47 protein-coding genes and 8 tRNA genes are annotated in these 51692 nt (G+C 68.2%); 37 read left to right on the forward strand and 18 right to left on the reverse strand.

All coding sequences use genetic code 11. The annotated features are described in order from the left end of the window. The 3 genes from I73_RS12050 to I73_RS34690 all read left to right on the forward strand — a co-directional run. A partial coding sequence (locus tag I73_RS12050) for an AMP-binding protein (RefSeq protein ID WP_026096640.1) occupies positions 1–938 on the forward strand: 938 nt, incomplete at its 5' end. Between the two features lie 195 nt (positions 939–1133). Continuing rightward, positions 1134–1418, forward strand: coding sequence for a hypothetical protein (locus I73_RS12055; protein WP_026096641.1), 285 nt, complete (start codon positions 1134–1136; stop codon positions 1416–1418). Positions 1419–1497: 79 nt separating this feature from the next. Next, positions 1498–3189 (forward strand): DUF692 family multinuclear iron-containing protein, encoded by a 1692-nt coding sequence (locus I73_RS34690; RefSeq protein WP_306304233.1) that lies wholly within the window; start codon positions 1498–1500, stop codon positions 3187–3189. Positions 3190–3199: 10 nt separating this feature from the next. Here the strand turns inward: I73_RS34690 and I73_RS27600 are convergent, their stop codons facing one another. The 5 genes from I73_RS27600 to I73_RS12085 all read right to left on the reverse strand — a co-directional run bounded on the left by I73_RS27600 (position 3200) and on the right by I73_RS12085 (position 7443). Beyond that, on the reverse strand, positions 3200–3793 hold the full coding sequence (locus tag I73_RS27600) for a CBS domain-containing protein (protein ID WP_022980844.1): 594 nt from the start codon (positions 3791–3793) through the stop codon (positions 3200–3202). A gap of 103 nt (positions 3794–3896) precedes the next feature. Further along, positions 3897–4520 (reverse strand): membrane integrity-associated transporter subunit PqiC, encoded by a 624-nt coding sequence (locus I73_RS12070; protein ID WP_022980845.1) that lies wholly within the window; start codon positions 4518–4520, stop codon positions 3897–3899. A gap of 21 nt (positions 4521–4541) precedes the next feature. Next, on the reverse strand, positions 4542–5549 hold the full coding sequence (locus tag I73_RS12075; RefSeq protein ID WP_022980846.1) for an MlaD family protein: 1008 nt from the start codon (positions 5547–5549) through the stop codon (positions 4542–4544). After that, positions 5546–6259, reverse strand: a complete 714-nt coding sequence (locus I73_RS12080) for an ABC transporter ATP-binding protein (protein WP_234409490.1) — start codon at positions 6257–6259, stop codon at positions 5546–5548. Before I73_RS12080 ends, I73_RS12075 begins: the two co-directional genes overlap by 4 nt. 62 nt (positions 6260–6321) lie before the next feature. Continuing rightward, positions 6322–7443 carry an ABC transporter permease gene (locus I73_RS12085; RefSeq protein ID WP_022980848.1) on the reverse strand — a complete coding sequence of 374 codons (1122 nt, stop codon included), beginning with the start codon at positions 7441–7443 and terminating at the stop codon, positions 6322–6324. 424 nt (positions 7444–7867) lie between these two features. Here I73_RS12085 and I73_RS27605 point away from each other — a divergent pair, with 424 nt between their 5' ends. From I73_RS27605 to I73_RS12210, 25 genes are all read left to right on the forward strand, one after another. Beyond that, entirely contained in the window at positions 7868–8569 is a 702-nt protein-coding gene (locus I73_RS27605; protein ID WP_234409491.1) for a LysR substrate-binding domain-containing protein, read from the forward strand. Between the two features lie 60 nt (positions 8570–8629). Further along, a complete protein-coding gene (leuC, locus tag I73_RS12095) occupies positions 8630–10042 on the forward strand; it encodes a 3-isopropylmalate dehydratase large subunit (protein ID WP_022980849.1) in 1413 nt (470 codons plus the stop codon). A 110-nt stretch (positions 10043–10152) separates the two neighbouring features. After that, positions 10153–10278: an entericidin A/B family lipoprotein gene (locus I73_RS31625; RefSeq protein ID WP_022980850.1), complete on the forward strand. Its 126-nt coding sequence runs from the start codon at positions 10153–10155 to the stop codon at positions 10276–10278. 9 nt (positions 10279–10287) lie between these two features. After that, complete coding sequence (gene leuD, locus I73_RS12105; protein WP_022980851.1) at positions 10288–10938, forward strand: 3-isopropylmalate dehydratase small subunit; 651 nt, start codon at positions 10288–10290, stop codon at positions 10936–10938. A 47-nt stretch (positions 10939–10985) separates the two neighbouring features. Beyond that, positions 10986–12086, forward strand: coding sequence for a 3-isopropylmalate dehydrogenase (gene leuB / locus I73_RS12110; protein WP_026096643.1), 1101 nt, complete (start codon positions 10986–10988; stop codon positions 12084–12086). 96 nt (positions 12087–12182) lie between these two features. Further along, positions 12183–13310, forward strand: a complete 1128-nt coding sequence (gene asd, locus I73_RS12115; RefSeq protein WP_022980853.1) for an aspartate-semialdehyde dehydrogenase — start codon at positions 12183–12185, stop codon at positions 13308–13310. Positions 13311–13608: 298 nt separating this feature from the next. Continuing rightward, complete coding sequence (locus tag I73_RS12120) at positions 13609–16335, forward strand: FimV/HubP family polar landmark protein (RefSeq protein WP_022980854.1); 2727 nt, start codon at positions 13609–13611, stop codon at positions 16333–16335. After that, positions 16322–17161: a tRNA pseudouridine(38-40) synthase TruA gene (truA, locus tag I73_RS12125; RefSeq protein WP_022980855.1), complete on the forward strand. Its 840-nt coding sequence runs from the start codon at positions 16322–16324 to the stop codon at positions 17159–17161. Before I73_RS12120 ends, truA begins: the two co-directional genes overlap by 14 nt. Before the next feature lie 19 nt (positions 17162–17180). Further along, on the forward strand, positions 17181–17840 hold the full coding sequence (locus I73_RS12130; RefSeq protein WP_022980856.1) for a phosphoribosylanthranilate isomerase: 660 nt from the start codon (positions 17181–17183) through the stop codon (positions 17838–17840). Between the two features lie 20 nt (positions 17841–17860). After that, the gene (trpB, locus tag I73_RS12135) at positions 17861–19072 is read left to right on the forward strand and encodes a tryptophan synthase subunit beta (protein WP_026096646.1); all 1212 of its coding nucleotides are present in this window, start codon (positions 17861–17863) and stop codon (positions 19070–19072) included. Continuing rightward, entirely contained in the window at positions 19069–19881 is an 813-nt protein-coding gene (trpA, locus tag I73_RS12140; RefSeq protein WP_022980858.1) for a tryptophan synthase subunit alpha, read from the forward strand. The genes trpB and trpA overlap by 4 nt, the downstream gene beginning before the upstream one ends. 31 nt (positions 19882–19912) lie before the next feature. Further along, positions 19913–20785, forward strand: coding sequence for an acetyl-CoA carboxylase, carboxyltransferase subunit beta (gene accD, locus I73_RS12145; protein WP_022980859.1), 873 nt, complete (start codon positions 19913–19915; stop codon positions 20783–20785). A gap of 74 nt (positions 20786–20859) precedes the next feature. After that, positions 20860–22152, forward strand: coding sequence for a bifunctional tetrahydrofolate synthase/dihydrofolate synthase (folC, locus tag I73_RS12150; RefSeq protein WP_022980860.1), 1293 nt, complete (start codon positions 20860–20862; stop codon positions 22150–22152). A gap of 74 nt (positions 22153–22226) precedes the next feature. Continuing rightward, positions 22227–23165, forward strand: a complete 939-nt coding sequence (locus I73_RS12155; protein WP_026096647.1) for an SPOR domain-containing protein — start codon at positions 22227–22229, stop codon at positions 23163–23165. Between the two features lie 7 nt (positions 23166–23172). Next, positions 23173–23706, forward strand: coding sequence for a CvpA family protein (locus tag I73_RS27610; protein ID WP_022980862.1), 534 nt, complete (start codon positions 23173–23175; stop codon positions 23704–23706). A gap of 13 nt (positions 23707–23719) precedes the next feature. Continuing rightward, the gene (gene purF, locus I73_RS12165) at positions 23720–25243 is read left to right on the forward strand and encodes an amidophosphoribosyltransferase (protein ID WP_022980863.1); all 1524 of its coding nucleotides are present in this window, start codon (positions 23720–23722) and stop codon (positions 25241–25243) included. Further along, positions 25240–26469 (forward strand): O-succinylhomoserine sulfhydrylase, encoded by a 1230-nt coding sequence (locus tag I73_RS12170; protein ID WP_022980864.1) that lies wholly within the window; start codon positions 25240–25242, stop codon positions 26467–26469. Before purF ends, I73_RS12170 begins: the two co-directional genes overlap by 4 nt. An 8-nt stretch (positions 26470–26477) precedes the next feature. Further along, positions 26478–27872 (forward strand): glutamate--tRNA ligase, encoded by a 1395-nt coding sequence (gene gltX / locus I73_RS12175; protein ID WP_022980865.1) that lies wholly within the window; start codon positions 26478–26480, stop codon positions 27870–27872. A gap of 97 nt (positions 27873–27969) precedes the next feature. Next, a tRNA-Ala gene (locus tag I73_RS12180) sits at positions 27970–28045 on the forward strand. Positions 28046–28078: 33 nt separating this feature from the next. After that, positions 28079–28154 (forward strand) — tRNA-Glu (locus I73_RS12185). Positions 28155–28222: 68 nt separating this feature from the next. Continuing rightward, positions 28223–28299 (forward strand) — tRNA-Asp (locus I73_RS12190). A 68-nt stretch (positions 28300–28367) separates the two neighbouring features. Next, positions 28368–28443, forward strand: a tRNA-Ala gene (locus I73_RS12195). Between the two features lie 26 nt (positions 28444–28469). Then, positions 28470–28545: transfer RNA gene (locus I73_RS12200), tRNA-Glu, on the forward strand. A gap of 69 nt (positions 28546–28614) precedes the next feature. Further along, positions 28615–28691, forward strand: a tRNA-Asp gene (locus I73_RS12205). Positions 28692–28786: 95 nt separating this feature from the next. After that, positions 28787–28863: transfer RNA gene (locus tag I73_RS12210), tRNA-Asp, on the forward strand. A gap of 63 nt (positions 28864–28926) precedes the next feature. Here the strand turns inward: I73_RS12210 and I73_RS12215 are convergent. From I73_RS12215 to I73_RS27615, 3 genes are read right to left on the reverse strand one after another with little or no spacing between them, the layout of a single operon-like run. Beyond that, positions 28927–29820, reverse strand: coding sequence for a DMT family transporter (locus I73_RS12215; protein WP_022980866.1), 894 nt, complete (start codon positions 29818–29820; stop codon positions 28927–28929). Next, the gene (locus tag I73_RS12220; protein WP_022980867.1) at positions 29817–30350 is read right to left on the reverse strand and encodes a methylated-DNA--[protein]-cysteine S-methyltransferase; all 534 of its coding nucleotides are present in this window, start codon (positions 30348–30350) and stop codon (positions 29817–29819) included. Before I73_RS12220 ends, I73_RS12215 begins: the two co-directional genes overlap by 4 nt. After that, positions 30328–31866 (reverse strand): Ada metal-binding domain-containing protein, encoded by a 1539-nt coding sequence (locus I73_RS27615; RefSeq protein WP_022980868.1) that lies wholly within the window; start codon positions 31864–31866, stop codon positions 30328–30330. The genes I73_RS12220 and I73_RS27615 overlap by 23 nt, the downstream gene beginning before the upstream one ends. Before the next feature lie 179 nt (positions 31867–32045). Between I73_RS27615 and I73_RS12230 the strand changes: the two genes are divergently transcribed. Beyond that, positions 32046–33434, forward strand: coding sequence for a phosphomannomutase/phosphoglucomutase (locus I73_RS12230; protein WP_022980869.1), 1389 nt, complete (start codon positions 32046–32048; stop codon positions 33432–33434). A 4-nt stretch (positions 33435–33438) separates the two neighbouring features. After that, on the forward strand, positions 33439–34788 hold the full coding sequence (locus I73_RS12235; RefSeq protein WP_022980870.1) for a glycosyltransferase N-terminal domain-containing protein: 1350 nt from the start codon (positions 33439–33441) through the stop codon (positions 34786–34788). A 4-nt stretch (positions 34789–34792) separates the two neighbouring features. Here the strand turns inward: I73_RS12235 and I73_RS12240 are convergent, their stop codons facing one another. Genes I73_RS12240 through I73_RS12255 form a run of 4 tightly spaced genes read right to left on the reverse strand, consistent with a single transcriptional unit; the run spans position 34793 to position 37904 of the window. Beyond that, complete coding sequence (locus I73_RS12240; RefSeq protein ID WP_022980871.1) at positions 34793–36145, reverse strand: TolC family outer membrane protein; 1353 nt, start codon at positions 36143–36145, stop codon at positions 34793–34795. Positions 36146–36203: 58 nt separating this feature from the next. Further along, positions 36204–36533: a rhodanese-like domain-containing protein gene (locus I73_RS12245; protein WP_022980872.1), complete on the reverse strand. Its 330-nt coding sequence runs from the start codon at positions 36531–36533 to the stop codon at positions 36204–36206. After that, a complete protein-coding gene (locus tag I73_RS12250; RefSeq protein WP_022980873.1) occupies positions 36533–37186 on the reverse strand; it encodes a protein-L-isoaspartate O-methyltransferase in 654 nt (217 codons plus the stop codon). The genes I73_RS12245 and I73_RS12250 overlap by 1 nt, the downstream gene beginning before the upstream one ends. A gap of 52 nt (positions 37187–37238) precedes the next feature. Beyond that, the gene (locus I73_RS12255; protein ID WP_022980874.1) at positions 37239–37904 is read right to left on the reverse strand and encodes a TetR/AcrR family transcriptional regulator; all 666 of its coding nucleotides are present in this window, start codon (positions 37902–37904) and stop codon (positions 37239–37241) included. 216 nt (positions 37905–38120) lie between these two features. On the opposite strand from I73_RS12255, the gene I73_RS12260 reads away from it, so the two are divergent. The 7 genes from I73_RS12260 to I73_RS30910 all read left to right on the forward strand — a co-directional run bounded on the left by I73_RS12260 (position 38121) and on the right by I73_RS30910 (position 44645). Further along, positions 38121–38912, forward strand: coding sequence for an undecaprenyl-diphosphate phosphatase (locus I73_RS12260; RefSeq protein WP_374701959.1), 792 nt, complete (start codon positions 38121–38123; stop codon positions 38910–38912). 55 nt (positions 38913–38967) lie between these two features. Continuing rightward, complete coding sequence (gene trmB / locus I73_RS27620; RefSeq protein WP_040500315.1) at positions 38968–39720, forward strand: tRNA (guanosine(46)-N7)-methyltransferase TrmB; 753 nt, start codon at positions 38968–38970, stop codon at positions 39718–39720. Positions 39721–39736: 16 nt separating this feature from the next. Further along, positions 39737–39810: transfer RNA gene (locus I73_RS12270), tRNA-Gly, on the forward strand. Positions 39811–39954: 144 nt separating this feature from the next. Then, a complete protein-coding gene (locus I73_RS12275) occupies positions 39955–41223 on the forward strand; it encodes a hypothetical protein (RefSeq protein WP_148289781.1) in 1269 nt (422 codons plus the stop codon). A 305-nt stretch (positions 41224–41528) separates the two neighbouring features. After that, entirely contained in the window at positions 41529–42854 is a 1326-nt protein-coding gene (locus I73_RS27625) for a S9 family peptidase (protein ID WP_159105880.1), read from the forward strand. Positions 42855–42879: 25 nt separating this feature from the next. After that, positions 42880–43638 carry an OmpW family protein gene (locus tag I73_RS27630; RefSeq protein ID WP_159105881.1) on the forward strand — a complete coding sequence of 253 codons (759 nt, stop codon included), beginning with the start codon at positions 42880–42882 and terminating at the stop codon, positions 43636–43638. Between the two features lie 101 nt (positions 43639–43739). Further along, positions 43740–44645 (forward strand): GGDEF domain-containing protein, encoded by a 906-nt coding sequence (locus I73_RS30910; protein ID WP_022980880.1) that lies wholly within the window; start codon positions 43740–43742, stop codon positions 44643–44645. An 8-nt stretch (positions 44646–44653) separates the two neighbouring features. On the opposite strand, the gene I73_RS12295 is transcribed toward I73_RS30910, so the two are convergent. The 6 genes from I73_RS12295 to I73_RS12320 all read right to left on the reverse strand — a co-directional run bounded on the left by I73_RS12295 (position 44654) and on the right by I73_RS12320 (position 51498). Next, positions 44654–46132: an NAD-dependent succinate-semialdehyde dehydrogenase gene (locus I73_RS12295; RefSeq protein WP_022980881.1), complete on the reverse strand. Its 1479-nt coding sequence runs from the start codon at positions 46130–46132 to the stop codon at positions 44654–44656. 77 nt (positions 46133–46209) lie between these two features. Then, on the reverse strand, positions 46210–47163 hold the full coding sequence (gene speB, locus I73_RS12300; RefSeq protein ID WP_022980882.1) for an agmatinase: 954 nt from the start codon (positions 47161–47163) through the stop codon (positions 46210–46212). Positions 47164–47170: 7 nt separating this feature from the next. Continuing rightward, on the reverse strand, positions 47171–48001 hold the full coding sequence (locus tag I73_RS12305) for an ABC transporter permease (protein ID WP_022980883.1): 831 nt from the start codon (positions 47999–48001) through the stop codon (positions 47171–47173). A 4-nt stretch (positions 48002–48005) separates the two neighbouring features. Further along, positions 48006–49268 carry an ABC transporter permease gene (locus I73_RS12310; RefSeq protein WP_026096652.1) on the reverse strand — a complete coding sequence of 421 codons (1263 nt, stop codon included), beginning with the start codon at positions 49266–49268 and terminating at the stop codon, positions 48006–48008. A 23-nt stretch (positions 49269–49291) separates the two neighbouring features. Then, positions 49292–50323, reverse strand: coding sequence for an ABC transporter substrate-binding protein (locus I73_RS12315; protein WP_022980885.1), 1032 nt, complete (start codon positions 50321–50323; stop codon positions 49292–49294). A gap of 92 nt (positions 50324–50415) precedes the next feature. After that, a complete protein-coding gene (locus tag I73_RS12320; RefSeq protein ID WP_022980886.1) occupies positions 50416–51498 on the reverse strand; it encodes an ABC transporter ATP-binding protein in 1083 nt (360 codons plus the stop codon). Positions 51499–51692 lie beyond the last annotated feature (194 nt).

A 51692-nucleotide genomic window follows, 5' to 3' on the forward strand; every position in this document is an offset into this window, starting at 1 on the left:
GCCTGGTCGAGAAGTACAAGGTCTCGGTGATGTTCTCGGCCCCCACCGCGGCCCGCGTGCTCAAGAAGCAGGACCCGGCCTACCTCAGCAAGTACGACCTCTCCAGCCTCAAGGCCCTGTTCCTGGCCGGCGAGCCGCTGGACGAGCCCACCGCCACCTGGATGGCCGAGGCGATCCACAAGCCCATCATCGACAACTACTGGCAGACCGAGACCGGCTGGCCCATCATGGCCATCTGCAATGGGGTCGAGCAGGCGCCCACCAAGTTCGGCTCGCCAGGCAAGGCGGTCTACGGCTACGACATCAAGCTGATCGACGAGGCCACCGGCGAGGAGATCACCGAGCCGAACAAGAAGGGCGTGATCGCGGTGGAAGGCCCGCTGCCCCCGGGCTGCCTGCAGACCATCTGGGGCGACGACGCCCGCTTCGTCAAGACCTACTGGTCCAGCATCCACAACCGGGTCATGTACAGCACCTTCGACTGGGGCGTGCGTGACGCGGACGGCTACTTCTACATCCTGGGCCGCACCGACGACGTGATCAATGTGGCCGGCCACCGCCTGGGCACCCGCGAGATCGAGGAGAGCATCTCCAGCCACCCGAACGTGGCCGAGGTGGCCGTGGTGGGCGTGGCCGACCAGCTCAAGGGGCAGGTGGCCGTGGCCTTCGCGGTGCTGAAGGACCCGGCCAAGGCGGCCACGGCCGAACAGGCCAAGGCGCACGAGGCCGAGATCATGAAGGTCGTGGACGATCAGCTGGGCGCCGTGGCCCGGCCGGCCATGGTCAAGTTCGTCAACGTGCTGCCCAAGACCCGCAGCGGCAAGCTGCTGCGCCGCGCCATCCAGGCGGTGTGCGAGGGCCGCGACCCCGGCGACCTGACCACCATGGAAGACCCGGCGGCGCTGCAGCAGGTCAAGGAGCTGGTCGCCACCAAGTGAGCGGCCCCAGCCCGATCGAACAGCCGCCTCCGGGCGGCTTTTTCGTGGTCGCTTCGTTTTTTTTCGCTTGGGGTGTAAGGAAGCGGGTGCGCTGTCGACTGACTCCTGTCCGCCGTTGAAGCTCGCACAGGCGATCGCGACGGCAGGCATTCCACACCCGGTGCCCAGGGCACGCATTGAACGAGGAAACGAACCATGAACACCAAGCTCTCCACCCTGTCTTCCTACCTGCTCGGCGCCAGCGCCCTGGCCGTCTCCAGCCTGGCCGCGGCGGCCACCGCACCGGCGGGGGCCACCGGCGCCGCCGTGGGCGCGGCCGATGCCGTGCACTGCTACGAGGTCAACAGCTGCAAGGGCATGTCCGACTGCAAGACCACCGAGCATGCCTGCAAGGGCCAGAACAGCTGCAAGGGCCATGGCTTCAAGGCCATGGACGCCAAGAGCTGCCTGATGAAGGGCGGCGTCATCGGCGACCTGTGAGCCTGCGCTCATGAACTCCGGCCAGGGCGGCAGTCAGCCGTCCTGGCACGCAGGACCCGCCATGCCACACGCAGCCACCATGCACGCGCCACTGACGCAGCCCCGCTTCGGCCTGGGGCTGCGCACCGCGCATTACGCCGATTTCCTGGCCGGTCCCCAGCCGGTGGACTGGCTGGAAATCATCACCGACAACTTCCTGGTCGATGGCGGCAAGCCTCTGGCCATGCTGGAGCGCTTTCGCGCGGACTACCCCATGGCCATGCATGGCGTGGCCCTGTCCCTGGGGGGCACCGATCCGCTGGACCTGGATTACCTGCAGCGGGTGCGGCGCCTGGCCGAGCGGGTGCAGCCGATGTGGGTGTCCGAGCACCTGTGCTGGACGGGGCAGGGTGGACGCGTGCTGCACGACCTCTACCCAGTGCCCTACACCGAAGAATGCGCGCACCATCTGGTGGCACGCATCCGCCAGGCCCAGGACGTGCTGGGCCGGCGCCTGGTGCTGGAGAACGTCTCCAGCTACGTTCGCTACCGTTCTTCCGAGGCCACCGAGTGGGACTTCCTGGCCCAGGTGGCCGAGGAGGCCGACTGTGACTTGCTGGTGGACGTGAACAACATCCACGTCAGCAGCGTCAACCATGGTTTCGATGCAGAGGCCTACCTGGCGGCCTTGCCGGCGCATCGGGTGCGCCAGATCCACCTGGCCGGCCACTCCCGCCAGGGCGACTTCCTGATCGACACCCACGACCATCCGGTGGCGCCGGCGGTCTGGGCTTTGTATGCGCAAGCCTGCCGTCGCTTCGGTCCGGTGGCGACCATGATCGAGCGCGACGACGACATCCCGCCGCTGGCCGACCTTCTCGGCGAGTTGGATCGGGCCCGCGCCGTGGCCCGAGACGCCCTCCTGCCGGCGGCTTCGCCCGGGATGGTGGCCGTGCCGCATGGGCGCAGCGTGCCCGAGGTGCCCACCCTGGAGGCGGTTCAGACCGAGTTGGCCGAGATGGTGCTGGCGCCCCTGGCGCCCACGCAGACCCCGGCCGCACTGGACCCGGCGGGACCGTTGCCGGGTCTGCGCGGCGCGCAGATCTGCCACCATGCCTACCGCGCCCGCCTGCACGATGCGCTGGCGGACAGCTTTCCCTGCCTGCACACCTATCTGGGCGACACCCAGTTCGCCGAGTTGGCCCGCTGGCATGCCGAGGAACAGCCACCACGGGTGCGGAACCTGGGGCGCTACGGGGCCGAACTACCCGCCCGCCTGGCGGCGCGCCATCCCCAGCACCCAGAGGTGGCCGAGCTGGCCGCGCTGGAGTGGGCGCTGCGCGGGGTTTTCGATGCGGCCGATGTGGCCGCCTGGACCACTGCCGACCTCGCTGCCGAAGGGGCCGAGGCCAGCCTGTCTCAGTGGCCGGTGCTGCATCCCACCGTGACGCTGCTGTGGCTGCACACCTCGGCGCCGGCACTTTGGCAAGCCCTGCAGGCTGTGCAGCGTGGGAAGGCGGGCACGCAGGAAGAGGCCGCGCCAGCGCTGCCCGACGTGCTTCACCACACCGTGCCGAGGCCCGTCCTGGTCTGGCGCAAGGGGGAACAGCCTCACTTCATGAGCCTGGACGATCCGGCCGAGGCCGCCTGGCTGGCGTCCCTGGGCGAGGAGGGGCAGAACATCGCGGTGTCCCTGGCCGCGATGGAGGCCAGGGGCGAGGCCCCCGACCAGACCACCCTGGCACAGTGGCTGGCCCGCTGCTGGGACCAGGGCTGGCTGCGTCGGGGCTGAGGCCGCCGGTTCAGAGTTCGGGCGCGGGCATGCCGGGCGTGCCCCAGGGCTTGAACACCACCCGCCGAGGCGCGGTGCTGCCCGCGGGGCTGGGCGAGGCGGCCGCGGCCGCCTGGCTGGCGGGGGGCGATGGCGGCGATGCGGCCGTCAGCGGCCCGCGTTCCTGCGTCTCCCGCAGCAGGCCGCTGCGCAGGGCCTGGGCCAGTTCGGTCAGCTCGCCGGCCATGGCTTCGAGCAGGTCATCGGCCGACACCAGGCCGACCAGGGCGTGCTCCTCGTTGACCACCAGCAGCCGGCGCACGCCGGCCTCGCGCATCGCGTGCGCGGCCTCGCCCAGGCTGGCCCGTGCAGGCACGACGACCGGCTCGCCCCCCACCAGGGCACCCACGTGCAAAGGCTCGATCGGCAGTTCACGGGCCAGCACCTCCACCGCCAGATCGCGGTCGGTCACCAGGCCCAGCACATGCGGGTGAGGTCCCTCCTGGCGGTTCACCACCACCAGGGCGCCTACATGCTGGGCGCGCATCAGCCGCGCGGCATCGGCCAGCGTGGCGCTGTCATCCACCGCCACCAAAGGGTGGCGGCACAGGCGTGTCAGGCTCATGAGAGGGCTCCCGGGCGTGTGTGTGCCCAGTCGCGATTCGATCACCTGGGGCGGCACTCGCCTTGACCTCGCTCAATTGCGGATGGGGGGCTGACGTGGGGCTTCAGGGGTGCTCCGCGGTCCTGGCGATGTCCTGCGCCAGGGCCCACAGGGCCTCGCGGTGGGCGGCCACCAGCGTGTCTGGCGCGGCATCCTGGAGCGGCACGCGCTGCTCGAACTGGCGCACCAGTGCGGTGGTTTTTCCGTCGGGGTCGGCCAGCCACCAACGGGCGCTCAGCAACAACGCTTTGCCATCGGCCGACGCCTCGAAGGCCTGCACTTCCACCCTCAGCACCTGCTGGGCGCGCAGGCCGCCGGGCAAGGGGGACGCCCAGACCTTGTCCGTCCCGCGCAGCCGAGCCAGGTCGGCGCGCAGCACCCGCGGCACGGCGTCGCGCAGCGGCTCGGCCCAGCGCTGACCGGGCAGGGCGCGCAGGCCGGTGGCGCCGCTGGGCCACAACAGGGCATCGCGGTCGAGGTAGTCGGGCAGCCGCACGCTGGACACCAGCCACACGCCACTGGTGGCGGCAGAGGGGGGCGCCGCGGTGACGCCAAGGGGCGCGCTGGGCAGGCGGTAGAGCTCGACCGGCGGCGAGCTGCCACAGGCGGCCAGGGCCAACAGCCAGGGCGTCAGCACGGCAGCCCGGACGGGCCGCGGCCAGAAGAACAGGGAGCGGAGTGTGGGCATGGGCTGCTTTCCGGGCGCCGTTCAGCGGCGGCCCTTGATCACCGATTCGGGTTGCTCGTCCAGGGTGTTGGCCAGCTCGCGCAACTCCCGGGCGGCCTGGGACACGTCGTGCAGCGCCCGCTGGAGGTTCTGGTTCATCGGCGAGTCGTCGCCGACGGCATCCCGCAGCGCCGCCGCGCTGCGCGAGAGCTCGTCGGCCGAGCGGGTGAGGTTCTGCATCAGCGGCGAATCGGGCCCGAAGTTGGCGCCGACGCGCTGGGAGGTGCCCTTGACGCTGCTGGCGGCCTCACCCACGCGCTGCATGCTCAGCCGGGTGGTGGCCAGGGTGTCCTGGGCCGAATCCAGCAGCGGGTTGAGCCGCTTGTCCAGCGTGCTGCTGACCCGACGCAGGTTGTCCGTCGCCACCTCGAGGTTTTTCAGCACATGGTTGGCCTCGGGCCCGCTGACCATGCGGCGGGTGGAGCTGGCGATGGCCGAGACATCGTTCACCAGGCGCCGAAGGTCCAGGTTGTCCACCTGGTTGCGCAGTTCCTGGAAGGCGGTGGCGATGGTGGGAATCTCGCTGTGGGTGTCTTCGCTGATGTAGCGGGCGGGCTTCTCGGGGTGGAAATCCAGGTCCACATAGAGCTGGCCGGTCAGCAGACTCTGGGTGGCCAGTTGGGCGCGCAGGCCGCGCTGCACGAGGCCGGGCAGGGTGCTGTCATCGCCACCATCGGTCTTGCGGCCGGTGATGCTGGCGACCATCGCGCGGTCCAGTTCCGCGGTCACCGGAATGGTCACGTTCCGGGTGTCGGCGTCATAGGCCACGCCGATGGCGCTGACACTGCCCAGGCGCACACCACGGAAGACGACCGGTGCCCCGACCTGCAGCCCGTAGACCGAGCCGGCGTAGTGCATCACGACCTTCTGCTTGTGCACCAGCAGCCGTCCGCCGGCCAGTGTGAGCACGGCCACGAACAGCACGATCAGCCCGGTCACCACGAACAGGCCCAGCATGGCCGGGTGGGACTTGCGGTGGGCGGCGCTCATGGCCGGTTTCCCCGGCGCAGGAACTGGCGCACCGGCTCGGGGCCGTGGTCAAGCAGTGCGCGCGGTGCATCCAATGCGGTCATCGTCTTCTCCTTGGCATCCAGGAACAGGGCGCGGTCGGCCACGGCAAAGATGCTGTCGAGTTCATGCGTCACCATCACGATGGTGGTGCCCAGGTGGTCGCGCAGGCTGAGGATGAGTTCGTCCAGCCGCGCGGAGGTGAGGGGGTCCAGACCGGCCGAAGGCTCGTCCAGGTAGAGCAGGGGAGCATCCAGGGCCATGGCGCGGGCGATGGCCGCGCGCTTCTTCATGCCGCCGGAGAGCGCGGCCGGCGAGGCGTCGAAGGCGCCATCCAGCCCGACCAGGGCCAGCTTGAAGCGCGCCACGGTCTCGATCTGCGCCTCCTCCAGATCGGTGTATTCGCGCAGTGGCAGCATCACGTTTTCGCCCACGCTCATGCTGCTCCAGAGCGCGCCGGCCTGGAACATCACACCGAAGGAGCGCCGCACGGTGTCGAGCTGGTCCTCATCGGCCTCGGCCAGGTCGATGGTGCCGTAGTGGATGTGGCCGGCCGCAGGGGCCTGCAGGCCGATCAGATGGCGCAGCAGGGTGCTCTTGCCGCAGCCGCTGCCGCCCATCAGCACCAGGATTTCGCCGGGCTGCACGGCAAAGCTCAGATCGCGCTGGACCACCTTCTCGCCGAAGGCCATGGTAAGACCATCCACCCGGACGAGCGGGGCTGGTGGGGTCATGGGAGGCGCGCTGTCCATCCTCACCACCCCAGACGCTGGAACATGATGGTCAGCACCGAGGCCGCCACCACCATCCAGACGATGGACTGCACCACCGCCGCGGTTGTGGCATCGCCCACGGCCTGGGCGCTGCGGCCCGCGTTCAGGCCCTGGCGGCAGCCGGCCAGCGCCACCAGCAGGGCATAGACCGTGCCTTTGAGCAGACCGATGCTCAGGTGGGTCAGCGTCAGGGCCTGGCCGCAGCGCACCAGGTACTCGGCCGATTCCACGTGGTAGATGCCCACGGCCACCAGCCAGCCCGCGGCCACGCCGACGATGGCGGCGTACAGGGTCAGCAGTGGGGCCATCAGCACCATGGCCAGCACCCGCGGCAGGACCAGGTGCTCCATCGGCGGCAGACCCAGGGATGCCAGGGCGTCGATCTCCTCATTGGCCTGCATGCTTCCCAGCTGGGCGGCAAAGGCGGCGCCCACCCGGCCGGCCAGGATGATGCCGGTCATCAGCGCGGCGATCTCTCGCACCACGCCGATCGTGACCAGGTCGGCGATGTAGATCTGGGCGCCCAGGCGCTGCAACTGGGCCGCGCCCATGTAGGCCACGATCAGGCCGACCAGGAAGCTGACCAGCGACACGATGGGCAGGCTGGCCGGGCCGGTGGCATGGAGCTGGAACATCAGGTCCTCGGCCCGCATGGCGCTGCGCCCGCGCAGGCCCCGCAGCAGGGCCTGGATCAGTTCGCCGATGAAGCCCAGCGTGATGCGCAGCCGGTCCTGGGATTCGGCCAGCAGGAATCCCACGCGAGCCAGCCAGCCATGGCGGGCCGGTTCGGCCCCGGGGCTGGCTTCCGCGGCGCGGGCCAGGGCCAGCACCTCCCCCAGCCCGGCGGGCAGTCCTTCCCAGCGCAGTCGGTCTCCCGCCTCGCGCGCCAGCGCCCACAGCCGGGCGGCCAGCAGACTGTCGAAGTGGGTGAGACCGCGTCCGTCCACCACCAGCGGGCCGGAGGTCGGCGGGGTTGGCCATGCGAGCATGCCGTCGCGCCCATCGCCAGCCAGCACCAGGCGGGACTCGGATGCCCCCGTCTGCCATCGCAAGGCATCGGCCGGGGGGCGTGGGGCGGCTGGGGCGGACAGGGACTCGGTCATGCAGGAAGGGGTGCCGCGGAGGCGGCCTGAGGCCTGACTGTAGCCCTTGCCGCGTCCCGCTGCCCGAGAGGCCAGGACGCTGACGCTGAGGGCGTGCTTGCGGTTTCCCCGAGGGGGTATGAGAATTCGCGGATTGCGAAGGCTTTGTGATTCAGCTCCGTGTGCAGGTTTGCAAGCCTTCGTGCAACATTGCGTCCTTGCCCCTGTGGAAGGGGCGTTTGCTCACATGCGCTTCGACCTCGTCACGCTCAATCTGGTGCTCGCCATCGCCGAAACCCGCAACATCACACGGGCGCGGAGCGCGAGCACCTGGCGCTGGCCGCCGCCAGCAAGCGCCTGAAGATCTGGAGACCCGCCTGGGCGTGCAGCTGTTCGAGCGCGGCGCCCGTGGGGGGGGAGACCACCGAGCCCGGGCGCGCCCCTGGTGCGCCACATCCGCAGCCTCAACGCCTCCCTGCATGCGCTGGAGAGCGAGGTGGTCGAGTTCAGNCGCGGCATCAAGGGCCATCTGCGGGTGGCGGCCAATGCGGCGGCCATCGCCGAGTCCCTGCCCGTGACCCTGGCGGCCTTCTCGCGCGAGCATCCGCAGATCCGCATCAGCCTGGAAGACCTGACCAGCGCCGAAGTGCAGGCGGCCGTGGCAGATGGCCGTGCCGACGTGGGCATCTTCGTCGGCCCCGCCACCGATGGCCGCCTGAGCACCTGGCCCTACCGCGCCGGTGACCTGGCCGTGGCCCTGCCGCGCGGCCATGTGCTGGCCGCTTCGGGCCAGGCGCTCAACTTCGACCAACTGCTCGATTTCGACATCGTCGGCCTGCCCAGCGGCGCCTCGGTGCACCAGCGCATGCTGCAGCGCGCCCTGGAGGCCGGCCGCACCCTGAATGCGCGCCTGCAGGTGCGGGGCTTCGACGCCATTGCCCAGCTGGTGGATGCCGGCCTGGGGGTGGCGGTGCTGCCCGCGGCCGTGGCCAGACGCTTTGAGCGCCTGTTCGCCATCGAGGTGCGTCCGCTGGACGAGCCCTGGGCGCACCGGCGCTACCTGCTGGCCGCACGCAGCCAGCCCGTGCTGCCCACCGTGGTGCAGCGTTTCATCGACGCCCTGGTGGCCCGTGCCTCCGAGGCCTGAATCCCCGACAATCCCGTCTCTGGCTTTTTCGCCATTTCTCCCGCCACAGAAGCCCTTGCCATGACCGCTCGCACCCTCTACGACAAGCTGTGGGACGACCACGTCGTCCACACCGAGGAAGACGGCACTGCCGTGCTCTACATCGACCGCCAGCTGCTGCACGAAGTGACCAGCCCGCAGGCCTTCGAGGGCCTGGATCTGGCCGGTCGCAAGGTCTGGCGCCTGTCGGCCAACCTGGCGGTGAGCGACCACAACGTGCCCACCACCGACCGCAGCCACGGCATCGCCGACCCGGTGTCCAAGCTGCAGGTGGACACGTTGGACGCCAACTGCGACCGCAGTGGCATCACCCAGTTCAAGATGGGCGATGTGCGCCAGGGCATCGTGCACGTGATCGGCCCGGAGCAGGGCGCCACGCTGCCCGGCATGACCGTGGTCTGCGGTGACAGCCACACCTCCACCCACGGCGCCTTCGGCGCGCTGGCCCATGGCATCGGCACCTCCGAGGTGGAGCATGTGCTGGCCACCCAGACCCTGCTGGCCAAGAAGGCCAAGAACATGCTGGTCAAGGTGGAAGGTCAGGTGGCCAAGGGCGTTGGCGCCAAGGACATCGTGCTGGCCATCATCGGCAAGATCGGCACGGCCGGCGGTACCGGCTACACCATCGAGTTCGCCGGCTCGGCCATCCGCGCCCTGAGCATGGAAGGCCGCATGACGGTGTGCAACATGGCCATCGAGGCGGGCGCCCGTGCCGGCCTGGTGGCGGTGGACGACACCACCATCCGCTACGTCCAGGGGCGCCCCTTCAGCCCCAGCGGTGTGGAGCTGGAGCAAGCCATCGCCTACTGGCGCACCTTGCACTCCGACCCCGGCGCCCACTTCGACAAGGTGGTCGAGCTGGACGCTGCGCAGATCCGCCCGCAGGTCACCTGGGGCACCTCGCCCGAGATGGTGCTGTCCATCGAGGACCGCGTGCCCGATCCCGACAAGGAGAAGGACGCCGTCAAGCGCGACGCGATGGAGCGCGCGCTGACCTACATGGCGCTGGAGCCCAACAAGGCGCTGGCCGATGTGCGCATCGACAAGGTCTTCATCGGCTCGTGCACCAACAGCCGCATCGAGGACATGCGCGAGGCCGCCGCGGTGGTCAAGCGCGTGGGCGGGCGCATCGCCGCCAACGTCAAGCTGGCGCTGGTGGTGCCGGGCTCGGGCCTGGTGAAGGCCCAAGCCGAGGCCGAGGGCCTGGACCAGGTCTTCAAGGCCGCGGGCTTCGAGTGGCGCGAGCCGGGCTGCAGCATGTGCCTGGCCATGAACGCTGATCGGCTGGAGCCGGGCGAGCGCTGCGCCTCCACCTCCAACCGCAATTTCGAGGGCCGTCAGGGCGCGGGTGGCCGCACCCACCTGGTCAGCCCGGCCATGGCCGCCGCCGCCGCGATGGCCGGCCACTTCGTCGATGTGCGTCGAGTCATGTGACCACCCCCTACGGCCTGACGGCCACCCCCTTTAAGGGGGCGCCACCACCGGACCGGCCAAGCCGGACCGCGGTGGCCGCCGGAGGGGCTGAGCAGAGTTAGGAACATCCCATGAGAGTCGTTTTATCCCTGATCGCAGCTCTGTTCTTGCTGACCGCCTGCAACACCATCGAAGGCATGGGCAAGGACATCCAGAAGGCCGGCGAGAGCATCGAAGGCGCAGCCAAGAAGAAATGAGGCACTGACATGGACCAATTCACCGTGCACAAGGGCCTGGTGGCCCCGATGGACCGCGAGAACGTCGACACCGACGCGATCATCCCCAAGCAATTCCTGAAGTCGATCAAGCGGACCGGCTTCGGCCCGAACCTGTTCGACGAGTGGCGCTACCTGGACCACGGCGAGCCCGGCCAGGACCCGGCCAGCCGCAAGCCCAACCCGGACTTCGTGCTGAACCAGCCGCGCTACCAGGGCGCCTCGGTGCTGCTGGCGCGTGCCAATTTCGGCTGCGGCTCCAGCCGCGAGCACGCGCCCTGGGCGCTGCAGCAGTACGGCTTCCGCGCCATCCTGGCGCCCAGCTTTGCCGACATCTTCTTCAACAACTGCTTCAAGAACGGTGTGCTGCCCATCGTGCTGCCGGCCTCGCAGATCGCCCGCCTGTTCGACGAGGTGGCGGCCTTCCCGGGCTACCAGCTGACCATCGACCTGCCGCGCCAGGTGGTGGTGAAAGCCGACGGCAGCGAACTGCCCTTCGACGTCCAGCCCTTCCGCAAGTACTGCCTGGTCAATGGCTTTGACGACATCGGCCTGACCCTGCGCCACGCCGACAAGATCAAGACCTACGAGGCCGAGCGTCTGGCCAAGATGCCCTGGCTGAACCACCGCCTGCCGGGCTGAGCGCCTTCGCTTCGCCGCGAACCAAGAACCAAGGAATCCCCATGAGCATGAAGATCGCCGTGTTGCCGGGTGACGGCATTGGCACCGAAATCGTCGCCGAGGCCGTCAAGGTCCTGAAGGTGCTGGACCTGCCCTTCGAGATGGAAGAGGCCAAGGTGGGCGGTGCCGCCTACGAGGCCCACGGCCATCCGCTGCCCGAGAGCACGCTGGCCCTGGCCAAGTCGGCCGATGCCATCCTGTTTGGCGCCGTGGGCGACTGGAAGTACGACACCCTGGACCGCCCGCTGCGTCCCGAGCAGGCCATCCTGGGTCTGCGCAAGCACCTGGGCCTGTTCGCCAACTTCCGCCCGGCCCTGTGCTACGAGCAGCTGACCCACGCCTCCAGCCTCAAGCCCGAGCTGGTGGCCGGTCTGGACATCCTGATCATCCGCGAGCTGACCGGCGATATCTACTTCGGCCAGCCGCGCGGCCGCCGCACCGCGGTGGACGGGCACTTCCCCGGCGCCGAAGAGGCCTTCGACACCATGCGCTACTCGCGCCCGGAGATCGAGCGCATCGCCCATGTCGCCTTCCAGGCCGCCCGCAAGCGCAACAAGAAGGTCACCAGCGTCGACAAGGCCAATGTGCTGGAAACCTTCCAGTTCTGGAAGGACGTGGTCACCGAGGTCCACAAGGACTACCCGGACGTTGAGCTCGAGCACATGTACGTGGACAACGCGGCCATGCAACTGGTGCGCGCGCCCAAGAAGTTCGACGTGGTGGTGACGGGCAACATGTTCGGCGACATCCTCTCGGACGAGGCCGCGATGCTGACCGGCTCCATCGGCATGCTGCCCTCGGCCTCGCTCAATGCCGAGAACCGCGGCCTGTATGAGCCCAGCCACGGCAGTGCGCCGGACATCGCGGGCAAGGGCATCGCCAACCCTTTGGCTACAATCCTGTCCGCTGCCATGATGCTCCGTTTCTCACTCCAACAGCCTGAAGCCGCCGACCGGATCGAGTCGGCCGTGCGCGCTGTGCTGGCCGCGGGCTATCGCACCGTGGACATCTGGAGCGAGGGCACCCAGAAGGTGAGCACCCGCGAGATGGGCGATGCCGTGGTTGCGGCCGTCGCCGGTAAAACCATTACCACCATTACCAAGAGCTGACAGCTCGGTTCCGTCTCGCCCCCACACCCTGGACCCCGGCGAACGAGCCGGGGGAGTCAGGGGTCCGGGACAACACGCTTCACAAGGAAACTGGAAATGGCACTCGTAGGTTTGGTCGGCTGGCGCGGCATGGTCGGCTCGGTCCTGATGGACCGCATGGCGGCGGAGAACGACTTCGCCCACTTCGAACCCCTGTTCTTCTCGACCTCCAATGCCGGCGGTCAGGCCCCGGCCCAGGCCAAGAACGAAACCCAGCTGCAGGACGCCTTCGACATCGACGCGCTCAAGCGCTGCGACATCATCGTCACCTGCCAGGGCGGCGACTACACCTCCGAGGTCTTCCCCAAGCTGCGCGCCGCCGGCTGGAACGGTCACTGGATCGACGCCGCCTCGACCCTGCGCATGAAGGATGACGCGGTCATCGTGCTGGACCCGGTCAATCTGCCGGTGATCAAGGACTCGCTGGCCAAGGGCGGCCGCAACTGGATCGGCGGCAACTGCACCGTGTCCTGCATGCTGATGGGCGTGGGCGCGCTGTACAAGGCGGGTCTGGTCGAGTGGATGTCCACCCAGACCTACCAGGCCGCTTCGGCCGGCGGCGCCCAGCACATGCGCGAGCTGCTGACCCAGTTCGGCACCCTCAATGCCGAGGTCAAGGCCCTGCTGGACGACCCCAAGAGCGCCATCCTGGAGATCGATCGCAAGATCATCGCCAAGCAGCGCAGCCTGTCGGCCGCTGAAACCGCCAATTTCGGTGTGCCGCTGGGTGGCTCGCTGATCCCCTGGATCGACAAGGATCTGGGCAACGGCATGAGCCGCGAAGAGTGGAAGGGCATGGCCGAGACCAACAAGATCCTCGGCCAGGGCGAGGGCTTCGGCACCGCCGCGGTGCCGGTGGATGGCTTCTGTGTGCGCATCGGCGCCATGCGCTGCCACAGCCAGGCCCTGACCTTCAAGCTCAAGAAGGACGTGCCGGTGGCCGACCTGGAGGCCATGATCGCGGCCGACAACGAATGGGTGAAGGTGGTGCCCAACACTCGCGAGGCCACGATGCAGGACCTGACCCCGGTGGCCACCACCGGCACGCTGACGATCCCCGTGGGGCGCATTCGCAAGATGGCGATGGGGCCGGAGTATGTGGGCGCCTTCACCATCGGTGACCAGTTGCTGTGGGGCGCGGCGGAGCCGCTGCGCCGCATGCTGCGCATCCTGCTGGAAGCTTGATATCGATCGGGTTCACCGGTTCGGCCTGTGCGTAAGCTGGGTGACCGGTTCCCGCCTGGTTTCATGGGAACGGGCGTTGTCGCAAGGCAACGCCCGTTCTTTTGCCTGTTACCAATTGCGTCGACAGCAGGGTAACTCCAGCCTAGCTTAGGGATTGGATGAGTTTGGCAAGCTATATGCTTGATACATTTCGCATTTCCAGATGTCCGGCTGCGCCTGCGCGCCAGGCATGGGGATGCCCAGTCGTTGAGGTCCTGTCTCCTCACAGCTTTTGACGGATCGCGATTTCGGAGACGCTTTGAAGAATCCCACCACCCCTGCCCGTGGCTACCTGCTCAGCGCCGTCGGCGCGGCAGCCCTGCTGCTTTGCCACACCTCGGCGTCGGCCTTCAGCCTGGGCCGCATGACCGTTCAGTCTGCACTGGGTGAGAACCTGCGTGCCGAGATCGAGGTCACCAACCTGTCTCCGGAAGAAGCGGCCACGCTGCAAAGTGCCATCGCTTCCGGCGAGGCCTTCCGGGCCGCGGGCGTGGACTTCAACCCCGCGCTGTCCGGGGCCGAGGCCACCTTGCAGCGGCGCGCCGATGGCCGTGCCGTGATCCGGATCGCCGGCACGCGCGCGGTGTCCGAGCCCTTCGTGGACCTGATCCTGAACTTCACCTGGTCGGGCGGGCGGCTGCAGCGTTCCTACACGCTGCTGATCGATCCACCAACGACCAAGGCTGCGCCGGCCCCCGCAGCGCCGACCACCTCGCCCGTTCTGTCTTCACCGCCCGCACCCCGGGCTGCCACACCCGCGGCGCCCGTGCGTGCGCCCGCTGCCGAGCCCGCGCCGCCCAAGCCGGTGGCTGCAGCGCCGCGTCCGGCCAGCAAGCCCGCCGCGCCCGCCTCGGAGTCCAGCGACACCTACTCTGTCCGTGCGGGCGACACGCTCTCGGGCATTGCGCGTCGTCATGCCCAGTCCGGTGTGTCCCTGGACCAGATGCTGGTGGGCTTGTACCGCAGCAATCCGGACGCCTTCGCCGGCAACAACATGAATCGCCTGAAGGCCGGGGCCAAGCTGTCGATGCCGGACGCCCAGACCGCGGGGGCGATCTCCTCGGAAGAAGCCCGTCAGGTCATCCAGGCCCAGAGCTCTGATTTCGCGGCCTTCCGGCAGCGCCTGGCCCAGTCGGCACCCGCTGTGAAGTCGAGCGAGCCGGAGCGCCAGACCTCCGGCAAGGTGGAGGCCGCCGTGCAGGACCGCAAGGCCCCTGCGGCGGGGCAGGCCGACGAGCTCAAGCTGTCGCGCCCCAGCGTGAAGCCTGGCGCTGAAGCCAAGGTCTCCAAGGAAACCGAGCGCAAGGCTGCCGAGGCGCGTGTGGCCGAACTCTCGCGCAACGTCCAGGAACTCAAGAAGCTTTCGCAGGGAACCGCTGCGGCGATGGGCGGGGCCCCCTCGGCGCCGGCCAAGCCCGGGGTCGCAGTGCCTGCCGCTACCGCTTCGGTGGCCAAGCCCGCGCCCGCTCCGGCATCGGCGCCCGCAGCCGTGGCCTCTGCGCCCGTGACACCGCCGCTGGCCGCCAGCGCCGCCACGGTGGCGCCTTCGGTGGCGTCGGCCGTGGCCGAGACGGCCTCGCTGCCCGCCTCCCAGCCCGCCAAGCCCAAGCCGAAGGTCAAGCCGCCGGTGGTGCCGGCGCCGGTCGAGGAGGAGGGCTTTGTCTCCTCGATGATGGGCAATCCCATCGTGCCCGTGGCGGGCATCAGCATCGTCGCCCTGTTGGCCGGCCTGGGGGTGACGCGCCTGCTGCGCCGCCGCAAGCAGGGCGGTGGCAGCGAGACCTCGTTCGTCGAGAGCCGCATGCAGCCGGATTCCTTCTTCGGCGTGAGCGGCGGCCAGCGGGTGGACACCCGCGACGGGGCCAGCAGTTCCTCTTCCCTGAGCTACTCGCTCAGCCAGCTGGATGCCATCGGTGACGTGGATCCAGTGGCCGAGGCCGATGTGTACCTGGCCTACGGGCGCGATCTGCAGGCCGAGGAGATCCTCAAGGAGGCCTTGCGGGCCGACGGCGGCCGGGTGGCCATCCGCAGCAAGCTGCTGGAGGTCTACGCCAAGCGGGCCGACGCCCGCAGCTTCGAAACCCAGGCGCGCCAGGTGCTCGAGATGACCGGCGGCGTCGGTGACGAGTGGGAGCGTGCCAAGGAACTGGGCCGCCAGGTGGATCCGGCCAACGAGCTGTACCAGCAAGGTGGGCCGATCACCGAGGTGGACATCGACACGTCCTCCGAGCCGCCGCCGGACCTGCGCGGGGATCCGGATGAGGAGCTGTCCCGTCCGATCGCCCCCGCGGCGTCCATGGCTGCGCCGGAGCCTGAGGAACACAGTCCGGACACCCAGCCGTCCGAACTCCCGCCGCTGGATCTGGACATCGATCTGGCGGCCGCCTCCAAGCTGACCGGGCTGGAGAGCACCCGTCCGATCTCCACCACCAGCGGTCTGCCGGACCTGCCGGTGACCGAGGAGTCCGGTCTGCACGCTCTGCCTGAGGTGCCTGCGACCGGCATGGAGCCGCTGCCGGATCTGGCGGAGCTGCCGCCGTTCGAGGTGGCGCCCGAGGCATCGCCCCGGGCTGCTGAAGAGGCGCTGCCCCAGCCGGAGGTGGAGCAGGTCAGCGAGAGCAAGTCCATGGACTTCGATTTCGGGGATCTGTCCCTCGATCTGGGAACCTCGACAGTCTCGCCCAGCCACGAGGCGGAGGAGGTCACCACGGCTTCTCCGGAGACGCTGGATCTGCCCGCACTGGAACCCATCCAGTCGGCTGCTGCCGCACCGGCTGCCCCGACCGCGGACGATTTCACCGACTCGATCGCCTTCGATCTGGAAGGCGATGCGGCCGATCCGCTGCAGCGCAAGGTGGAACTGGCCGACGAGTTCCGCCGCATCGGCGACGTGGAAGGTGCGCGTGACCTGCTGGAAGAGGTGGTGAGCAAGGCCACCGAACCGCTGCGCAGCAAGGCGCAGGCCATGCTGGATGAGCTTGGCTGACACCGCAGTGGCTGGCGTGCCACCGCACGCCGGCCCGGCGGTGCGGCGCATCGCCCTGGGCGTGGCCTACCGGGGCGACGCCTACCACGGCTGGCAGAGCCAGCCCAGCGGGCGGACCGTCCAGGATCATCTGGAGTCCGCCCTGTCCCAGTTCGCTGCCATGCCCGTGCAGACCGTCTGCGCTGGCCGCACCGACACCGGCGTGCACGGGCTCAACCAGGTGGTCCACCTGGACACGCCCCTGCACCGCGAGCCCTTTTCCTGGGTGCGTGGCACCAACCGCTACCTGCCGCCGGACATCGCCGTCCAATGGTCGCGCGAGGTGCCTGCCAGCTTCCATGCCCGCAACAGCGCCCGCGGGCGCCGCTACTGCTACATGCTGCTGGAATCGCCCGTGCGGCCGGCCATCGAGCGGGGAGGGGTGGGCTGGGTCTTCCGGCCGCTCGATGGCGAGGCCATGCGCCGTGCGGCGGCCTGCCTGATCGGCGAGCACGATTTCAGCTCCTTCCGTTCGGCCGAATGCCAGGCGCTGTCGCCCATCAAACGCATGGACCGCATCGCCATCGAGCGGCGCGGCGCCTACTGGCGCTTCGAGTTCGAGGCGGTGGCCTTTCTGCACCACATGGTGCGCAACCTGATGGGCTGCCTGGTGGCGGTGGGCACCGGCACGCGGCCCGCCGGCTGGATGGCCGAGGTGCTGGCGGCTCGCTCGCGCGACGCGGCGGCACCGACCTTTGCGCCAGACGGGCTTTACTTTCTCGGGCCGAATTACGATGCGGAACTGGATCTGCCGCGGCATACGCCCGCGATGGACTGGCTTCCCTGACCTTGCACCCGCTTCGCCCATGCGCCCCATCCCTGGCACCCCCACCCGCATCAAGATCTGTGGCCTCACCCGTGAGGCCGATGTCGATGCCGCCGTGACTGCGGGTGCCGATGCGCTGGGTTTCGTGCTCTACCCGCGCAGCGCGCGGGCCGTGACCGCCGAGCGGGCAGGGGAACTGGCCCGGCGCCTGCCGCCCTTCGTCACGCCGGTGCTGCTGTTCGTGAACGCCACGGACGAGGAGATCGCCCGCGGCCTGGCCGCGGTGCCGCAGGCCCTGCTGCAGTTCCATGGCGACGAGACACCCGCCGACTGCGACCGCGCGGGGCGGCCCTATCTGCGGGCGGCGCGGATGGCACCTGGATTCGATTTGTTAAACTTCGGCTCTCTCTACCCCCGAGCCAGCGGCCTGCTGCTGGATGCCCATGTGGACGGCTACGGGGGTGGTGGAAAGGCATTCGATTGGTCACTCATTCCCGCCAGCGTTCCCTCTCCGGTCGTTTTGTCTGGTGGGTTGAATCCTGCAAACGTGATCGATGGGGTGATGCACGTCCGGCCCTGGGCCGTTGACGTCAGCACCGGCGTGGAAGAGGCCAAGGGCATCAAGGATGCCGGCCTGATGCGCCGGTTCTGCGAGGCGGTGCGCGAGGCCGATGCCCGCATCGCCGATGCACTCACCTGAATGCCAAGGATTCTTTGATCATGTTCGAGTATCACCAGCCCGATGCGTCGGGCCATTTCGGGCCGTATGGCGGCCGCTTCGTCTCCGAGACGCTCACGCACGCGCTCGACGAGCTGCAGGCTGCCTACGAGCACTACCGCCAGGACCCGGAGTTCCAGCGCGAGTACGCCTACGAGCTCAAGCACTTCGTCGGCCGGCCCAGCCCGATCTACCACGCCGCGCGCCTGTCGCGCGAGGTGGGGGGCGCGCAGATCTACCTCAAGCGCGAGGACCTGAACCACACCGGCGCCCACAAGGTGAACAACACCATCGGCCAGGCCTTGCTGGCCCGCCGCATGGGCAAGCCGCGGGTGATCGCCGAGACCGGTGCCGGCCAGCACGGCGTGGCCACGGCCACCGTCTGCGCGCGCTACGGCATGGAGTGCGTGGTCTACATGGGCTCCGAGGACGTCAAGCGCCAAAGCCCCAACGTGTACCGCATGCATCTGCTGGGCGCCAAGGTGGTGCCGGTGGAAAGCGGCAGCAAGACCCTGAAGGACGCGCTCAACGAGGCGCTGCGCGACTGGGTCACCAACGTCGAGAACACCTTCTACATCATCGGCACGGTGGCCGGCCCGGCCCCGTACCCGGCCATGGTGCGCGACTTCCAGCGCATCATCGGCGACGAGTGTCTGGTGCAGATGCCCGAGATGCTGGGCGGCAATCGCCAGCCGGACGCGGTGGTGGCGGCGGTGGGCGGCGGCAGCAACGCCATGGGCATCTTCTACCCCTACATCCCCCACGAGAACGTGCGCCTGATCGGCGTCGAGGCGGCCGGCCTGGGCCTGGAGAGCGGCAAGCATGCGGCCAGCATCTCCGCCGGCACGCCGGGCGTGCTGCACGGCAACCGCACCTACCTGATGCAGGACGACAACGGCCAGATCATCGAGACCCACTCCGTGTCGGCCGGCCTGGACTACCCCGGTGTCGGACCCGAACACGCCTACCTGCACGACATCGGCCGGGCCGAGTACGTCGGCTGCACCGACGACGAGGCGCTGACCGCCTTCCACCGCCTGTGCCGCACCGAGGGCATCATCCCGGCGCTGGAATCCAGCCACGCCGTGGCCTATGCCATGAAGCTGGCCGCCACCATGCGACCGGACCAGCATGTGCTGGTCAACCTCTCCGGCCGGGGCGACAAGGACATCAACACCGTCGCGAAGCTGGCGGGCCTGGAGGGCATCGCATGAGCCGCATCGCCACCACCTTCGAGAAGCTCGGCGCTTCGGGCCGCAAGGCCCTGATCCCTTATATCTGCGCGGGTGACCCGTTCGCCGACGGCACGGTCGAGCTGATGCACGCCCTGGCTGCGGGCGGCGCCGACGTGATCGAGCTGGGCGTTCCTTTCTCGGACCCGATGGCCGACGGCCCGGTGATCCAGAAGGCCGCCGAGCGCGCGCTGGCCAAGGGCATCGGCATGGTGCAGGTGCTGGACATGGTCCGCGCCTTCCGCCAGAAGGATGCCACCACGCCCGTGGTGCTGATGGGCTACGCCAACCCCGTGGAGCGCTACGACCAGAAACACGGTGCCGACGCCTTCGTGAAGGATGCCGCGGCCGCTGGGGTCGATGGCGTGCTGATCGTGGACTATCCGCCCGAGGAGTGCGCCGAGTTCGCAGCCAAGCTGAAGGCGCACGGGCTGGACCTGATCTTCCTGCTGGCGCCCACCTCCACCGAGGCCCGCATGGCCCAGGTGGGTCAGATTGCCACCGGCTATGTGTACTACGTCTCGCTCAAGGGCGTGACGGGCGCGGGCAGCCTCGACACCGCCGCGGTGGCCGAGGCCGTGCCGCGCATCCAGCGGCACGTGAAGGTGCCGGTGGGTGTGGGCTTCGGCATCCGGGATGCCGCCTCGGCCCAGGCCGTGGGCCGGGTGTCCGATGGCGTGGTCATCGGCTCGCGGCTGATCCAGCTGATCGAGAACGAGTCCCGCGAACGGGCGCCCGCCGTCGCGACTGCTTTTCTGCGGGATATCCGCAATGCACTGGATGCGCTATAAACGCGCGTCGTTTTGAAAGGAGCCTTGATCCATGAGCTGGCTTGAAAAACTGCTGCCGCCGAAAATCCAGCACACCGACCCGAGCGAGCGGCGCTCGGTCCCGGAAGGCCTGTGGATCAAGTGCCCCTCCTGTGAGTCGGTGCTCTACAAGACCGACCTGGAGGGCAACCAGAACGTCTGCCCCAAGTGCAGTCACCACCACCGCATCGGTGCGCGGGCCCGTCTGGATGCCTTCCTGGACGCCGAAGGCCGCTACGAGATCGGCCAGGAAGTGCTGCCGGTCGATGCCCTGAAGTTCAAGGACAGCAAGAAGTACCCGGAGCGCCTGAAGGCTGCGCTGGAATCCACCGGCGAGACCGATGCCCTGATCGTGATGGGTGGCTCGGTGATGAGCGTGCCGGTGGTCACCGCCTGCTTCGAGTTCGACTTCCTGGGCGGCTCGATGGGCTCCGTGGTGGGCGAGCGCTTCGTCCGGGGCGTGGAAGCGGCCATCGAGCAGAAGGTGCCCTTCATCAGCTTTGCTGCCAGCGGCGGTGCCCGCATGCAGGAAGGCCTGCTGAGCCTGATGCAGATGGCCAAGACCAATGCAGCCCTGACCTACCTGGCCAAGGCCAAGCTGCCCTACATCAGCGTGCTGACCGACCCGACCATGGGTGGCGTGTCGGCTGGTTTCGCCTTCGTGGGTGACGTGGTGATCGCCGAGCCCAAGGCGCTGATCGGCTTTGCCGGCCCCCGCGTGATCGAGAACACCGTGCGCGAGAAGCTGCCCGAAGGCTTCCAGCGCGCCGAGTTCCTGCTGACCAAGGGCGCGATCGACATGATCGTCGACCGCCGCCAGCTGCGTCATACCATTGCTCACCAGCTGGCCATGCTCCAGCGTCAGAGCGTCGACGCCGTCGCCTGAGTATCCTCTCGGTCTTTCGATGCGCCCCGGCCCGCGCGCAGCGGTCCGGGGCGTTGCATTTGAAGAGTCCTGACGTGTCCCTGCCTGTTTCCCTTGATGACTGGCTCGCCCACTGCGAGCGCCTGCACCCCAAGACCATCGACATGACGCTGGACCGCGTGAAGGCGGTCCTGGCGCGCATGGGCCTGCATTTCGACTGCCCGGTGATTGCGGTGGCCGGCACCAACGGCAAGGGCTCCACCTGCGCGATGATCGACAGCATCGCGCGGGCGGCGGGGTGGCGGGTGGGGCTGTACAGCAAGCCCCATCTGGTGCATTTCGAGGAGCGCTGTCGCATCAACGGCGAGCAGATCGCCGCCGAGGCGCTGGTGCCGCATTTCGCGGCGGTGGAGGCCGCGCGGGGCGACACCACGCTGACCTACTTCGAGTTCACGACCCTGGCCATCGCCCGGGCCCTGGCCACCGCCGGGCTGGACCTGGTGATCCTGGAGGTGGGGCTGGGCGGCCGCCTGGATGCGGTCAACGCCTTCGATGCCGATTGCAGCGTCATCACCAGCGTGGACATCGACCACGTCGAGTACCTGGGGCCCGACCGTGAAAGCATCGGCCGCGAGAAGGCCGGCATCCTGCGGGCCGGCCGCCCGGCCATCATCGCCGACCCGGTGCCGCCGGCCAGCGTCATCGCGGCGGGCGAGGCCCTGGGCGCCGACCTGTGGCTGGTGGGGCGCGACTTCAACCAGCAGGGCGACCGCCAGCAGTGGTCCTGGAGCGGGCGAGGGCGGCGTTACCACGCGCTGTCCTACCCGGCGCTGCGGGGAGCCAACCAACTGCTCAACGCTTCCGGTGCCATTGCCGCGCTGGAGAGCCTGCGTGACCGCGTGCCGGTGAATGCCCAGGCGGTGCGGGTGGGCCTGGCCACGGTGGAGCTGCCTGGGCGCTTCCAGATCGTCCCGGGCCAGCCGACCCTGGTGCTGGATGTGGCCCACAACGCGCAGTCGGTCGGCGCGCTGGCCCTGAACCTGGACCAGATGGGCTTCTACCCCCGCACCATCGCCGTGCTGGGGGCCATGCATGACAAGGATTTGGCCTCGCTGGTCGCCCGCCTGGCCCCCCTGGTGGACGTCTGGCACGTGACCGATCTGCCCTTGCCGCGTGCGGCCACCGCGGCCCAGTTGGCTGAGGTGGTGCGCGACGCGGCACCGAAGGCGCCGCCGGCCGAATGCCACGCCGAGCCGGCCAGCGCCTTGGCCGCAGCCCTGAAGGGGGCGGACCCGGCTGATAGAATCGTGGTCTTCGGTTCGTTCTACACCGTGGGCGGCGTGCTGAAGGAGGGATTGCCCCGCCTGGGCGCCCCTCATCAGGCGTGACGGCCGGTGGCCGTGCGTGAGCCACGGACGGCCGCTACCCGCCTGCCCGGCCCCAACGCACGCTGCTGCCACGCATGGGATTGCTCTCCAAGTTCAAGATCCGCCGCTCCGACAAGCCCGCTCCGCGAGGGGCCGCCTCCGATCCTGCGGAGCAGGTCCGTGAGGTGCGGATCAAGGCGCGCCGCCGCCTGATCGGTGTCACCCTGCTGCTGGTGGCGGGCATCATCGGCTTTCCCCTGCTGTTCGAGACCCAGCCGCGGCCCATCCCGGTCGACATTCCCATCGAAATTCCTTCTCGCGACGGGGCAGCGCCGCTGCACGTGGCTGCGCCGCAGGCGTCCTCGTCCCGCGCTGCCGTGGTGGCACCGCCGCCCGTCGAGCCCACCGGCAGCGATGCCGGAGCCGACGAGGTGATCGAGCCCACGGTGCCGGCGTCTGTCCCGCCCTCCGCTCCCGCCCCCGCTCCGGTGCCCAAGCCCGAGCCGAAGAAGGTGGAGCCCAAGCCCGAGCCGAAGGCAGTGGCCGCTGTCGCGCCCAAGGTCGCCGAGCTGGCACACGACAAGAAGTCGGACAGCCGCAGCGGCGACAAGGCCTCTGATGCGCACAAGGACAGTGGCAAGGCGGCGTCTGCGGATGCGGTCAAGTCCAAGGACAGCAAGGCCACGGATGCCAAGGCCGGCAAGTCTTCGGCCGCCAGCAAGCCGACCGATGCCAAGCCGACGGACAGCAAGTCCGCCGATGCGAAGCCGACCGATGCGAAGGCCACGGATGCCAAGTCCGATGAAGGGCGCTTCGTCGTGCAGATCGGTGCCTTTGCCGAGACCAGCAGCGCGCGTGACGCACGCGGCAAGGTCGAGTTGCTGGGCCTGTCCACCTACACCCAGGTGATCGAGTCGTCCACCGGGCGGCGCATCCGGGTGCGCGTGGGGCCCTTCACGACCAAGGCCGAGGCGGACAAGGCCGCGGCGAAGATCAAGTCGGCCGGCCTGCAGGCGGCCGTGCTGAAGCTCTGAGCGCGCCATGGCCGCGTCGCACAGCCTGACCCCGCTGGATGCGGTGCTGCTGGCACTGCTGCTGCTGTCGGTGGTGATCGGGATCTGGCGCGGCCTGGTCTTCGAGGTGCTGTCCCTGGCCGGTTGGGTGGTCGCCTGGTGGGTGGCCAGCCATGGTGCCGAGGCGGCCGGTCAGCTCGTCCACCTGGGCGGGGAGGGCAGTGCCCTGCGCCTGGGCGGCGGCTTCCTGCTGGCCTTCGTGGTGGTGCTGCTGGCCTGGGGCCTGCTGGCCCGCCTGATCAAGATGCTGATCGCCGCCACCCCGCTGACCGTGCCGGACCGCGTGCTCGGCGGCGGCTTCGGCCTGCTGCGCGGCGTGCTGCTGCTGCTGCTGCTGGTCACGGCCGTGGGCTGGACGCCCCTGGCCGGATCGGACGGCTGGCGGGCCTCCCGTGTGGTGGCCTGGACCCTGATCCTGCACCAGGCCATCGAGCCCTGGTTGCCCCAACCGTCGCGGGCCTCATCGCCGGCGGCGCGCTTTCTGAATCTCTCCTCCTCTTGAACGGACTCCTCCCATGTGCGGCATCGTCGGCGTGATCTCCAACCAGCCGGTCAACCAACTCATCTATGACGCGCTGCTGCTGCTGCAGCACCGCGGCCAGGATGCAGCCGGCATCGTCACCATGCAGGGCACCAAGTGCTACATGCACAAGGCCCGTGGCATGGTGCGGGATGTCTTCCGCACCCGCAACATGCGGGCCCTGCCCGGCACGGTGGGCCTGGGCCAGGTGCGCTACCCGACGGCCGGCAATGCCTACAGCGAGGAAGAGGCCCAGCCCTTCTACGTCAATGCGCCCTTCGGCATCGTGCTGGTGCACAACGGCAACCTGACCAACGCGCACGCGCTGAAGAAGGAGCTGTTCGACATCGACCGCCGCCACATCAACACCGAGAGCGACACCGAGGTGCTGATCAACATCCTGGCGCACGAGCTGGAGCAGAAGGCGCGGGACCTGCCGCTGACGCCCGAGGAGGTGTTCAAGGCCGTGGCCGCCGTGCACAAGCGCATCAAGGGCTCGTACGCCGTGATCGCGCTGATCGCCGGCTACGGCCTGCTGGCCTTCCGCGATCCTTTCGGCATCCGTCCGCTGTGCCTGGGCACCATCGACACGCCCGAAGGTCAGGAGGTGATGGTGGCCAGCGAATCGGTCACGCTGGAAGGCACGGGCCACAAGATCCTGCGCGACGTGGCGCCGGGCGAAGCCGTCTTCATCGACATGAAGGGCCAGATCCACAGCCGCCAGTGTGCCGAGAACCCGACGCTCAACCCCTGCATGTTCGAGTTCGTCTACCTGGCCCGTCCGGACTCGGTGATGGACGGCGTGTCGGTGTATCAGGCCCGCCTGAACATGGGCGAGACGCTGGCTCAGCGCGTGATCTCCACGATGCCGCCCTCCGAGATCGATGTGGTGATCCCGATCCCGGAGTCCAGCCGCCCCTCGGCCATGCAGCTGGCGCAGAAGATCGGCAAGCCCTACCGCGAAGGCTTTGTGAAGAACCGCTATGTCGGCCGCACCTTCATCATGCCGGGGCAGTCGGTGCGCAAGAAGAGCGTGCGCCAGAAGCTCAATGCCATCGGCGTGGAGTTCAAGGGCCGCAATGTGCTGCTGGTGGACGACTCCATCGTGCGCGGCACCACCTCCAAGGAGATCGTGCAGATGGCCCGCGAAGCCGGCGCCGCCAAGGTTTACATGGCCTCGGCCGCGCCGCCGGTGCGCTACCCCAACGTCTACGGCATCGACATGCCGACGCAGGAAGAGCTGGTGGCCCACAACCGCACCATCGAGGAGATCCGCCAGTTCATCGGGGCCGATGCCCTGATCTACCAGGACGTCGACGCGATGAAGCGCGTCGTCCATGCGCTCAACCCTTCGCTCAAGGGCTTCGAGGCTTCCTGCTTCGACGGCAGCTACGTCACCGGTGACGTGTCCGTGGAAGACTTCGCGACGATGAAGGCCCAGCGCGCGTCCCAACCGGAAGAAGAGGACGGTCCGGCCCGCACCCGCCTGGCGCTGCAAAGCGGGGAGGGCGCGCAATGAGCGAGAAGAAGCGTTTGCCGCGCGTTGAGTTGCCCGAGGGCGTGGGCCTGTCCACCCGGGCCCTGCGCGAAGGCCTGCCGCCCTCGCAATGGGGCGAGAACTCCGAGGCGCTGTACCTGACCAGCAGCTTTGTCTACCCGGACGCCGCCACGGCCGCGCGCCGTTTCGCCGACGAGGAAGAGGCCTTCACCTACAGCCGCTTCTCCAACCCGACGGTGATGATGATGGAGCGCCGTCTGGCGGCGCTGGAGGGCACCAGCGGCTGCATCGCCACGGCCAGCGGCATGGGGGCCATCACGCTGCTGGCCATGGGCCTGCTCAAGGCGGGGGACCATGTGGTCTGCTCGCGCAGCGTGTTCGGCTCCACCATCAAGCTGCTGGGCGATGTGTTCGGCCGCTTCGGTGTCGAGTCCACCTTCGTGTCGCAGACCGATGTGGCCGAGTGGCGCACCGCGATGCGCCCCAACACCCGCCTGCTGTTCGCCGAGTCGCCGACCAACCCGCTGACCGAGGTGTGCGACATCGCCGCGCTGGCCGAAGTCGCGCACGCGGCCGGGGCCTGGCTGGCGGTGGACAACTGCTTCTGCTCGCCGGCCCTGCAGCAGCCCGCCCAGTGGGGTGCCGACTTCATCATCCATTCCGGCACCAAGTACCTGGATGGCCAGGGACGGGTGATTGCCGGCGCTGTCTGCGGCCCCGAAGAACTGATCCAGTCCAAGCTGCTGCCGGTGCAGCGCTCGGCCGGGCTGACGCTGTCGCCCTTCAACGCCTGGGTGGTGCTCAAGGGCATGGAGACCCTGGTGGTGCGCATGAAGGCCCAGAGTGCCAACGCCCTGGCGGTGGCCCAGTGGCTGGAGGCCCATCCCGCCGTGGCGCGGGTGCACTACCCCGGCCTGGCCTCGCATCCCCAGCATGCGCTGGCCATGAAGCAGCAGTCCGGCCTGGGGGCCGCCGTGGTGTCCTTCGAGGTCAAGGGCGACAGCCCCGAGCAGTTGCGAGCCCAGGCCTTCGCGGTGCTGGACGCGGCCCAGGTCTGCTCGCGCACCACCAACCTGGGTGACACCAAGACCACCATCAGTCATCCGGCCACCACCTCGCACGGGCGCCTGAGCGAAGCGCAGCGCCAGGCCGCGGGCATCGGCCAGGGCCTGATCCGCCTGGCCGTGGGCCTGGACGATGTGGCCGACATCACCGCCGATCTGGCGCGTGGCCTCGATTCCCTGTGAACCTTTCCATGACTCAGAAGATCCGCACCCGCATCGCCCCGTCGCCGACGGGCTTCCTGCACCTGGGCACCGCCCGCACGGCCCTGTTCTCCTGGGCCTTCGCCCGCCACTTCGGCGGGGACTTCGTGCTGCGCATCGAGGACACCGATGTGGCCCGCTCGACCCAAGAGTCCGTCGAACAGATCCTGCAGGCCATGCACTGGCTGGGCCTGGATTACGACGAAGGCCCGTTCTACCAGATGCAGCGCCTGGAGCGTTACCAGGCCGTGGTCGAGCAGATGCTGGCGGCTGGCACCGCCTACCGCTGCTACTGCACCCCCGAGGAACTGGACGCCATGCGCGAGGCCCAGAAGGCCCGTGGCGAGAAGACCGGCTACGACGGCCGCTGGCGTCCCGAGCCGGGCAAGGTGCTGCCGCCGGTGCCCGAGGGCGTGAAGCCGGTGGTGCGCTTTCGCAATCCGGCCGAGGGCGACGTGACCTGGAACGACCTGGTCAAGGGCCCGATCACCATCAACAACCGCGAGATCGACGACCTGATCATCCTGCGGCCCGATGGCGTGCCCACCTACAACTTCGCCGTCGTGGTGGACGACTGGGACATGAGCATCACCCACGTCTTCCGTGGCGATGAGCATGTCAACAACACGCCCTGGCAGATCAACATCTTCCGTGCACTGGGCGCGCCGCTGCCGCAATTTGGCCATGTGCCGGTCATCCTGGGCGACGATGGCCTGAAGCTGTCCAAGCGCCGTGGCGCGGTGAGCGTCACCGCCTACGAAGAGATGGGCTACCTGCCCGAAGCCATGCTGAACTACCTGGCCCGTCTGGGCTGGAGCCACGGCGACGATGAGCTGTTCAGCCGCGAGCAACTGGTGAGCTGGTTCGATGGCGAGCACCTGTCCAAGAGCCCGGCCCAATGGGACGCCGCCAAGCTCGCCTGGGTCAACGCCCAGTACCTGAAGCAGGCGGACGATGGCCGCCTGGCCACGCTGGCCACGGCGCAACTGCGTCGCAAGGGCGTGGCCGTGTCCGATGCCCAGGTGACCCCGGCCCACTGCGCGCTGTTCAAGGACCGCTGCACCACCACCGCCGATCTGGCCGACTGGCTGGCCATGTACTTCGCGCCGGTGGCACCGTCGGCCGAGGAACAGGCCCAGCACGTCACCGAGGCGGTGAAGCCTGCGCTGCTGGCGCTGGCCGCCCGTCTGGCCACGGTCGACTGGGAGAAGGCGGCGATCAACCAGGCCATCAAGGACACCATTGGCGAGCACGGCCTGAAGATGCCGCAACTGGCGATTCCGGTGCGCGTGCTGGTGTGCGGCCGGGCCCAGACGCCCTCGGTCGACGCCGTGCTGTCTCTGTTCGATCGAAAAATTGTCATCGACCGCTTGCAAGCTCTTTGAAAAGCGGTATATACTTTTGGTCTTGCTTGAACGGCGTAACCGATTCAGCAAATCAAACGACAGACGCAGATTGCAGAAGTTGATTGATGCGCGAATGGGGGGTATAGCTCAGCTGGGAGAGCGCTTGCATGGCATGCAAGAGGTCAGCGGTTCGATCCCGCTTACCTCCACCAACATCTGGTGGCGTCGTGATGGCAACAACCTTGGCGCCCTTCGTCTAGAGGCCTAGGACACCACCCTTTCACGGTGGTTACAGGGGTTCGAATCCCCTAGGGCGTACCAGTCACACTGGTCAGGTTCGCAGAAGCCTGGAGTTGTCGGAAACGCAACTTGAAGTTCAGCACCACTGCGGAGTGGTAGTTCAGTTGGTTAGAATACCGGCCTGTCACGCCGGGGGTCGCGGGTTCGAGTCCCGTCCACTCCGCCATCGAACAGCAGCGCCTGCTGGAAGAGATTCCCGCAGGCGTTTCAAATTCGATGCCGTCATCGACATGTGGGGGTATAGCTCAGCTGGGAGAGCGCTTGCATGGCATGCAAGAGGTCAGCGGTTCGATCCCGCTTACCTCCACCACCTTCGATGGCAGCAACGGGTTTTAGGCGCCCTTCGTCTAGAGGCCTAGGACACCACCCTTTCACGGTGGTTACAGGGGTTCGAATCCCCTAGGGCGTACCAGTCACACTGGTCAGGTGGTCGGCACCTGGGCGGGCATCGCAACGATGTCGCCGAAGCCGGCGCCACTGCGGAGTGGTAGTTCAGTTGGTTAGAATACCGGCCTGTCACGCCGGGGGTCGCGGGTTCGAGTCCCGTCCACTCCGCCACCCATCTTATTTTCCTCTTCATTGGTCCCTGGGTTTGTTTGGCAAGCCTTGCGTGGCCGGTGCAGGAGTTTGAATTCCCTGAGGGATACCACTGCGGAGTGGTAGTTCAGTTGGTCAGAATACCGGCCTGTCACGCCGGGGGTCGCGGGTTCGAGCCCCGTCCACTCCGCCAAGTATTTGCCGTTTGAGGGTTTGAGCCGTTGTCTCCGATGTCGGGGTCAGCGGCTTTGTCATTTCAGGCCCCCGTCGGGCGCCGGCGGGGCAGCAGCCCGGTGACCAGCGCGGTGCCCAGCAGGATGACGGCGCAGGCGCCCACCATCGTGGCGCTCAGCGTCTCGCCCAGGAACAGGGCACCCCACAGCACCGCGAAAGCCGGGATCAGGAAGGTCACGGTCATGGCGTTGGACGCGCCGACCCGGCTGATCAGCCTGAAATACAGCACATAGGCCAAGCCGGTGCACAGCACCGCCAAGAGGCCGGCCTCCAGCCAGGCGAGCCGGGACGGTGGGTCCTGCGGCCAATGCGTGACCATCAGCGGAATGAGCAGCAGCCCGGCGCCTGCCTGGCTGCCGGCGGCCAGGGCCATGGAAGGCACGCCGGCCAGATGGCGCCGCGTGAAGTTGGCCGAGAAGCCGTACATCAGCGTGGCGCACAGGCAGGCCGCGACCGCCAAGGCCGGGCTCACGCTATGCTCGCCGGGATGAAAGCTGGCCCGGTCCCAGGCCAGCCACAGCACGCCGGCAAATCCGAGGGCCAGGCCCAATCCCTTGCGCCCGCCGGGGCGCTCTCCCATCCAGCCCCAGGCGATCAAGGCACCCCAGAGCGGCGTGGTGGCATTGAAGATGGCCGACAAGCCCCCGGTGATGGCCAGTGCCGCCACGCCGAAGCAGATGAAGGGCAGGGCAGAGTTGGTGATGCCCACCAGCAGAATGGCCCGCCAATGCCGGCGCAGGGCGCCCAGTTCGCCTCGCCAGACCAGCAGGGGCAGCAGACAGGCCACGGCGCCCACCACCCGTAGCCCGGCCAGGGCCAACGGACCGAAGGCGGCCGCGCCCAGGCGGATGAACAGGAAGGAGGCACCCCAGATGGCGGCGAGCAGGGCCAGTTCGACCAAATCCTTGGGTTTCATGCGGCAGAGGCAAAGAGATCATTGGGCAGCGCGGCGCCTTCTTCGTGCAGCAGGGCACGCTTGCGCGCGAGCCCGCCCGCATAGCCTGTCAGCGAACCATCGGCGCCCAGCACGCGGTGGCAAGGGATGAAGAGGCTCAGAGGATTGCGCCCCACAGCGGCGCCCACGGCGCGCACGGCCTGCGGCCGCTGCAGCAACATCGCCAGCGCGCCGTAGCTGCAGGTCTGCCCGGGGGCGAGCTCGCGCAGAGCCGCCCAGACGGCCAGTTGGAAGACAGTGCCCGCGGGATCCAGCGGCGTGCAGAAGGCCGTGTGGCGAGGATCGACCCAGTAGGCCCGCAGTTCCTCGCGCGCCTGGGCCAGGATGGGGTGGCCGGCCTGTTCGGGCGCGTCCAAGGGGCCAGGGTGGTGCTTCTGGTCCTCGAACCAGGCGCCACCCAGACCACGTGCACTGGCGGCCAGGCGCAGCGGCCCCAGCGGGGTGTCGACAAGGGCCTGGGCGACCCATTCACGGTGCAGCGAGAGGCTCATGGTCGGGGTGTCCGGTGGAGGGGCGAAGGGGGCTGGAGGAAGCCGGTTCCTGCCACAGCTGCAGCACGGCGTAGGCGCGCCACGGGCGCCAGGCCTCGGCCAGTGCCTGGGCCTGCCTGGGGTCGCGTGTGCCCAGGGCGCGCAGCACGCCCGCGTCGCTGGCGGGAAAAGCGTCGGGCCAGGCCAGTACCCGCAGGGCCACCAGCTGGCAGGTCCAGTCGCCGATGCCGGGAAGAGCACGCAAGCTGGCCAGCGTGTCGTCCACCGCTGCACCCGGGGAGAGGTCCAGTTGGCCATCGAGCACGGCCGCCGCCAGTGCTTGCAGTGCCTGGATGCGGCTGCGGATGATGCCCAACTGGCCCAGCGTGTCGACGCTGGCGTTCTTCATCGCCAGCGGTGAGGGGAACAGATGGGTCAGGGCAGGCACCGGCGTGGCGCAGGGCTCGCCCAGCCGGTCCACCAGGCGCGCGGCCAGGGTGCAGCCAGCGGCCACGGTCACCTGCTGGCCGAGGATGATGCGCACCGTGGTCTCAAAGCCATCCATGCAGCCGGGCACCCGTAGGCCCGGGCTTGCCTGGGGCAGGTTGCTCAGGGCCTCGTGGATGTCCTGCGGCTGCGCGTCCAGGTCCAGCAGATGGCGCACCCGCCGCATCACCTGGGGCAGCACCGGCACCAGTCCCGGGGAGACGGTCAATTCCGCCCCTTCGTTCCGGGGGTCCAGACGCAGACCCAGCCAGCCCTGACACGGCCCCTGGCGACCGGGCAGCGACAGGGTGCGCCACCAGATGCCACGGTGCAAGGCCTCCACGCCGGGCAGCGGGCGGGCCCCCAGAAACGCCAGCATGGCCTGGGCATCGTAGGGCGGGCGCCAGCCCAGCCGCACGCGGGTGCCTTCCATGTCGCCCTCGTCCTGCCCCGGCCGCTGTTTGCGCAGTGAGCTGGGGCTGAGCCGATAGCGTTCCTGGAACAGCGCATTGAAGCGGCGCAGGCTACCGAAGCCGGCTGTCTCGGCCACCTGGGCGATGGGCAGCGGGGTGTCGGTCAACAGCTGCTTGGCCAACAGCAGGCGCCGCGTGGTGATCCACTGGATCGGGCTGACGCCATGCTCGGCCTGGAAGATGCGCCGCAGATGCCGTTCCGTGACGCCCAGGCGTTCGGCCACCGAGGGCAGGGCGATCTCTTCCGAGGACTCCAGCAGGCGTTCCAGCAGCACGGCCGCGCTGCGGGCCAGGCTGCGGGATGAATCCACCAGCGCCAGACCTGGCGCCAGTTCGGGGCGGCAGCGCAGGCAGGGCCGAAAGCCCGCCGCCTCGGCCTGCGCGGCTTCGGGGAAGAAGCGGCAATTCTCCCGCCGTGGCAGGCGCACCCGGCAGACGGGCCGGCAGTAGATGCCCGTGGAGGTGACGCCGACGAAGAGGCGGCCGTCGAAGCGGGCATCATGCGTCTGCAGCGCCAGATAGGCCGCGCCTTCGTCCAGGGGCGGGGCAGGGCGGAGGGCGCGGGGCGTGGCGGGCATGGGCTCATGATACGGAGCGCCGGACGGCTGTCTGGCCGTTTTCGGACACATGCCTATGCCCCAGGCCGAGGGCATGGGACAACTTCACACTGCCGCGGGGTGGTGCCCATGGGCGTCTCTACAATGGGACCGCAGTTCTCGGTGTTTCCCCCTCTTCAACAGACATCCGAAAAGCCCCCATGAAAGTTGACGCATCCATCTTCAAGGCCTATGACATCCGCGGCATCGTCGGCAAGACCCTGGACGAGACCGTGGCCGAGCACCTCGGCAAAGCCTTCGGCACGGAGGCCCTGAAGGCCGGCCAGAAGGCCGTGGTGGTGGGGCGCGATGGGCGTCTTTCCGGCCCGGGGCTGGTGGATGCGCTCAAGCGGGGTCTGGCCTCGACCGGTCTGGATGTGGTGGACATCGGCGCGGTGACCACCCCGATGGTCTACTACGTGGCGGCCACGCGCGGCCGCCATGGCTGCAACAGCGGCATCCAGGTCACCGGCAGCCACAACCCCAAGGACTACAACGGCTTCAAGATGGTGCTGGCGGGCCGGGCCATCTACGGCGATGAGATCCAGGGCTTGATGCGCCGCATGGAGGCTGAGGACTACACCCAGGGCCGGGGTCGCGTCGGCGCGATGGACATCCTGCCGGAGTACACCCACCGCATCGTCAGCGACTGCAAGCTGGCGCGCCCGATGAAGATCGTGGTCGATTCCGGCAACGGCATTCCCGGGGCCAGTGCGCCGGGCATCCTGAGGGCCCTGGGCTGCGAGGTGATCGACCTGTACTCCAAGGTCGACGGCGATTTCCCCAACCATCACCCGGATCCCTCCAAGCCGGCCAATCTGGCCGATCTGATCAAGGTCGTGCATGCCACCGACGCCGAACTGGGCCTGGCCTTCGACGGCGACGGCGACCGCCTGGGCGTGGTGACCAAGGATGGCCAGATCATCTACCCGGACCGTCAGTTGATCCTCTTCGCCCGCGACATCCTGACCCGGGTGAAGGGCGGCACCATCATTTACGACGTCAAGTGCACGCAACGCCTGGCGCCCGAGGTCAAGGCTGCCGGCGGCGTGCCGCTGATGTGGAAGACCGGCCACTCGCTGGTCAAGGCCAAGCTGAAGGAAACCGGGGCCCCGATCGCCGGCGAAATGAGCGGCCACATCTTCTTCGCCGAGCGCTGGTACGGCTTTGACGATGCCATGTACACGGCCGGCCGCCTGCTGGAGATCCTCTCCCGCTCGGACGACCCCAGCGCCGTGCTGAACGCGTTGCCGACCAGCTTCAACACGCCCGAGCTGAACGTGCCTTGCGCCGAGGGCGAACCTGCCCAGGTGATCGCCAAGCTGCTGGCGACCGCGAAGTTCCCGGGGGCCGAGATCATCACCACCGACGGTCTGCGCGCCGAGTATCCGGATGGCTTCGGTCTCGTGCGGGCGTCCAACACCACGCCGGTGCTGGTCATGCGTTTCGAGGGCCACACCCCGGAGGCGATGCACCGCATCGAGGCTGACTTCATGGCCGCGCTGCGGGCGGTGAAGCCCGATGCCGAGATCGGTGCTTCGGCGCACTGAACCCTTGAAGCAGACCCACCCGGCCTTGCCCGAAGCCAGCGCCTCCCTGTCCGCCCTGCTGGCGCGGCAGGCCTATTCCTGGGCGCTGCGGCTGGGCACGCCAGCCTACCTGGCCAAGCTCTGGCAGCGGGGCGGGCGCGAGCCCCTGTACCGCCACGCCATCGGCGAGCGTTTCGGCCTGCACCTGCCGCCGATCACGCCGGGTGCGGTGTGGCTGCATGCCGTGTCGCTGGGCGAGACCCGCGCCGCCGCTGCCCTCGTTGCCGCCCTGCGCGCGCAGCGGCCGGGGCTGCGCCTGCTGCTCACCCACGGCACGGCCACTGGACGCGAGGCGGGGCAGGCATTGCTGCGCGAAGGGGACCAGCAGGTCTGGCTGCCCTTCGACACGCCGGGGGCTGTGGACCGCTTTCTGCGCCGAGCCCAGCCCGCCCTGGGCGTGCTGATGGAAACGGAGATCTGGCCCAATCTCCTGCACGCCACGGCGGCCCGGCAACTGCCCATGGTGCTGGCCAATGCGCGATTGAGTGAGAAGAGTGCGCGCCAGGGGCGACGCTTGTCGCTGCTGATGCGGCCCGCGGCCGATGCCCTGACCCTGGTGCTGGCCCAGACCGAGGCCGACGCGCAGCGCCTGCGCGCGGCGGGTGCGGCCGACGTGCGCGTGAGCGGCAACCTGAAGTACGACCTGCAGCCCGATGCCATCCAACTGGCCCAGGGGCGGGCCTGGCGGGCGGGTCTGTCGCGGCCCGTGGTGGCCGCCGTGAACACGCGTGAGGGCGAGGAGGAGGCTCTTCTGGAGCACTGGGCGGCGTGGCCGGCGCCGCGTCCGCAGTTGCTGCTGGTGCCCCGTCATCCCCAGCGCTTCGATGCCGTGGCCGAGCTGGTGCGACAGCGCGGGTTCAGTCTGTCGCGGCGCTCGCAGTGGGGGGCGGCTTCAGGGGGGGCTTTGCCGGCCCAGGTCGCCAGTGGCACCGACGTCTGGCTGGGCGACAGCCTGGGCGAGATGGCCCTGTACTACGGCCTGTCCGACCTGGCCTGGCTGGGCGGCAGCTTCGCCCCGCTGGGGGGGCACAACCTCATCGAGTCGGCGGCCTGTGGCTGCCCGATCATCCTGGGCCCCTCGACCTTCAACTTCGCGCAGGCGGCAGAGGGCGCGTTGGCTGCTGGCGCCGCCTGGCGGGCGACCGGGTGGGATGACGCGATGGCCCAGGCCCGGCAGTTGCTCTTGGCCCCCGAAACCCTGCACCGGGCCGCCGAGCGTGCCGAGGCATTTACCCGTGCCCACCGGGGCGCGGCCGAGCGCATGGCCTCGGCCATCCTGGGCCTGTTGCCGGCGGACGCACCGCCGGCTCGCTGAGGCTTCAGCGGGCCAGCAGACCGTTGACGCGCTGGATGTCGGCGTCGCCCAACTGGCCGGTCACCTGGCGCAGCTTCAGGTCGCCCATGATGACGTCGTAACGGGCCTTGGAGAGTTGCTGCTCGGTGTTGAACAGCTGGGTCTGGGCGGTCAGCACGTCCAGGTTGACGCGCACGCCCACCTTGTAGCCCAGTTGGGTGGCTTCCAGGGACAGCTTGTTGGAGGCCTCGGCGGCCTCGTAGGCCTTGACCTGTGCCAGACCGCTTTGGACACCGAGGAAGGCCGAACGGGTGCTCTGGGCAATGCTCCGGCGCGCGCCTTCAAGGTCGTTGCTGGCCTTGTCTTCGAGCTTGATCGTTTCCTGGATGCGGTTCTGGGTCGCGAAGCCGCTGAACAGGGGCAGGGAGAGGGTCACGCCGATGGCCTTGTTCGTGTTGCTCCCCGACAGGTGCGAGGTGGGATCGGTGTCGATGTCCACGCGGCCCTTGGTGTAGCTGCCGGTGAGGGCCACCGTGGGCAGATGGCCGGCGCGCGCCTTCTCGGTTTCCAGCTTGGCGATGTCCAGCGCCAGGCGGGCCTGGGCGATGCTTGGGCTGCGCTCTTCCGCGGCACCCAGCCAGGTGTTCAGATCGGCGGGCAGCAGGGGCGGCAGGGCCACGGGTTGGGCCAGGGGCCAGGGCTTGACGCCGGTACGCCCCACCAGTTGTTCCAGGGCCAGTTGCTTGACGTGCAGGTCGTTGTCGGCGGCCAGCTCCTGGGCCACGACCAGGTCATAGCTCGCCTGGGCTTCGCGGGTGTCGGTGATGGTGGCCGTGCCGACCTCGAAGTTGCGCTTGGCCGAGGCCAACTGCTCGGAGATGGCCTTCTTGTTGGCCTGCACCGTGGCCAGCGTGTCGCGTGCGGCCAGCACGTCGAAGTAGGCCTGGGACAGGCGCACGATCAGATCCTGCTCGGCCGCCTGCAGTTGCGACTTGGCCACCTCGACGGTCTTGTCGGCCTGGTCGATGGTCAGGCTGTTGGGGCGGTTGAACAGGCTCTGCTGGGCCGAGACCGTGACCGGCGTCGTGGTGCTGCTGGTGCGCGTGGCGCTCGGGCTGTACGGGGTCTCGTCGATGTTGCGATTGGCCGACGCAGTCAGCCCGACGCTGGGGCGCTGCAGCGCGTAGGTCTGTGCAGCCTGATACTCCGCCGCCTCCGACTGGGCGCGGGCACCCAGGTAGGTGGCATCGTAGGACCTTGCCGCCTCGTAGAGCTCCTGCAGGCTCTGGGCGCGAGCGGTTCCTCCGAGACAGAGCGCCGCCAGCGCCAGCGGGGCGAGGCGGGCACTCGGACGGAACAGGGAGCGCGGAGTCGGCATGGTGTTTTCCTCTGGGTCGAAAGGTGGGGGTGGCGCCCGCAGCGGATGGCGGCGGGCTTCAGTAGCGTGGCATCGTCGGATCGACCTGGCGGGCCCAGGCGTCGGTGCCACCCTCCAGGTTGTACACAGCCGTGTGACCTTGGTGCATCAGGAATGCGACGACCTGCGCGCTGCGCATCCCGTGATGGCAAAAACAGACGACAGGCTGCTGCGGATCCAGTTCCGCGCGTCGGGCCGGCACATCTCCCATGGGCATGGCCAGGGTCCTCGCACCTTCCACCACCAGAGGGGCCCGTGCCACCTCCCACGGCTCACGCACGTCCAGCAGCACCACGCCCTCGCGGGTCTGGGTGAAGGGGAGCAGCTCCTGGACGTGCAGCCGGTTCATCAGAAGTGGAAGCGGGTGGGTTCGGCAAAACCGTCGAGGCGCTGTGCCACGGTGTCGAACAACTCGACCTTGGACAGCGCCTTGTCGGATTGGCGGGTGTAGAGCACGGCGCGCATCACAGGCTCGGTGCCTTCGATGGTGATCAGCCGGCCGCCGACCTTGAGCTGGTCGAACAGGGCCTGCGGCACCTGGGCCACCGAGCCCGACAGCACGATCACGTCGAACGGTCCCTCGGCGGCCAGGCCCTCGCGGCCATCGGCCTCACGCACGGAGACGTTGGACAGGCCGGCACGGCGCAGGTTCTCGCTGGCCATGCGGGCCAGTTCGGGGCGGCTTTCCAGCGTGATGACGCGCTGGGCGCGGTGGCCCAACAGCGCGGCCATGAAGCCCGAGCCGGCGCCCACCTCCAGCACCGTCTCGTGGCGCTGCACCTTGGCTTCCTGCAGCAGGCGGGCTTCCACCCGGGGGGCCAGCATGCACTGGCCGCCGGGCAGCGGGACTTCGGTGTCGACAAAGGCCAGGGCCCGGTAGGCGGCAGGGACAAAGTCCTCGCGCTTGACGGCGGCCAGGAGCGACAGCACGGCAGGATCCAGCACATCCCAGGGGCGGATCTGCTGTTCGATCATGTTGAAGCGGGCTTGTTCGATGTTCATCACGGCGTCCTCGAAAAGGTCCGGCGGCGTCTGGGCCGGTCAACCTTTCATTCTAGGTGGCTTTGGAGTCCGCCTGCTGTCCGGCGCCGGTCGGCCCGGGGCCCTGAAAGCCGCTGAGCAGCAAATGCATGTGGGCCCGCATGAAGACCTCGGGTTGGATGTCCTTGAAGCCGCAGGCACCCAGCGAATGCTTGTGCACGCACATCATCACGAAAGGCATGGCGATGGAGTGCGCGGCCATCTCGATGTCCATGGGGCGGAATTCCCCACGCGCCACGCCCATCATCAACAGGCGGCCCATCACCCCCATCCCCGGTTCCAGCACCTCCTGGGCATAGAACTCCGCCAGCTCCGGGAAGTTGCACATCTCGGTCAGCAGGAGCTTGAAGACGCCCGAGGACGGACTGTTGTAGACCCGGATCCACCAGTCCACCAGGGGCCCCAGCAGGGCCTCGGTGGAGGTGCCCTGGTGCTCGTCCAGCAGGCGCGCGCCTTCGGCCACCTCCAGGGCCAGCGTTGAGCGCACCACGGCCTTGAGCAGTTCTTCCTTGCTGGGGTAGTAAAGGTACAGGGTGCCCTTGGACACACCGGCACGCTGCGCCACCTCCTCGGATCGGGTGGCGGCAAAGCCCTTCTCGACGAACAGGGCGAGCGCCGCCTCCAGCAATTCCTGGGGGCGGGCATCCTTGCGGCGCTGGCGTGAACTGTGAACCGTCATCAGGCTAATGACCCATCGGTCATTAATACTAGCAGCCGGTTTGGCGAACTCAATACCCATGCGGGTATTTTGTCGAAAAGCCAGTCCGCAGGGAAGGGGGCGTCGTGGCGTTCCGATGCCCCGGGGGGTGAAAACCCGCGGGTATGATCCCGCCCTCGCAACGCCTCACCTCAAGGAGCGCCCGACTTGGACTTCCTGCTGCTCAAGGCCGCCATCATGGGGGTGGTTGAAGGTCTCACCGAATTCCTGCCCATCTCGTCCACCGGGCATCTGATCCTGGCGGGCTCTCTGCTGGGCTTCGCGGATGCCAAGGCCAAGGTCTTCGAGATCGCGATCCAGTCGGGGGCCATCCTGGCGGTGGTGCTGGTGTACTGGCAGCGGCTGCGCGACGCGGTGACCGGCCTGGCCAGCCAGGCGTCTGCCCGCCGCTTCGTTTTCAATGTGCTGATCGGCTTCCTGCCGGCTGCCGTGCTGGGCCTGCTGGTCTACAAGGTGATCAAGGGCTATCTGTTCAACGCCCCCGTGGTGGCTGCATCGTTCATCGTCGGCGGCCTGATCATCCTCTGGGCCGAGCGTCGTGCGTCACCCCGCGTGCGCATCCACTCGGTGGACGAGATGAGCTGGCTCGATGCCCTGAAGGTCGGACTGGTCCAGTGTCTGGGCATGATTCCGGGGACCAGCCGATCCGGCTCAACCATCATTGGCGGGATGCTGCTTGGCCTGTCGCGTCAGGCCGCCACGGACTTCAGCTTCTTCCTGGCGATTCCCACCTTGGTGGGGGCCGGCGCCTACAGTCTCTGGAAGGAGCGGGCACTGCTGAGCATGGCCGATCTGCCGCTCTTCGGCGTCGGCTTCTTCGTGTCCTTCCTCAGCGCCTGGGTCTGCGTGCGCTGGCTGCTGCACTATGTGGCCAGCCACACCTTCATCCCCTTTGCCTGGTACCGCATCGCCTTCGGGGTGCTGGTGCTGGTCACTGCCTGGACGGGTTGGGTGGTCTGGGCCGACTGAGCGACGGTGCCGGGGGCATCAGGCAAAATGCCGCCCCTTGCTCACCGCCGCCGCCATGACCGACGACACCGTTCTTCCCGACGATCCGACTGCCAATGATCTGCCCGCCCAGGCAGGCGAAGTCGCAGAGGCACCCCAGCGACGCATCCGCAGCTTTGTGCTGCGCGCCGGGCGCATGGGCACAGGGCAGCAGCGCGCGCTCGAAGAACTGGGGCCCCGATACCTGGTGCCCTATGCGGCTGAGCCGCTCGATCCGCCGTCCCTGTTCGGTCGCGATGCGCCGCTGATCGTTGAAATCGGCTTTGGCATGGGGCATGCCACGGCTCAGATCGCCGCTGCTCGCGCTGACACGGATTTCCTCGGCATCGAGGTTCACACGCCGGGCGTGGGGGCCCTGCTCAAGCGCATCGGCGAAGACGGGCTGAGCAATCTGCGCATCATCCAGCACGACGCCGTGGAGGTGCTCGAGCACATGATCGCCCCCGACTCTCTGGCCGGGGTGCATGTCTTCTTCCCGGATCCCTGGCACAAGAAGAAGCACAACAAGCGCCGACTGATCCAGCCAGCGTTCGTGGCGCTGCTCGCGTCGCGCCTGAAGCCGGGGGGCATCCTGCATTGCGCCACCGACTGGCAGCCTTATGCCGAGCAGATGCTGGAGGTGCTGGGCGGGGAGCCCCGCTTGCGCAACACCGCGCCGGGCTATGCGCCCCGCCCGGACTACCGCCCGCTCACCAAGTTCGAGAGCCGAGGCATCCGTTTGGGGCACGGCGTGTGGGATCTGGTCTTCGAACGCCAAACAATCGCGTAAACTACGCGCTTGCGCTGCGGGTGTAGTTCAATGGCAGAACGGCAGCTTCCCAAGCTTCATACGAGGGTTCGATTCCCTTCACCCGCTCCAACCGACACAGAACTGGCCCCATCCGGGGCCAGTTGCACATTCAGCGCTCCCTGCCGTGGACCGCATCGCCATGCATCCTGGGGGTGGTCAGGTGGCGCAGGTCCTGCAACCATGCAGGGGCAGGTCAACTTTGCGGAAGCCGTCATGAGCTCTCTTGAACGCATTGCCATCGGTGTTGTTGCGCTGGCCGCGCTGTGTCTGCCCTGGAAAGCGCAGGCTGCTGTTCAGGTGGCTCAGACAGACATCGTCAGCACCGCCACCCGGCTGGTGTCCTACCGCCATCAGCGCCACATGTTCGTCACGTCCGATGGTCGCACCCATGCGCTGATGAACCTGGGGACGGCGGCCGGCACCGACGGATCGCTGTATCTGCACTCGACCGATGATGGTGTGCAGTGGGCTCGCCAGCTGGTGCTGCCCAACACCGATGAGAACAGCGTTTCCGATGGCATGTTGACGGGCGACTCCCTGACCGTGGTCTATCAGTGCAGTGATGGCATCGCACGCATGTCCACGCTGAACTACAGCAGCGCGACCCGCACCTGGTCGCTGGCCAGCACCAGCAAGCTGCCACGTGCCTCGACCAGCATTGCCGCGGTCAATCCCAGCTTTGCCGTGGACGAGAACGGGAACACCTGGCTGGCCTACGTGCAGGAGGACAGCAGCACGGGCTACGTGATGATCGCGCTGTACGTGAAGGCGGCAGGCAGCAGCACCTGGTCCCGCAGCAGCCAGTCCTATGGCTACAGCAACGGCCTGACCTTTGGCAGCGACAAGCGCAGTGCACGGTTGGTGGGGTTGCCCGGCGGCATTGGCCTGATGTATTCGGTCGGCCCCAACATCTACTGGGCCGAGCGGCCCTTGACCGGCACCCTCACGTCCACCTGGAACTCGTCGGTGCTGATGCTGAGCGGCACGGCCGACAACGATCCGATGTCCAGCCACTTCAGCACCGTGGTGGACGGGCAGAACAATGTCTATGCCGCCTATACCGATGCCGGTGTGCTCTACCTGCGCATCCGCAACGCGGCGACCCGGCAGTGGACGGCCCAGACCCGCATCACCGGCAACAGCACCAGCTATCCCTCGGCCAATCCGACCTATGCGCAATTGGCCTGGCTGGGGGGAACCAAGGTGGCGCTCGTCAGCAACTTCGGCTCCGGCATCAACGTCTACCAGAGCGCGAACAGCGGCTCCACCTGGGCCTGTACCACGCGTGGGGTCCACACCGGGATGTCCGGTTATTTCAACGACGCACGGCTGGAGATTCCTGCCTTCCCCGGTGCCACCGCTGTCCAGGTGCTTCAGCAGTACCAGGCCTTCCAGCCGCCCGCCGATGGTTCGGTGGTGCCGCCGCAGTACGCCGTGTCGTTTCAATTCACCCCGTCCACCACCTCTGGCGGTTGCCAGTGAATGCCTGAGCGGCCTTCGCCGCCACCCATCCCTTTATCTGGATCAAGACCGGGCCCATGGGGCCCGGTCTTTTTTGTGTCTATTGGCGTTCGACACGGGTTAGTCCCAAGACGGAAAAGGGATCTGCCCGGCTTAAAGTTTCTTATCCAGAAGCGAACGACCGTTCGCTTTTGAAACGCGATGAAATGAAGGAGTCTTGGATGCGTTTCCTGCGCCCATTGTCTTTGCTGCCGCTGACCGCGGCACTTGTGTTGGCCGGTTGTGGTGGTGGCAGCGAGGATGCCCCGCCGGCTCGGGGAACCATCATGTCCGCGCTGGCCGATGCCCAGCTCAACCCCGGACAGACCTGGCCCATCCCGGCTGCCCAGATCGATGCTGGCACCTCGGCGTCCGGCGTTCAGGCCTTGACCGGTACCGCAACCTGCGATGTGCACATCGCCTATGTGTTGTACATGACGCGCGACCCCAAGGGTGAGGCCGCCACGGCGTCGACGGCGGTCTTCGTGCCTTCCGGCACGAACGCGGCCTGCACGGGCTCTCGGCCGGTGGTGCTGTATGCCCACGGCACGACGACCGAGAAGGCCTTCAACATGGCCGACATCGCCAACAACCAGGAAGGCAGCCTGACCGCGGCCATGTTCGCCGCGCATGGCTACATCGTCGTGGCGCCGAACTTCCTCGGTTATGACCTCTCGAGCCTGAGCTACCACCCCTATCTGAATGCCGAAGCGCAAGCCATCGACATGGTGGACGGCCTGCGTGCCGCCAACAGCTTCCTGAAGGCGTCGGGTCTGGGCACGCCTTCGGCCAAGCTTTTCGTCACGGGTTATTCGGAAGGTGGCCACGTGGCCATGGCCACGCAGAAGGTGCTGGAGCGTGACTACGCCAGCGAATTCACCGTGACCGCCGCGGCGCCCATGTCCGGCCCCTACAACCTGAGCCGCTTCGTGACGCAGATCCTGGCCAGCCCGGACTACTGCGCCAGTCTGGGGTCTTCCGATCCCAACTGCGCGGTGGACGCTGGCGCCACGCTCTTCACCCCGCTGCTGCTGACCAGCTGGCAGAAGTCCTATGGCAATGTCTACAGCACCCCTGCGGACGCCTACCAGTCGCCTTATGCGGGGTTCATGGAAACGCTGCTGCCCAGCAACAGCTCCGTGAGCGATCTCATCGCCGCGGGCAAGCTGCCGGCGGACAGCACCTTCCGTAAGCTGTTCGGCACGGGCGGCATGATCAACGACAGCTTCCGCACGGCCGCGCTGGCCAACCCCAACACCGGCATGCTGGGGGCTGCGGCAACCAACAGCCTGCTGAACTGGACGCCCAAGGCCCCGATGGCCATGTGCTATAGCGCGGCGGATCCGACCGTGTTCGCCTACAACACAACCGACGCCCAGACCTATTTCGGCAGCAAGGGCGTGACCGTGCCGGCGCTGGATCTGCGCGGCAACGTGGCCACGATCGCCACCACGCTGGGCACTTCGGCGGCCACGCTGGCGGGTGGCTTCCAGGCGACCTATCCGGCGGCCTCCAGCGCGGTGGGAACGCCGGGCACGGAGCAGGACCATGCCGACGCCGCGCCGTTCTGCGCAGCCTTCGTCCGCGGCTACTTCGCGAACTTCGCTCAGTGATCGGTCTTCAGCAAGGATGTTTTTCATGAGCCACTTCGATAAGAAAACCTCGCATGCCCTGCGTCTGGTGGCGGTGGCCGCCACCCTGGGTCTGGCGGGCCTGACCGTCCATGCCGAAGAAGAGTCCAGCCTCAAGGGCTGGAGCGTCTACCTGGGCGGCGCCTACATCCACGTGAACGTTGCGCCCAACCACTTCACCACCAGCACACCGACGCCGGTCGACGAAGCCCAGGCTGCGCACGGCACCACGGCCGGATTGGCCGTCGATGACAAGGCCACCGTCGGCTTCGGCGTCGCCTACCGCTTCAATCCGAAGTGGAGTGCCGAACTGGCCCTGGGTATCCCGCCCGAGCACAGCGTGACCGGCACGGACGCCATCCAGTCCTTCGGCCAGGTGGCCCTGGTCAAGCAGGCCCCGCCCACGGCCTTCCTGAACTACCACTTCGACGAAGTGCTTCCGGGCTTCTCGCCCTTCGTGGGCTTGGGGATCAACTACACCAAGTTCATCCGCACCCGCAGCACCCAGGCCGGAGATGCAGCCAGCGGTGGCCCCACCAAGATCAAGCTCTCTCCCTCCTGGGGTCTGGCGGGTCACGTGGGCGGCACCTACCAGATCGACGACCATTGGTCGGTGGTGGGCACGGTGGCCTATGTGGACGTGCGCAGCACGGTGACCAACACCACCGAGACCAACACCGGTGACGGTCCGGTGACGGTGATCCGCCAGGACAAGCTGAACTTCCGTCCTTTGACTTACACCCTGTCGGTCGGCTACGCCTTCTGACCCTTGATCTGTCTTGTCGATGATGGGTTCGCCCCATTGTCGGCAGGCATGGTCACCGGGCGTGCCATGCGGCATCATGTCGGGACGATACGAAGAGCCCCATGAGCACGCCCTACCAAGTCCTTCTCCTCAGCCCGGGCTCGCCGGATCTGGCGACATCGCCCTTCGGCCCTTTTGTGCTGCACGCGTGCCGCACCCTGGACGAGGCGGCTGAAGCGCTGCAGACCCAAACCTACGATGCGGTGCTGCTGGATCTGCAGTCGCCCAGCGGCGCAGCGGCCTTGCTGGGTTGGTCGGGGCTGAGCCGCGCGGCCTTGGACAGCGCCGTGCTCGCGGTGCTTCAGACGCCCACGCCGGCGCACTGCCTCAAGCTGGTTCAGCGCGGTGTCCGCGACATCCTCTCGCCCAGCGACCTGCAGCCCGATGTGCTGGGGCGCTGTCTGCGCTTGGCCATCGAGCGCAAGCAGCTGGACGACACGGCGCGCCGTGCCTACAGCATCGACCTGTCCACCGGCCTGCCCAACCGGCAGCAGTTGCAGGAGCACATGACGCATCTGCTGGCGCTGCGTGAGCGCGAGCCGGCCGCCATGGCCCTGATCGCCCTGCAACTGGATGGCATGGGGGCGGTGGAGGCCTCCATGGGCGTTGAGGCGGCCAATGTGCTGCGGCGCAAGCTGGCGGTGCGCCTGCGTGCCTCGCTGCGTGCCAGCGACGTGGTGGCCTCGCTGGGTGGCGATCTCTTCTGCGTGCTGCTGGCCTGGATCGATGCCCAGGAAGACGCCGAGCGGGTGGCCCGCAAGCTGCTGCAGACGGTCAGCCAGCCCTATCTGGTGGCAGGGCAGACGCTGCCCCTGTCCGCGCGCCTGGGGGTGGCCCAGTACCCGGCCCATGGTAAAGAGGCCCGCGCTCTGCTGAGCCGGGCCCTGGGGCAGGTCTCGGGTGACGGTATCAGCCGCCAGCTCCGGGGGGCGGCGGCCAACGACGAAGTGCCGCCAGCCGCCGACTGATCAGCGCATCACTTCTGGATGTCGCCCAGGCAGAGGTACTTGACCTCCACATAGTCTTCCATGCCCTGGTGGGCGCCTTCGCGGCCCAGGCCGGACTGCTTGATGCCGCCGAACGGCACCTCGGCGGTGGAAATCAGGCCGGTGTTGATGCCCACCATGCCGTATTCCAGCGCTTCGCCCACGCGGAAGATGCGGCCGATGTCGCGGCTGTAGAAATAGCTGGCCAGGCCGAACTCGGTCGCATTGGCCAGTTCCACCACCTCGGCCTCGTCCTTGAAGCGGAAGATCGGCGCCACCGGACCGAAGGTTTCTTCCTTGGCGCACCGCATGTCGCCGGTCACATTGGCCAGCACGGTCGGCGTGTAGAAGCGGTCGCCCAGGCGCTCGCCGCCGGCCACCAGGGTGGCGCCCTTGTCCAGGGCGTCGGCCACATGGCGTTCCACCTTGGCAACCGCGGCATCGTCGATCAGCGGGCCCTGGGTCACGCCGGCCTCGAAGCCGCTGCCGGTCTTCATCGCGCGGGCCTTCTCGGCCAGTTTCTCGACGAAGGTGTCGTACACGGCTTCCTGCACATAGAAGCGGTTGGCGCAGACGCAGGTCTGGCCGGCATTGCGGTACTTGCTGACCATGGCGCCTTCGACCGCGCTGTCCAGGTCGGCGTCGTCGAAGACGATGAAGGGGGCATTGCCGCCGAGTTCCAGCGAGACCTTCTTGACCGTCGAGGCGCACTGGGCTGCCAGGATGCGGCCAACCTCGGTGGAGCCGGTGAAGGACAGGTGGCGCACCACGTCGGAGCTGCACAGCACCTTGCCGATCTCGATCGAGTTGGCGCCGTCGGCGGTCAGGATATTCAGCACGCCCGCGGGCATGCCGGCGCGCTGGGCCAGTTCGGCCACCGCCAAGGCGGACAGCGGGGTCTGCTCGGCCGGCTTGATCACCACCGGGCAGCCGGCCGCCAGGGCCGGGGCCACCTTGCGGGTGATCATCGCGATCGGGAAGTTCCAGGGCGTGATGGCTGCGCAGACGCCGATGGGCTGCTTGATGACCAGGTAGCGCTTGTTGTTGTCGGTGGTCGGGATGGTCTCGCCGTAGACGCGCTTGCCTTCCTCGGCGAACCACTCCAGGAAGCTGGCGCCATAGCCCACTTCGCCCTTGGCCTCGGCCAGCGGCTTGCCCTGCTCGGCGGTCATCAGCCGGGCCAGGTCATCGGCGTTGGCCTGCAGCAGCTGGAACCACTTCATCAGGATCGTGGCGCGTTCCTTGGCGGTTTTGGCGCGCCAGATCGGCCAGGCCTTGTTGGCGGCCACGATGGCGTGGTGGGCCGATTCCGGGCCGTGGTTGGCCACGTCGGCCAGCTTCTGACCGGTGGCCGGGTCGGTGACCTCGAAGCGGCTGTTGGCGCCGACCCATTCGCCGTTGATCAGCGCGTCGGTCTTCAGCAGGCTGGGGTCCTTCAACAGGGCCAGCGGGGAGGTGGACGAGTCCATGTAAATCTCCTGAGCAAGGCTTCCGGTGACACCGGAAGCGGTTGAAACCACACTCTATCGCGGGGCGGACGCCCCTTTCAGCGGTAGGCCACGCCGGGCAGCACGCACAGCATCTCGTACAGCAGGTTGGCGCCCAGCAGGGCGGTGTTGCCGGTCGGGTCGTAGGGCGGAGCCACTTCGACCAGGTCGGCACCCACCAGGTTCAGGCCGCGGCAGCCCCGGATGATCTCCAGCGCCTGCGGCACGCTCAGGCCACCGATCTCCGGCGTGCCGGTGCCGCCGGCATAGGCCGGGTCGATGCCGTCGATGTCGAAGCTGAGGTAGCAGGGCGCGTCGCCGATGGCCGCGCGCACCCGGGCCATCAGCGGCGCAAGCGACTGGTACCAGACCTCGTGCGCCGGCACCACGGTGAAGCCCTGTTGGCGCGGCCAGTCGAAGTCGTCGGCGGCGTAGCCGGTGCCCCGCAGGCCGATCTGCCAGACCTTGTCGCCCTGCAGCAGGCCTTCCTCCACCGCGCGGCGAAACGGCGTGCCGTGGGCGATGCGCTCGCCGAACATGGTGTCGTTGACATCGGCATGGGCATCCACATGCACCAGGGCCACCGGGCCGTGGCGCTCGGCCACCGCGCGCAGGATGGGCAGGGCGATGGTGTGGTCGCCGCCCAGCGTCAGCGGCATGCAGCCGGCGGCCAGCACCGGGCGGTAGAAGTCGGTGATGAGCTCGACCGACTTTTGCAGCGAGTAGGTGTTGACCGGCACGTCGCCCAGGTCGGCCACCTGCAGAGTGTCGAAGGGCGCCGCGCCGGTGGCCATGTTGTAGGGCCGCAGCAGGGCCGATTCGGCACGGATCTGCCGCGGGCCCATGCGGGCGCCGGACCGGTTGGAGGTGCCGATGTCCAGCGGCACGCCGATGAAGGCGGCGTCCAGGCCTGCCGGACTGTCCACCACGGGCAGACGCATCATGCTGGCCAGGCCGCCAAAGCGCGGCATGGCATTGCCGCCCAGGGGCTGATGAAGGACGCGGTCGTTCATGGGCGCATCAACGGCGGCGGCCCCGAATCCACTCCAGCACCAGCATCAGCCCGGTGGTGAAGAGGATCAGCAGCGTGGCGACCGCGGCAATCGTCGGGTTGATGTTCTCGCGGATGCCGGTGAACATCTGACGCGGCAGCGTCACCTGGTCCGGCCCGGCGATGAACAGCGTCACCACCACCTCGTCGAAGGAGGTGGCGAAGGCGAACAGCGCGCCGGAGATGACGCCCGGCGCGATCACCGGCAGCGTCACCCGGAAGAAGGTCTGCACCGGGCCCGCGCCCAGGCTCAGCGAGGCGCGCACCAGGTTGTGGTTGAAGCCCTGCAGCGTGGCCAGCACGGTGGTCACCACGAAGGGCGCGCCCAGTGCCGCGTGCACCACGATCAGGCCGGTGTAGGTGTCGGCCAGGCCCAGGCGGGCGAAGAACAGATAGCAGGCCACGCCCACCACCACGATGGGCACCACCATCGGCGCGATCAGCACGCTCATCAGCAGGCCCTTGCCGGGGAAGTTCACCCGGGCCAGGCCCACGGCCGTCAACGTGCCCAGCGTGGTGGCCAGCAGGGTGGCGGCCGGGGCGACGATGAAGGAGTTCTTCGTCGCGCGGCCCCATTCCTCGGAGGTGAAGAGGTTTTGGTACCACTGCAGCGACCAGCCCGGCATCGGGTAGGCCAGAAATGAACTGGCCGAGAAGGACAGCGGCATGATGACCAGGATGGGCAGCAGCAGATACAGCAGCACGCCCAGGCTGAACAGGCGCAGCAGCCACCAGCCCGCCTTGTCGGCCGGCGTGGCATAGGCCGGGAACTGGGGGCGCAGGAAGGAGAAGAAGCTCATCGGATCACCCCAGGCTCAGTTCGGACTTCACCACACGGCGGTAGAGGCCGTAGAGCAGCAGCGTGGCCGCCAGCAGGATGGCGCCCAGCGCGCAGGCCATGCCCCAGTTGATGTCGACGTTGGTGTACTGGGCGATGTAGTAGCTCAGCATCTGGTCGTCGGCACCACCCAGCAGGGCGGGCGTCACGTAGTAGCCGATGGACAGGATGAAGACCAGCAGGCCGCCCGCGCCCACACCCGGCCAGGTCTGCGGCACGTACACGCGGAAGAAGGCCGCCAGCGGTGAGCTGCCCAGCGACACCGCGGCGCGCAGGTAGGTGCCCGGCACCGACTTCATCACGCTGTACAGCGGCAGGATCATGAAGGGCAGCAGGATGTGCACCATGGCGATGATCACGCCGGTGCGGTTGAACAGCAGGGCCAGGGGCTCGTGGATGGCGCCGATGCCCATCAGTGCGCTGTTGACCAGGCCCTCGCGCTGCAGCAGCACGATCCAGGCGGCCACGCGCACCAGGATGGAGGTCCAGAAGGGCACCAGCACCAGGATCATCAGCACATTGGCCTGGCGCGCCGTCAGGGTGGAGAGCCAGTAGGCCAGCGGATAGCCCAGCAGCAGGCACCAGACCGTGACCACGGCGCTGATCTCGAAGGTGCGCAGCAGGATGCTGAAGAAGACGCGCTGGTCGGGGTCGACCCGCTCGATGCCGCCTTCGGGCTTGCGGTGCAGGTCCACCGAGGTCAGCAGGTAGTCGGGGGTCCAGCGCGAGGCGTTCTTCGCAATCGCCTGCCAGTAGGGCAGTTCGCCCCAGCGCGGGTCCAGGGCCAGCATGCGCTCCTTCACCGCGTCCGGCGCCAGGTGATCCCCCAGCGGCAGGGCCCGGTAGGTGCTCATGATCAGCGAGCGGGAGCCCGGCAGCTCGGTGTTCAGGCGGCGGGCCAGGGCGCCGGCGTCCGAGCCATCGCTGAGCTGGCCCAGGTCGTCGGCCAGGGCCGCGTAGGCACTGGCCGGCGGCGTGCTGTGGCGGTCCCAGTCGGACAGGGCCTGGCTGGTGCGCGGCAGCACGTCGGCCACCTCGGGGTTCTCGATGGCGCGCACCAGCAGGGCCCCGATGGGCACCAGCAGGGTCACCAGCAGAAAGATCAGCAGTGGCAGGGTGAGCGCGATGGCCGTCATGCGGCGACGTCGCTCCGAGCGGGCCAGGGCGCGTGTCAACGCGTTCGCGCCCCCGGCGGACGCCGGGGCGGGGGTCGTGGCAGTGACGGTCATCGTGGACTCACCTCAGCACCGGCTTATTGCGCTGCCCAGGAGGCGAAGCGCTTCTCCAGGGCCTCGCCCTGGTCGGCCCAGAAGGCGATGTCGAACTTCAGCGCGTCCTTGGCGTTGGCCGGCGAGGTGGGCAGTTGGGCCAGCACCTTCGCGTCCAGCTTGGCCAGGGCCTTGTTGTTGGTCGGACCGTAGGAGATGTGGCGGGCGTATTCGGCCTGGGCGTCCGGCGAGGCGGCCAGGGCGATGTACTTCATCGCCAGGTCCTTGTTGGGCGTGCCCTTGGGGATGACCCAGTAGTCCAGGTCGTAGATGCCGCCGGTCCAGGTGATCTTCAGGTTCTTGCCTTCGCGCTGGGCCGCGTCGATGCGGCCGTTGAAGGCCGTGGCCATGACCACGTCACCCGCGACCAGGAACTGCGGCGGCTGGGCGCCGGCTTCCCACCACTGGATGTTGGCCTTGAGCTCGCTCATCTTCTTGAAGGCGCGGTCGGCACCCTCTTTGGTGGCCAGCACCTTGTAGACATCGGCCGGCTTCACGCCATCGGCCATCAGCGCGAACTCCAGGTTGTAGCGCGCACCCTTGCGCATGGCGCGCTTGCCGGGGAACTTCTTCACATCCCAGAAATCGGCCCAGGTCTTGGGGGCGGTCTTGAGCTTGTCGCCGTCGTAGGCCATCACGGTGGACCACACGAAGGCGCCCACGGCGCATTCGCTCACCGCGGCGGGGTTGAAGTCGGCCTTGTTGCCGACCTTGCTCCAGTCCATCTTCTCGAACAGGCCCTCGTCGCAGCCGCGTGCGGCGTCCGGGCTCTCCACCTCGACCACGTCCCAGGTGACCTTCTTGGTTTCCACCATGGCCTTGATCTTGGCCTGCTCGCCGTTGTATTCGACCGAGACGATCTTCGTGCCCGTGTTCTTCTCGAAGGGCTCGACATAGGCCTTCTTCTGGGCCGCACCATTGGCGCCACCAAAGTTCACCACGGTGAGCTGGCTTTCGGCCATGGCCGGCAGGGCGGCGAGGAGGGCGGCCGCAAGGGCCACGGAAGTCTTCAACATACGCATGTCTCCTGAAAGGAGGGTTGGGGAACTCAACAGGTAAGGTGGAGCGGAGAGTTCGTTTCTTCTTCTGTATTTTTTTGACTGCGCGTTCAGGCGTAGACGCGCAGGTACGGCGTGGCAATGTGCAGCCACACCGCTTGGCCGGCCACCGGCTGCTCGCCGCTGGACAGCGGCAGCTTGACGGTGGCCAGCGCCTGGCCTGCGATGGCGCATCGCAGGCGCAGGTGGTCACCGAAGTAGATGACATCGGTGATCGCGGCCTTGATCGTGTTGCCCTCGTTCTCCGGGGGTGTGAACCAGGCCTCGATGCGTTCGGGGCGGATGGAAGCCACCACCGAGGTGCCCGGAGGCACGTGATTGACGTTGATGCCGCTCAGGCGCTCGCCCGAGGGCAGCACGATCTCGCAGGCATCGTGGTTGGCGCTGGCCGTGGTGGCGGTCAGCAGCGTGCTGTCGCCCACGAAGCCGGCCACGAAGCGGTTGTTGGGCGTCTCGTACAGGCGTTCGACGGCGTCGATCTGCTGGATTTCGCCGTCGTTGAACACCGCCACGCGGTCGCTCATCGTCAGGGCCTCGCCCTGGTCGTGCGTGACGTAGACGAAGGTGATGCCGAGCTGGCGGTGCAGTTCCTTGAGCTCGATCTGCATGTGCTCGCGCAACTGCTTGTCCAGCGCGCCCAGGGGCTCGTCCATCAGCACCAGCTGGGGCTGGAAGACCAGGGCGCGGGCCAGGGCCACGCGCTGCTGCTGGCCACCCGAGAGCTGGGCGGGGTAGCGGTCGCCCTTGCCCCCGAGCTGCACCATGTCCAGGGCCTTGACCACGCGCTGGGCGATCTCGGCCTTGGGCAGCTTGCGCACCGTCAGCGGGTAGCCGACGTTGTCCGCCACCGTCAGGTGGGGGAACAGCGCGTAGTTCTGGAACACCATGCCGAAGTTGCGCTTGTGCGGCGGGGTCTTCGTGATGGGTGAGCCGTCCAGCAGGATCTCGCCGGCCGTCGGGGATTCAAACCCCGCCAGCATCATCAGCGTGGTGGTCTTGCCCGAGCCGGAAGGGCCCAGCAGCGAGAGGAATTCGCCGCGCTGGATCTCCAGATCGAGCGAACGGACCACCAGGCTCAGACCGTCATAGGTCTTCTGAACACCGGCGAAGCGAACCAGGGGGGGCGAACTCATGGCGTGGGGGGCCCTCGGACAATGACTGTGTAGGCGTGGGCACCGCGCCGGGCGGCCTGCTCTATCCCCTCTATGAGCGCCTGTGCCACCAGGTGGTGGCCACCGCCCGCGAGACGCTGCGTGTGGCGCGGGCCGATGCGCAGATGGCCCAAACCCTGGGTACCGCACCGGGCGACCCGGTGATCAACGTCAGC

The organism is Ideonella sp. B508-1, assembly GCF_000333615.1.
Taxonomy (GTDB): domain Bacteria; phylum Pseudomonadota; class Gammaproteobacteria; order Burkholderiales; family Burkholderiaceae_C; genus Ideonella.

Bases quoted from the DNA above. Each gene is read 5' to 3' on its own strand.
- I73_RS27615 (WP_022980868.1), bottom strand. From the start codon at position 31,866: ATGCCCGCCACGCCCCGCGCCCTCCGCCCTGCCCCGCCCCTGGACGAA.
- I73_RS12295 (WP_022980881.1), bottom strand. From the start codon at position 46,132: ATGGACTCGTCCACCTCCCCGCTGGCCCTGTTGAAGGACCCCAGCCTG.
- I73_RS30910 (WP_022980880.1), top strand. From the start codon at position 43,740: ATGAGCACGCCCTACCAAGTCCTTCTCCTCAGCCCGGGCTCGCCGGAT.
- I73_RS12250 (WP_022980873.1), bottom strand. From the start codon at position 37,186: ATGAACATCGAACAAGCCCGCTTCAACATGATCGAACAGCAGATCCGC.
- I73_RS12155 (WP_026096647.1), top strand. From the start codon at position 22,227: ATGGGATTGCTCTCCAAGTTCAAGATCCGCCGCTCCGACAAGCCCGCT.
- I73_RS12310 (WP_026096652.1), bottom strand. From the start codon at position 49,268: ATGACCGTCACTGCCACGACCCCCGCCCCGGCGTCCGCCGGGGGCGCG.
- I73_RS12220 (WP_022980867.1), bottom strand. From the start codon at position 30,350: ATGAGCCTCTCGCTGCACCGTGAATGGGTCGCCCAGGCCCTTGTCGAC.
- I73_RS27630 (WP_159105881.1), top strand. From the start codon at position 42,880: ATGAGCCACTTCGATAAGAAAACCTCGCATGCCCTGCGTCTGGTGGCG.
- I73_RS12130 (WP_022980856.1), top strand. From the start codon at position 17,181: ATGCGCCCCATCCCTGGCACCCCCACCCGCATCAAGATCTGTGGCCTC.
- accD (WP_022980859.1), top strand. From the start codon at position 19,913: ATGAGCTGGCTTGAAAAACTGCTGCCGCCGAAAATCCAGCACACCGAC.
- I73_RS12055 (WP_026096641.1), top strand. From the start codon at position 1,134: ATGAACACCAAGCTCTCCACCCTGTCTTCCTACCTGCTCGGCGCCAGC.
- gltX (WP_022980865.1), top strand. From the start codon at position 26,478: ATGACTCAGAAGATCCGCACCCGCATCGCCCCGTCGCCGACGGGCTTC.
- I73_RS31625 (WP_022980850.1), top strand. From the start codon at position 10,153: ATGAGAGTCGTTTTATCCCTGATCGCAGCTCTGTTCTTGCTGACCGCC.
- I73_RS12080 (WP_234409490.1), bottom strand. From the start codon at position 6,259: ATGGCCTTCGGCGAGAAGGTGGTCCAGCGCGATCTGAGCTTTGCCGTG.
- I73_RS27610 (WP_022980862.1), top strand. From the start codon at position 23,173: ATGGCCGCGTCGCACAGCCTGACCCCGCTGGATGCGGTGCTGCTGGCA.
- I73_RS12255 (WP_022980874.1), bottom strand. From the start codon at position 37,904: ATGACGGTTCACAGTTCACGCCAGCGCCGCAAGGATGCCCGCCCCCAG.
- I73_RS12320 (WP_022980886.1), bottom strand. From the start codon at position 51,498: ATGAGTTCGCCCCCCCTGGTTCGCTTCGCCGGTGTTCAGAAGACCTAT.
- trmB (WP_040500315.1), top strand. From the start codon at position 38,968: ATGACCGACGACACCGTTCTTCCCGACGATCCGACTGCCAATGATCTG.
- I73_RS12085 (WP_022980848.1), bottom strand. From the start codon at position 7,443: ATGACCGAGTCCCTGTCCGCCCCAGCCGCCCCACGCCCCCCGGCCGAT.
- I73_RS12170 (WP_022980864.1), top strand. From the start codon at position 25,240: ATGAGCGAGAAGAAGCGTTTGCCGCGCGTTGAGTTGCCCGAGGGCGTG.
- leuD (WP_022980851.1), top strand. From the start codon at position 10,288: ATGGACCAATTCACCGTGCACAAGGGCCTGGTGGCCCCGATGGACCGC.
- I73_RS12240 (WP_022980871.1), bottom strand. From the start codon at position 36,145: ATGCCGACTCCGCGCTCCCTGTTCCGTCCGAGTGCCCGCCTCGCCCCG.
- I73_RS27600 (WP_022980844.1), bottom strand. From the start codon at position 3,793: ATGAGCCTGACACGCCTGTGCCGCCACCCTTTGGTGGCGGTGGATGAC.
- I73_RS34690 (WP_306304233.1), top strand. From the start codon at position 1,498: ATGCACGCGCCACTGACGCAGCCCCGCTTCGGCCTGGGGCTGCGCACC.
- I73_RS12075 (WP_022980846.1), bottom strand. From the start codon at position 5,549: ATGAGCGCCGCCCACCGCAAGTCCCACCCGGCCATGCTGGGCCTGTTC.
- I73_RS27625 (WP_159105880.1), top strand. From the start codon at position 41,529: ATGTCCGCGCTGGCCGATGCCCAGCTCAACCCCGGACAGACCTGGCCC.
- asd (WP_022980853.1), top strand. From the start codon at position 12,183: ATGGCACTCGTAGGTTTGGTCGGCTGGCGCGGCATGGTCGGCTCGGTC.
- I73_RS12230 (WP_022980869.1), top strand. From the start codon at position 32,046: ATGAAAGTTGACGCATCCATCTTCAAGGCCTATGACATCCGCGGCATC.
- I73_RS12260 (WP_374701959.1), top strand. From the start codon at position 38,121: ATGGGGGTGGTTGAAGGTCTCACCGAATTCCTGCCCATCTCGTCCACC.
- I73_RS12305 (WP_022980883.1), bottom strand. From the start codon at position 48,001: ATGAGCTTCTTCTCCTTCCTGCGCCCCCAGTTCCCGGCCTATGCCACG.
- I73_RS12275 (WP_148289781.1), top strand. From the start codon at position 39,955: ATGAGCTCTCTTGAACGCATTGCCATCGGTGTTGTTGCGCTGGCCGCG.
- speB (WP_022980882.1), bottom strand. From the start codon at position 47,163: ATGAACGACCGCGTCCTTCATCAGCCCCTGGGCGGCAATGCCATGCCG.
- trpA (WP_022980858.1), top strand. From the start codon at position 19,069: ATGAGCCGCATCGCCACCACCTTCGAGAAGCTCGGCGCTTCGGGCCGC.
- leuC (WP_022980849.1), top strand. From the start codon at position 8,630: ATGACCGCTCGCACCCTCTACGACAAGCTGTGGGACGACCACGTCGTC.
- purF (WP_022980863.1), top strand. From the start codon at position 23,720: ATGTGCGGCATCGTCGGCGTGATCTCCAACCAGCCGGTCAACCAACTC.
- leuB (WP_026096643.1), top strand. From the start codon at position 10,986: ATGAAGATCGCCGTGTTGCCGGGTGACGGCATTGGCACCGAAATCGTC.
- I73_RS12070 (WP_022980845.1), bottom strand. From the start codon at position 4,520: ATGCCCACACTCCGCTCCCTGTTCTTCTGGCCGCGGCCCGTCCGGGCT.
- trpB (WP_026096646.1), top strand. From the start codon at position 17,861: ATGTTCGAGTATCACCAGCCCGATGCGTCGGGCCATTTCGGGCCGTAT.
- I73_RS12215 (WP_022980866.1), bottom strand. From the start codon at position 29,820: ATGAAACCCAAGGATTTGGTCGAACTGGCCCTGCTCGCCGCCATCTGG.
- I73_RS12245 (WP_022980872.1), bottom strand. From the start codon at position 36,533: ATGAACCGGCTGCACGTCCAGGAGCTGCTCCCCTTCACCCAGACCCGC.
- truA (WP_022980855.1), top strand. From the start codon at position 16,322: ATGAGCTTGGCTGACACCGCAGTGGCTGGCGTGCCACCGCACGCCGGC.
- I73_RS12315 (WP_022980885.1), bottom strand. From the start codon at position 50,323: ATGTTGAAGACTTCCGTGGCCCTTGCGGCCGCCCTCCTCGCCGCCCTG.